This window comes from Blastococcus xanthinilyticus, from assembly GCF_008124835.1.
Classification (GTDB): domain Bacteria; phylum Actinomycetota; class Actinomycetes; order Mycobacteriales; family Geodermatophilaceae; genus Blastococcus; species Blastococcus xanthinilyticus.
The window spans coordinates 167127-222933 of record NZ_VNHW01000005.1 but is presented as its reverse complement, the minus strand read 5'-3'; the positions used below and the strand labels follow the sequence as shown (position 1 = coordinate 222933).

The window sequence follows — 55807 nt, the reverse complement described above, 5'->3', positions numbered from 1 at the left end:
TGCTGCTCGCCGCCGTGGCCGCGGTGGCGGCGTGGGTGCCCGGCCTGGTGGTCGGGGTCTTCCTGGTCTCGGTCAGCGGCTCGACGCTGGCGATCCTGCTGCAGCTGCGGCTGATGGAGACCGCGGGGGAGGCGCAGATGCTGGGCGCCGCGCTGAACCACGCCGCCCTCAACCTGGCCAACGCCCTCGGCGCCTGGGTCGGTGGGCTGGTCATCGCCGCGGGCCTCGGCTACCGGGCGCCCAGCGCGGTCGGCGCCGGGCTGGCGGTCGCCGGGCTGGTGCCGCTGGCGGTCTCGGCCGTGCTCCGCCGCCGCGAGCGGGTGGCCCCGGCTCCTGCCCCGCGGCAGGCGGAGGCGTGGGTCCCCGCGCCCTGAGGCGCCGCGCCTGGCCGGCTGCAACGGCCGTGCAACGTCTCCCCGCCCGGGAAGCCTGCCGTTTCCGCACGAACCCGGCCCCCGCGGGGCATCCGCCCTGCCCGCCGCGCAGATAAGCGTGGCCTAAGTCACTCCTTTCGGGACAGACTCCGCTCGGGCCCCGTGGTCGACCGCGGGCGCAGCGACCCCCTGCAAAGAAGCGGAGGACTGATGACCCGGATCAGCGTGCGGGTGGACGGGGCGTCGTACGACGACGACGTCGAACCGCGGACCCTGCTGGTGCACTACCTGCGCGAACAGCTCGGCAAGGTCGGCACGGTCGTGGGCTGCGACACGAGCAACTGCGGCGCCTGCACCGTGCACCTCGACGGCGAGGCGGTGAAGAGCTGCACCGTCTTCGCCGTCCAGGCCGACGGCGCGGAGGTCACCACGATCGAGGGCGTCGGCCAGGACGGGCTCCACCCGGTGCAGAAGGCGTTCCACGAGATGCACGGCCTGCAGTGCGGCTACTGCACCCCCGGCATGATCATGGCGTCGATCGACCTGCTCGGTGAGAACCCCGACCCCAGCGACGACGAGGTGCGCGAGGGCATCGAGGGCAACCTCTGCCGCTGCACCGGCTACCAGAACATCGTCCGCGCCGTCCGGCACGCCGCCGCCGAGATGCGCGGCGATGGCTCCGGCCCACCCACCGACGGGCACGCCGCCCCGGCGCAGGTCGACACCGCCGCCGCGCCGCACGTGGTGGGGCAGGCATGACCGCCGTCGAGGAGCGCACCGGCGCTCCGACGCCCGAGATCGGCAAGGCGCGCCGCCGCAAGGAGGACGCCCGGCTGATCACCGGCAAGACCACCTGGACCGACAACATGGTCCTGCCCGGGATGCTGCACCTGGCCGTCGTCCGCAGCCCCGTCGCGCACGCCCGCATCACCTCCGTCGACGTCGAGGCGGTGCGGCAGGCCCCGGGCGTCGTCGCCGTCTACACCGGCCGCGACCTGGCCGAGGAGCAGGGCTCGCTGCCGTGCGCGTGGCCGGTGACGCCGGAGATGGTCAACCCGGGGCATCCCTCGATCGCGGTCGACCAGGTCAACCACGTCGGCGAGGCGGTGGCGGTGATCGTCGCCCGCAGCAAGGTCGCGGCCCAGGACGCCGTCGAACTCGCCGACATCGACTACGAGCCGCTGCCGGTCGTGCTCGACATGGAGGAGGCGGTCAAGGACGGCGCGGACCTGGTCCACGACCACACCGAGTCCAACACCAGCTACCACTTCGTCTTCGACGCCGGCGAGATGGGCACCGGCGGCGACACCGAGCAGGCGTTCGCCGAGGCCGACGTCGTCGTCAGCCGGCGGCTGGTGCAGCAGCGGCTGATCCCGGCGTTCATGGAGCCGCGGTCGGTCGTCGTCCAGCCGCAGGGTGACAACTACACCCTGTGGTCCTCCACCCAGATCCCGCACATCCTGCGGGTGATGGCCGCCATGGTCACCGGCATCCCGGAGCACAAGCTGCGCGTGGTGGCCCCGGACGTCGGCGGTGGGTTCGGCGGGAAGCTGCAGGTGAACCCGGAGGAGATCCTCTGCCTCCTGATCGCCCGGCGGCTCGGCAAGCCGGTCAAGTGGACCGAGACGCGCAGCGAGTCGCTCATGACCGGGCACCACGGCCGTGACCAGGTCCAGTACGTCGACGTCGCCGCCGACCGGGAGGGCAACCTCAAGGGACTCCGCGTCCGGCTGCTGGCCGACATGGGGGCCTACCTGCGGCTTGTCACCCCCGGTGTGCCGATCCTGGGCGCCTTCATGTTCATCGGCATCTACAAGTTCCCCGCCTACCGGTTCGAGTGCGACGGGGTGTTCACCAACAAGGTGCCCACCGACGCCTACCGCGGCGCCGGCCGGCCCGAGGCGACGTTCGCCATCGAGCGGATCATGGACGAGCTCGCCGTCGAGCTGGGGATGGACCCACTGGAGCTGCGGCGGAAGAACTGGATCCAGGCCTCGGAGTTCCCGTTCACCACGGCGGCGGGGCTGGAGTACGACAGCGGCGACTACGAGACCGCCACCCAGCAGGCTCTCGATCTGCTCGGCTACGACGCGCTACGGGCGGAGCAGCAGCGCCGCCGGGAGTCGAACGACCCCGTCCAGCTGGGCATCGGCATCTCCACGTTCACCGAGATGTGCGGGCTTGCTCCCTCCCGGGTGCTCGGCTCGCTGTCGTACGGGGCCGGTGGCTGGGAGCAGGCGTCGATCCGGATGCTGCCCACGGGCAAGGTCGAGGTCGTCACCGGCTCCACCCCGCACGGCCAGGGCCACGAGACGGCGTGGAGCCAGCTCGTCGCCGACCAGCTCGGCGTGCCGTTCGAGGACATCGAGGTGCTGCACGGTGACACCGCGATCTCGTCCCGCGGCATGGACACCTACGGCTCCCGGTCGCTCGTCGTCGGTGGCTCGGCGGTGGTGAAGGCGGCCGACAAGGTGATCGCCAAGGCGCGGAAGGTCGCGGCGCACCTGCTGGAGGCCAGCGAGGACGACCTGGACTTCTCCGCCGGGAGCTTCTCCGTCCGCGGCACCCCGGGCAGCGGGGTCAGCATCCAGGAGATCGCGCTCGCCACCTTCGCGTCGCACAACTTCCCGGAGGGCATGGAGCCCTCGATCGACGCCGACGCCACGTTCGACCCGGAGAACTTCTCCTTCCCGCACGGCACGCACCTGTGCGCGATGGAGGTCGACACCGAGACCGGGTTCGTCAAGATCCGCAAGTACGCCTGCGTCGACGACGTCGGGACGATCGTGAACCCGCTGATCGTCGAGGGCCAGGTGCACGGCGGGCTGGCCCAGGGCATCGCGCAGGCGCTGTACGAGGAGGCCGTCTACGACGCCGACGGCAACCTCACCACCGGCACCTTCGTCGACTACCTGGTGCCGGCGGCGTCGGACCTGCCGCACTTCGACACCGGCAACACCGTGCACGCGGCGCCGGGGAACCCGATCGGCGCCAAGGGGGTCGGCGAGGCCGGCTGCATCGCCTCGACGCCCGCGGTGGTCAACGCCGCGATCGACGCCGTCCGGCACCTGGGCGTCACCGACATCCGCATGCCGCTGACGCCCGAGCGCGTCTGGCGGGCCATCCATGCCGGCGGGGACGGCGGGGACCGGGCATCCGCCCGGACCAACGCCCAGGCCGTCGACTCCTCCGACGCCCCGTCCACCGCTGGAGGTGCGCAGTGATTCCCGCGCCGTTCGAGTACGCCCGGCCGACCACGGTCGACGAGGCGCTGCAGGCGATCGCCGAGGGCGGCGAGGACGTGAAGGTCCTCGCCGGCGGGCAGTCGCTGATCCCGGTCATGCGGCTGCGGCTGGCCGCGCCGGAGACCGTGGTGGACCTGGGCCGGGTCACCGAGCTCCGGGGCGTGCGGGAGGAGGACGACGCGATCGTCGTCGGCGCGATGACCACGCACTCCGACGTCCTCGCCGACCCGCTGATCGCGCAGTACGCGCCGCTGGTCGCGGAGGCGACCGCCACGGTCGCCGACCGGCAGGTGCGGCACCGCGGCACGTTCGGCGGGGCGCTGGTGCACGCCGATCCGGCCGGTGACCTGCCGGCCGTGGCGCTGGCGCTGGACGCCGAGTTCGTCATCGCCGGGCCGCAGGGGCGGCGCACCGTCCCCGCCGCGGACTTCTTCGTCGACTACCTGACGACCGCGGTGGAGGAGGGGGAGCTGCTCGTCGAGGTGCGGCTGCCCAAGCTCGCCGGGTCGTGGGGGATGCACTACGAGAAGTTCAACCGGGTGGCCCAGGCGTGGTCGATCGTCGCGGTGGCCGCCGCGGTGCGCCGGGAGGACGGGCACATCGCCGAGGCCCGCATCGGGCTGACCAACATGGGCCCCACCCCGCTGCGGGCCCGTGCGGTCGAGCAGGCGCTGGCCGGGGCGGAGGCGACGCAGGAGGCCGTGGCCGCCGCGGCGTCCCACGCCGCCGAGGGCACCGACCCGAGCAGCGACCTCAACGCGCAGGCCGACTACCGGCAGCACCTGGTCACCGTCCTGACGCGCCGGGCGGTGAGCACCGCCGCCGGGCTGTAGCGTCGAGGAACGGACTAGTAGGAGGTCAGCGTGCAGCTGGAGAACTCGTTCACCGTCCCGGTGCCCGTCGACGAGGCCTGGCGGGTGCTGCTCGACATCGAGCGGATCGCCCCGTGCATGCCGGGTGCGGCGCTGGACTCCGTCGACGGCGACGACTTCACCGGCCGGGTCAAGGTGAAGCTGGGCCCGATCAACCTGACCTACCAGGGCAAGGCGTCGTTCGTCGAGAAGGACGAGGCGGCGCACCGCGCGGTCATCGACGCGCGCGGCAAGGACCAGCGGGGCAACGGGACGGCGGCGGCGGTGGTCACCGCGCAGCTGAAGGCCGAGGGGTCGGTGACCCGCGTCGACGTGCTCACCGATCTGAACATCACCGGCCGGCCCGCGCAGTTCGGCCGCGGCGTGATGACCGACGTCGGCAACAAGCTGCTCGGCCAGTTCGCCGACAAGCTCGCCGCCCAGCTCGGCGAGGGCGACGCCCAGGGCGACGCCGAGCGGGCGGCTGCGTCGGAGACGCCGGTGCAGAAGGCCGCGGCGACGGCCACCGGCGTCGTGGAGGAGGTCGCCGCCTCGGCCGAGCAGGCGGCGGGCGAAGGCGCGACGGGTCGCACGGTCAAGAAGGCCGCGGCCGCGACCAAGAAGGCGGCCGCGTCGGCCACGGACAAGGTCTCCGGGCAGGAGGCCGGCTCGAGCGAGGGCCAGGAGAAGGAGTCGGCGACCACCGAGACGCCGGCGAAGGCGACCGCGGCGAAGACGACCGCGGCGAAGGCCGCCCCGGCCAAGAAGGCGGCGGCCGGCAAGGCCACGGGCAAGGAGACGGCGACCACCGAGACGCCGGCCAAGGCGACCGCGGCGAAGGTGACCGAGGACAAGGCGGAGCACGCGGGCGTGCCCGCGGCCACGGACAGCGCTCCCGCCGCCCGGGACACCGCCCCCGCCGCGAAGGCGCCGAGCGGTCCGCCCAAGGGCCCCACCGCCCCGCCCGGCCGCCCGAGCACCGGCGCCCCGCTGCGCAGCGTGCCCGGCACCGGCCCGTCCTCGGGGGCGCCGAAGCCCAAGCCGGCGGAGCCGGAGCCGATCGACCTGCTCGAGGTCGCCGGCGGGGCGGCGTTCTCCCGCTACGCCGCGCCTGCGGCGGGCGTGGCGGCGGTGCTGCTGCTCGTCACGGTGGTCGTGCGCCGGCGCCGCCGGCGCTGAGCCGGCTCCTCGGTGGTTCGTGCCGGTCGTGACCGGCCCACAGCGGCCCACTAAGGGACAGTCGGTGGCTCGGCCTTCACCGGACCCAATACCTCTCGACGAACGCATGGACGCCACCCAGGACGCCACAGGTTCTCGCGAACTGTGGGCGTTCGCGGGGTCGCCGTCACGGCTGGCTGTCGGAGAGCTGTGGGACAGTGCCGGCGGTGACGGATTACCTGCGCGCGGACTTGAGCGACAGCCGCTTCGAAGAGGTCGACTTCAGCCGATCGCGTTTCCACAACGTCTACTTCCGGGACACCGTGATCCGGGGCGCCTGGCTCCAGCGGGTGGAGATTGACGGCTATATCGACAGCGTGACGGTCAATGGGGTCGATGTCGGCCCGCTGATCGAGCTGGAACTCGACCGCCGGGACCCCGACCGCGCTCTTCTGCGGCCCACCGATGCCGATGGTTTCCGGCGGGCATGGGACGTCGTCGTGCGTCGGTGGGACGCCGCCGTTGAGCGCGCCCGATCATTGCCCGAGGATCTGCTGCACGAGCGAGTCGACGGCGAGTGGTCCTTCATCGAGACCCTGCGGCATCTCCTCCTGGCCACCGACGCCTGGCTGCTGCGGGCCGTCCTGGGCGACCCGGTTCCCTACCACCCGCTGGGTCTGGCCCACAGCGAGATGCCCGCCGGCATCCCGGGAGTACCTCACGACACAGAGGCGAGACCCTCCCTCGACGAGATCCTCGCCGCACGGGCCGATCGGCTGGCGACGATGGCCCGAGTACTCGAGGAGCTGACCGACGAGCAGCTGGATGAGATGACCCAGCCGGTGCTCGAGCCGGGGTACCCCGAGTCCGAGTCGTTCCCGGTACGCCGCTGCCTCAACACGGTCATCAACGAAGAGTGGCTGCACCGCGAGTTCGCCGAGCGCGACCTCGCACACCTCGAGGGGCAGTCGGGATGACCTGCCCCTGCATTGGTCGATTGACCTTCGCTGCGTAGGTAAAGGCCGAAGTGCCTGTCTAAACGAGTTCGACTCGTCCCTCGTGTGCGGCCGTAGCGCTGCCCTTCGGGCGATCCGGCGGGTGTCTCATAGCGGCCCACTATGAGACGCCGACGTGACTTGAACGTCTGCCCTATCGGTAGTCGTTCAGCAACTCGCGGATGACCCCTTCAACGCTGTCCAGAACGGTGCTCAGATCGCTGAGGTCGCGCCACTCGTGCCAGATCGGTCGCTTCCCCCACCGGTTGTCGGCGGACAGTGAGATGTCGTTGTCGAGCCCGTCGAACCACACGTCCATCCCCTTGCCTCGCGAGCGTGGCTTGATCACTGTGCCCCACCCGTACACGGCCTCACGTCGGTTAGCTGACTCCCAGAACCGGTCCTGGTGGGCGTACGATGCAACAGTCCTGTACTCCTGAAGCACCGCCTCGACGCGGGAGCGAAGTGCTACCTGCTCTGCCGGTGGGTCAGGAGATGGAAGGTCGGGCACGGCTGGACGCTAACCGAGGAAGCGCAGGAATCTCTGTCCCTGAGGCCGCCCGCCGTCCCATAGCGACCCACTATGGGAAAGACGGTGAGGCAATCTCAGACGATCGGCCCGACCGGCTCCTGAAGCTCGTGTTCCCCTCGGTCCGTCGACACGAGCCGGGTGCAGAGCCAAGTCTCGTCGCTCTCGCTCCAGTCAGCCCAAGCCTCAAGCAGCGTCCGCGCCCTGGCGCTGGGGATGATCCCCGTGGGTCCGTGACGAGTACTGGGGTGCCCGGGGCGATCGGAGCGATTGCTTGGAAGCCCCTCGCGGTCGTCATACAACTCGATGAGTCCCCGGTCGAACCAGTCGAGAAGGCGGGCCGAGCAGGCGGACGGCTCCCACGGGCCGTGCACGTCGAGTGGACCTTCGCCTAGGTAGTCCGTGACACCTTTGGCGACGTAGGCCAGGCACTCCTCCTCATGCACGGCCCAGTACATCTCCCGCTCGAAGTCGAGCGATCCGTACGTCTGGCTCATGGCGCGAGCATCACACGCAGGACAGCAGTCGGGCGTTGGCGACACAAGGGTGGAGGCCCGAGGACGCAACTGGTCGCTGTCCCATAGGCCGCCTTCAGGGCCACCGCAGGTGTGTGGCGGGGCCCTGGCATCCGGGCAGCGGCGACCGTCGCCTGCGGGTGGATGGTGGGACAGCACCCGCAGCACGAGGCCGGTCGGTGGTCGGACGTCGGCGGTGGCGGCTGCCGCGCGAGCCGAGAATTGTCGTACCCCCCGCCTAGCCTGCGGGTATGTCGTCGGGTGTGGGGTTCGCGGTCGGGGTGACCGTGATGCCGGTGAGCCCGCCGTCGGAGTGGGAGCTGGTGGATCCCGAGCCGTTGCCGCGGTTGGGTGAGCCGTTGAGCGGCTGGTTGCCGGCCCGCCGGTCGGCGGGTGAGGCGGCGGGGCTGCTGCAGCAGATCGTGGTGGCCGAGGCGCAGCTGGCGGCGTTGCGGGCGGAGCTGGTGATGGACCTGGCCGCGGCCCGCCCCGCACCGGTGAGTGCTCTGCCCGGTGGGCACGGCGCGGGTGCGGTCGGGCCGGGCGGGGTGAGTGAGTTCCTGCCCGATGAGCTGGCCGCGATCCAGAACTGCAGCCGGGCGTCGGCGGTCACTCTGCTGGAGCACGCGGAGCTGCTGACCACCGTGCTGCCGGGAACGCTGGGAGCGCTGGCCACCGGGGAGCTGGACCGGCCCCGGGCCCACGCGATCGCCGCGGAGGTGGCCGCGACCGGGCGGGAGACCGACCCGGCGGTGATCGCCGGCGCGGAGGCCGCGGTGCTGCCCCGGGCGATGGAGCTGTCGCTGCGCCGGCTGCGCGAGGCCGTCCGCGCCGAGCTGATCGCACGGGACGCCGCAGCCGCCGAGCGGCGCCGCGAGCAGCGCAAGCGGGGCGCGGACGTGACCGTGCGCCCGGTCGGGGACGGGATGAGCGAGCTGCGCGCCGTCCTCCCGCACCCCGACGCCGCCGCCTGCCGGGACGCGGTGGACCGGTACGCCCGCGCCGCCAAGGACGCCGGTGACCCCCGCCCGATCGGCATGCTGCGCACCGGAGCGCTGGCGGACCTGCTGCTGCGCCCCTGGCAGCAGCGGCCGTCGGTGACCGCGCAGCTGACGGTCGTGGCGCCGCTGACCGCGCTCACCCCCGCCCGCTTCCTCGCCGCCGGTGCGCCGCTGCCGGTCGCATTCGCCGCGGCCGAGCCGGGAGCGACCGGGCCGACCGTTCCGGCCCCGGTGGGCGAGGTCGACGGGGAGCCGATCACCGCCGCCCACCTGCGCGAACTCCTCGCCGCCCTCGACGCCGCCGGCGTGCGCGCCCCGGCCGGCGGCAGCCTCGAGCTGGCGCTCACCGACGCCACCGGAAGGCTGCTGGCCCTCACCACCCCCGGCGAGGCGGCCCGGCTGGCCCGCCGCGGCTGCACCGCCCACCCCGACGCCGCAGCTCACCCCGACCACGGCTGCGGCTGCCCGGTGCTCGGCGTGCCCGGCCCGGTCGACCGCTACCGGCCCTCAACAGCCCAGCACCGCTTCCTGACCGCCCGCGACCGCACCTGCCGCCACCCCGGCTGCACCGCACCCGCCGCCCGGACCGACCTCGACCACGTCATCCCGCACGCCGACGGCGGCGCCACCAGCTGCGACAACCTCTGCTGCCTGTGCCGCCACCACCACCGGCTCAAGACCTTCGCCCCCGGCTGGACCCACACGATCAGCGACGACGGCGTGCTCACCGTGATCACCCCCACCGGCGTCACCCGGATCAGCCGGCCACCGGGCTACCGCGTCCTCACCGGACCACCGCAACCACCGCCGGACCCGGACGACGACCCACCTCCGTTCTGACCCGGCCGGTCAGGCGGGGAGCACCTCGGCGAGCCAGGACGCCGCGGCCGCGCCGACGAGGTCGGGGTTCCTCTTCAGCGAGTGGTCACCGGGCACGGCATACACCGACGCGTGCGCCCGGCCGGTGAGCACCGCGGCGACGTCGGCCGGCGCCCCGAAGGCGTCCGTCTCGCCCTGCACCACGACGATCGGCAGCCCGACAGCGGTCAGCTCGCCGGCGCGGCTCTTCTCCGGCCGGCCGGGCGGCACCAGCGGGAACGCCAGCGCCAGCACGCCGTCGGCACCGGTCTGGGCGGCGGTGCGGCAGGCCACCCGGGCGCCGGCGCTGCGGCCGCCCACCACCAGCGGCCCCACCAGGTGACCGCTGCCCGAGAGGTGCGCCAGCACCGCCCGCCAGCCCTCGTCCAGCCGCGCGGGCGCCGGCGCGATCCGCTTCCCGGCCACCCGCCACGGCTGCTCGACGCGCAGCACCCGCCAGCCGGCCTCCGCGGCGTCGCGGGCCACCGCGGCGAGGTCGGCCGACTCCACCCCGCCGCCGGCGCCGTGGCCGAGCAGCAGCGACCCGCGCGCCCCGCCGTCGGTGAGGTGGACGCGCGCCGGGCCGTGCGGGGTCTCGATGTCGAGCGGGCTCACCGTGGCGGCAGGGCCAGCAGTGCGTCGACCGCCCCGGCGAGATCGGGCGCCTGCACGTCCGGCTCGCCGTAGACGGCCGGGAAGGTGCGCTCGCTCCGCGCGAACCAGGCGCCGGTGAGGCCGGCCCGCTGGGCGCCCAGCACGTCCCAGCCGTGCGCCGCGACCAGCGCCATGCGGTCCGGCGCCACGTCGCAGATCCCGGCGGCCCAGAGGTACACCTCGCGCGAGGGCTTCCAGGCGCGGATGGTCTCGCTGGTCATGCTGCGCTCCACCAGCGGCGTGATCCCGCCCCGCTCGAGGCCCGCCTCGGCCACGCCGGGCGAGCCGTGCGACAGCGTGACCACCCGGACCCCGGCCTCGGTCAGCCGGCGCAGCGCCGGCTCCACGTCGGCGTGCGGGGCCAGCTCGCCGAACGCATCCGCCACGCTCGCCCGCCGGTCGGCGGAGAGCTCGCTCTCCTGGGCGAGCGCGGCGTCGAAGGCGTCCCGGAACCGGCACCACGACCCCACGGCGGCCGCGGCGAACCCGGTGAGCAGCGTGCGGGCGAACACGGTGCGCAGCAGCGACTCCGGCTCACCGGCCTCCACCAGCGCCGCCCGCACCGGGGCGAGGTCCAGCAGCGTCTCGTTGACGTCGAAGGCCACCACGTCGGGCCGGGTGCGGGTCATCCCGTCATGCTGCCGGGCGGCCCGGCTCCTCGCCCGGCGATACCGGGCTGGGCGCCACCGTCCCCGCCCGCCGGTGCCGGCGGACGTCGCGGACGTGCTTGAGGAGCAGGTACCCGATCCCCAGCACGACGGCGGCGATGATGGCGTAGTCGACGTACTTGAGGTTCTCCTCGATGAAGTTGCCGGCGAGCACCCCGAGGCTGACCAGCAGGGTGTTCCAGATCAGGCTGCCCGCGGCCGAGTAGACGATGAACTGCCAGAACGGCATCTTGACGACGCCGGCGGGCACCGAGATGAAGCTGCGGACGATCGGCACCATCCGGCCGAAGAAGACCGCCGCGCGGCCGTGCCGGGCGAACCAGTCGAAGGTGCGGTCCACGTCCTCGGTCTTCACCAGCGGCAGCCGGTCGAGGAAGAGGTGCGCCCGGCGCGGGCCCAGCGCCCGGCCCATGTAGTAGAAGAAGATCGCGCCGATGATCGAGCCGATCGTGGCGAAGAGGACCACCGCGACGGCGTTCATCTCGCCCTGGCGGATCAGCACGCCGGCCAGGCCGAGCACCGCCTCGCTCGGGATCGGCGGGATGACCGTCTCCAGCAGGATGCTCAGGCCCACGCCGACGGGGCCGAGCGTCTCCACCAGGTCGAGCAGGAAACCGGTGATGCCACCCTCGTCGGAGGCTGCGGCGGCGAGGAAGGACATGGCCTCCACCGTATCGGCGGTCCCGGCCCGCCGCCGCGCCCCCGGGCCGGAGCGGAGCTAGGTTCGGACACCATGCGGCAGCGCTTCACCGCCCGGGCCGTCGTCATCGGCGACCGGGCCGGCACCGTCGTCCCCGATGCGGTCGTGGACGTCACCGACGGCGGGATCACCTGGGTCGGCCCGGCGGTCGACGCCCCACCACCCGGGGACGCCGAGGTGGTCGCCCTGCCCGGCGTCCTCACCCCCGGCCTGGTCAACGCGCACTCGCACGCCGCGATGGTGCTGTTCCGCGGCCAGGGCGAGGGGCTGCCGCTGGACCGCTGGCTGCGCGAGGTGATGTGGCCGCGGGAGTCCCGGCTCACCCCCGAGGACGTCGAGGTCGCGATGACCGCGGCCTCGGCGGAGATGCTCGCCGGCGGCATCACCACCAGCGTCGAGATGTACTTCCAGCCGGAGCGGATCGCCGCCGCCGTGGGCACCACCGGCGCACGCGCGGTGATCGCCACCCCGCTGCTGCCGCTGCCGGGCATGCCGCCGATGGCCGAGCAGCTCGACGCCGCGGTCGCCCTCGCCCGGAGCGCGCCCGCCGACGGCCTGGTCGAGTACGGGCTGGGCCCGCACGCCGCCTACACCGTGCCGCTCCCGCTGCTCGCCGACGCGGCGCAGGCGGCCCGCGAGCACGGCCTGCTGCTGCACCTGCACGTCGCCGAGACCGCCACCGAGGGCGCCGACCTGCTGGCCGCCTCCGGGCTGTCGGTGCCCGCGCTGCTCGCCTCCTACGACGTGCTGGGCGGCCGGGTGCTCGCCGCCCACTGCGTGCACATGGACGACGGCGACCTCGAGCTGTGGCGCGAGTACGACGTCGCCGTGGCGCACTGCCCGGCCAGCAACGCCAAGCTGGCCAGCGGCGTCGCCCCGCTGCGGCCGATGCTCGACCGGGGCATCCGGGTGGGGCTCGGCACCGACGGGCCGGCGTCCAACGACTCCCTCGACCTCTTCGCCGACCTGCGGCTCGCCGCGGGGATGGCGCGGCTCCGCGAGCGGTCGGCGACCGCGCTGACCGCCGCCGAGGCGTTCTGGCTGGCCACCGGCGGGGCCGCGGACGCCCTCGGCCGCCCCGACCTGGGGCAGCTCGCCGCCGGCCGGCGGGCCGACCTCGTGCACGTCGACACCCGCGACCTGGTGTTCGAGCCGGTCGGCGACCCGGCCGACGTGCTGGCCCACCTGGTGTGGTCCGGTGCGGGCCGGCACGTGCGCGACGTCTGGGTGGGTGGACGAGCGGTGGTGCGGGACCGGTCCGTCACGTCGGTGGACACCGCGGCGCTGCGCGCCGAGGTCGCCGCCCGCGCCGCGCGCCTCGCCGCCGGGTGACCGGCGGGGTCAGGCGCCTTCCAGCAGGACGTCATCGGTCCACGCGTAGAGGTGGCCGTCCTGGACGATGGTGATCCAGCCCTCGCACATCTGCGCGTCGCTGTAGGGGTAGTCCGGCCAGTTCGATCCGCCGCCGTCCCACGGCATCCCGGCCTCCGGCATGTCGGTGCAGTCGGGCAGGGTCCCGGCCCACGTCATCTCCACGCGTCGGTTCCCGCGGTCGCCAGGCGCGCCGTCGCCGGGGCGGACGCTGATCACGTCCGTCCCGTCCGCCGCCCAGGCGGGGACGAGCTCGTGCGGAGTGTCGGCCGTCGTCTCGTACGCGGCGGTCTGGCGGTGCCCCTGCAGCTCGGCGAGCATGGCGCCGGGCCCGTCCACGCCGTCGGGCATCGCCACCGCGACCCCCGCGGCGGCGACCGCACCCACCACCACCAGCCCGGACAGCGTCGTCAGCAGCACCCTCGTCGTCCTCATGGCACGAGCGTCGGGCACACCTCCGTCAGCGCGCGTCGGCCGCCGGGCTGATCCGCGGGTCATCCTGCGGGCGCAGGGAGCTTCTTCAACCGGATGGTTGACGAAGGCGCCTCGGAGGGGCTAGCGTCCTTTTCAACCGAAAGGTTGAGAAAGGAAGTGCTGTGGTGGCGGATCCGCTCTCCCAGGTGTTCTCGGCGCTGGCCGACCCCACCCGGCGGGACATCGTGGCGCGGCTCGCGGTCGCCGACGCCACGGTGGGCGAGCTCGCCGCGCCCTACGACGTGACCGTCCAGGCCGTCTCCAAGCACCTCAAGGTGCTGGAGGACGCCGGCCTGGTGAGCCGGAGCCGGGAGGCCCAGCGCCGCCCGGTGCACCTCGAGGCCGAGGTGTTCGACCTCATGACGAAGTGGATCGAGCGCTACCGGCGCCAGGCCGAGGAGCGCTACCGCCGGCTGGACGACGTCCTCCGCGACATGCCCGACGACGTGCGCCCGGACAACCCCTCCCAGGAAGGAAGCCCGCCATGACCGCCACCACCCACCACGAGACCCGGATCCACGTCGACCCCGAGGTCCCTCTGGTCCGCATCACCCGCGAGTTCGACGCCCCGCCGGAGAAGGTGTTCCGGGCGCACGTCGACCCGGAGCTGGTCGTCCGCTGGCTCGGGCCCGAGGGCGTCGCGATGGTCATCGACACCTGGGACGCCCGGACGGGGGGCTCGTACCGCTACCTCGCCGTCGAGGACGGCGAGGAGTACGGCTTCCGTGGCTGCTTCCACGAGCTGCGACCGGGGGAGCTGATCGTCCAGACCATGACCTTCGAGGGCATGCCGGACGGCGTGGCCCTGGAGAAGTACCTCTTCGAGGACCTCGGCGGCGGGCGCAGCCGGCTGACGTCGACCTCGTTGTGCGACTCGTTCGCCGACCGCGACGCCTTCGTCGCCAGCGGCATGGTCGAGGGCGCCACGGGGGGCTACGCGAAGCTCGACGCGCTGCTCGCCGACGACGCGGGTGGCGTGCGGTGAGCACGACGGTGACGCCGGCCGGGCGGCGCGCCGCGGCCGGCCGCGCCGGGACCGTCGGCACGTGGGCGCTCCGGCTGGCACTCGCGGCCGTCTTCGCCGGAGCGGGCGCGGCGAAGGTCTCCGGTGACGCGGCGATGGTCGAGATGTTCGCCGACATCGGGGCCGGCCAGTGGCTCCGCTACCTGGTCGGGTCGCTCGAGCTCGCCGCTGCCGTCGGCCTGCTCGTCCCGCGTCTGGCCGGGGCGGCGGCGGTCGGCCTCGTCGGCCTGATGGCCGGCGCGACGTTCACGAACCTGGTCGTCCTGGAGGCCTCCCCGGCGCTGACGATCGCCCTCCTCGCCGGGGCGGCCGCGGTCGCCTGGATGCGACGGGGCGACCTCCGGGCCTCCCGCGGTGGACGGCGCACGATCTGATCGTGGGCCAGACTGGCCGCATGCCCTCGCTGCCGCGACGCCTCCGGACGACCTGGCGTGGTCTCCTCGACCGCACCCGCCCCGTGCACCCGGAGACCCGGCAGGCGCTCGCGGAGCGGTGGGCGGCGCTGCCGGAGCACGTGCGCACCCCGGCGCAGGCCCTGGGCCGGCACGCCGTCGGCTGCGAGGGCACCCACGGTGTCTTCCCGAAGTGCAACCTGACCTGCACGCCCTGCTACCACTCCGCCGACGCGAACAAGGTGCGCGTGGACGGCGGGCACACCGTCGCCGAGGTCACCCGCCAGATGGCCTACCTGCGCGAGCGCCGCGGCCCCTACGCGCACGCGCAGCTGATCGGCGGCGAGGTCAGCCTGCTCTCCCCGGACGACCACGCCGCAGCCCTGCAGGCCATGCGGGACGCCGGCCGGTCACCAATGTCGATGACCCACGGCGACTTCGACCCCGAGTACCTGCGGGCCCTGGTCACCGGGCCCGGCGGCGCGCTGCGCTTCGACCGGGTCAGCTTCGCGGCGCACGTCGACTCGCTGATGCGGGGCCGGCGTGGCGCGGTCCGGCCCCGCACCGAGGCGGAGCTGAACCCGTTCCGCGAGCGGTTCGTGCAGATGTTCCGCGACCTGCGCGCCGAGACCGGGCTGCGCTACTACCTCGCCCACAACATGACCGTGACGCCGGCCAACCTGGGGCAGGTGGCCGAGACGGTGCGCGCGGTCGTCGGCATGGGCTACTCGATGATGAGCTTCCAGCCCGCCGCCCACGTCGGCGACGAGCGGCGGTGGAAGGAGTCCTACACCGCGGTCGACGCGGACGCCGTGTGGGCCGAGCTCGAGCGCGGCCTCGGGCAGCGGGTCGCCCACGAGGGCGTCGAGTTCGGCGACCCGCGCTGCAATCGGGTGGCCTTCGGTTTCCTCCTCGACGGGCGCTGGCACGCCTTCGTCGATCCGGACGCACCGGCCGAGACCGCCGCCCGCGACGCCTTCTTCGCCCACTACGGCGGGATCGCGTTCAGCGGCACGCCACCCCTGCTGCTGGTGGCGAAGGTGCTGCGCGCCGCCCGGCGGCACCCCGGTGACGTCCGGATCGCGGTGCGCTGGGCGCGGAGCCTGCTGCGGCGCACCGGCGGGCCGGGCGCGGTCGTCCGCGGGGCGCGCGCGGGCCGCCTCGGGCTGATGACGTTCGAGGTGCACAGCTTCATGGACGCCGAGCACGTCGCGCCGGCCTGGGACCTGATGCAGCGGGGGATCGAGGCCGACGACCCCCGGCTCCGGGCCACCCAGGAGCGGCTGGCCGCCTGCACCTACTCGATGGCCCACCCGGAGACCGGGCAGCTCGTGCCCGCCTGCGCCCAGCACTCGGTGCTCGACCCGGCGGAGAACGTCGAGCTGCGCCGGCTGCTCCCGCTGACCGTGGTCTGACCCCGCTCGTCAGCCGGCCGGTGCGTCGCGGCCGGCCTCCCGCGCCGGCGGCGAGGTGGCCTCGACGGCGGTGAGCTCCTCGACGATCTCGTAGGTGTGCTCGACGCCGGCCGGCACGACCCACGAGTCGCCCGGGCCCAGGTCGAGCGTCTCGTCCCCGGTCACCAGCCGGGCCCGCCCGGACACGACGTAGCCGACCGTCTCGTAGTCGCGAACCGCCTGCGGCTTGCCACTGCTGGTCGGCTGCTCCGACCAGAGCCGCATGGCGACCCGGGACCCGGAGGCCAGGTACCGCTGGCCCATCTCGCCGGTGCCCGCTGCGGTCACCGTGATCTTGCCGACGCCATCCGTGTGTTCGCTCACGAGGCGCCGGTACCCGCACCGCCCCGGCTCATGCCCGCGGCCCGCCGGCGGACGGTCCGTCGCTCGCGTCGTCCACCGGCACCACCCAGCGGTCCTCGGCCGGCAGCCGCAGACCGACGGTCCGGCCGGTCCCCACGTCCTGGCCGGGCCCGAGCTCGGCGTCCACCGTCGCACTCCCGCCGTCGGCGGTGATCTCGACGGTGACCAGCCCGCGCAGCCCGCGGCGGCGCACGCGGACGACGGTGCCGACGGCGTCGGCGGCGGGGTCCGCGGGGGGAGTCACCTGCACCGCCTCGTGGCGGAGGACCAGCACGGCCGCGCCGTCGGGGAACGCCCGCGGCAGCGCGAGCGCACCCAGCGGCGAGTGGTGCACCCCGGCGACGACCGTGCCGGCCACCTCGGTGCGACCGCCGAGCAACCGGCTCACCGCGAGCGAGGCCGGGCGGGCGTAGAGGTCGCGCAGCGGGCCGGCCTGCAGCAGCCGGCCGCCGTCCAGCACGGCGGCGGAGTCGGCCAGCGCGTCGGCCTCGGCGTGGTCGTGCGTGACCAGCAGGATCGTCGGCTCCAGGCGGGCGCGGAGGTCGGCCAGCAGCTCGTGCATCTCCTCGCGCAGCCGGACGTCGAGGGCGCTGAACGGCTCGTCCAGGAGGAGCACCCGCGGTTCGGCGGCCAGCGCCCGCGCCAGCGCCACCCGCTGCTCCTGCCCGCCGGACAGCGCGCGGGCCGGCCGGTCCCCGAAGCCGTCCAGCTGCACCAGGCCGAGGTACTCCTCGGCCCGGCGGCGGGCGGCCCGGCGCGGAACGCCGCGGACCCGGTCGGCGAAGGCCACGTTGTCCCGCACGGACAGGTGCGGGAACAGCAGCGGCCGCTGGAAGACCATCGCCATGCCGCGGCGCTCGGGCAGCACGCCGGCCAGGTCGGCCCCGTCCAGGTGGACGCTGCCCGCGGTGGGCGCGTCCAGCCCGGCGGTGAGCCGCAGCACCGTGCTCTTCCCCGAGCCGGAGGGCCCGAGGATGGCCACGCAGGAGCCGGCGGGCACCTCCAGGGAGAAGCCGGTGAGCGCGGGGGCGACACCCCGGCCGTGCACCCGCGTCAGCTCCGACAGCCGCAGCGCGCCTCCGCTCGGTGCTCTCCGTTCGCTCCCGCGGGCCGCTCCGCTCCTCGCTCGTTCCTCGCTGCGATGCTCACGTCCCTGTCCGCTCATGCGCGGCGTCCCCGCCGGCCGAGCGAGCCGACCACGACCAGCAGCGCCACCGGCGGCAGGATCGCGGTCAGCGAGAGCACCGCGACCTGCGCCTCGCTCCCGGTCGCCGCCGCCGCCGCCGCCACGAGCAGCGGCAGCGTGGTGAGCCGGCCGCCGCCGACCAGCACCGTGACGATGTAGTCGCTCCAGCCCACCAGGAACGCGAGGAAGGCCGCGCCGGCCAGCGCGGGGGCCACCAGCGGCAGCTGCACCGAGCGCACGGTGCGCCAGCGGCCGGCGCCGAGCGTTCGCGCGACGTCCTCGAAGCCGCGGTCGTGGGCGGCGTAGGCCGCCCGCATGGTCAGCGTCGTGTAGGGCACCGCCACCACCACCAGCAGCAGCACGACGCCGAGGGCAGCGGGGACGCGCAGCCGCAGGAGCAGCACGTCCAGGCCGAGGGCCACGGCGAACGGGGGCAGCGCGAGCGGGGCGAGCAGCACCGCCAGGACGGCGGTGCCCGCGGGCACCTGCCGCGAGGCGAGCGCCCGCCCGGCCATGGCGCCGAGCGGGGTGGCCAGCGCCGCGACGACCGCTCCGAGCAGCGTCGACCTGAGGAACGCGCCGCCCGCGCCCGCGGCGAGGGCCTCCTCCGCGCCCCGCGTACCCCACTCCTGGGGCAGCACCGCGGGGAACGCCCACCGGTCGGCGAACGCCCACAGCAGCAGCGGGACCAGGGGCAGCACCAGCCACAGCGCCAGCAGCGCGCGCCCGGCCCGGGAGGCGGCTCCGGCGGCCCGGGGCGCGCTCACCGCTCGGCCGCCAGCCGCCGCAGCGCCCGCAGCGCGGCCAGGACGACGAGCAGCGCGAGGGCGGTCGTGGTGAGCGCCACCGCGGCCGCCTGCGGCCGGGCGGCCAGGTCGATGGAGGTGAACAGCCGGTAGGCCAGCACCGGCAGCGGCTCGGGATAGGCGCGTCCCAGGAGCGCGGCGACCTCGTAGGAGCCCAGCGTGTAGACGAAGCTGACCGCCGCGGCGGACAGCAGCGCCGGCGCGGCCAGCGGCAGGGTGACGTACCGGAGCCGGGCCCACCGGCCCGCGCCGAGCAGCGCGGCGGTCTCGCCGTAGGACGCGGCCCGCGTGGCCAGCACCCCCGCCACGACCAGCGCGACGAAGGCCGACTCCTTCCAGGCGTACTCCGCGACCACGGCCACCCACAGCTGCCCGCCGACCAGCGGCGGCCAGGACGCCGGGTCGACGCCCAGCAGGCGGGCGAGGAACCCGGCGTCGGCCAGCAGCAGGCCGATCGCGGCGGCCCCCACCAGGTGCGGGATCGGGATGGTGAGCGCGGCCAGCGCGCCGAGCAGCCGGCTGCGGCGGACGGCGGCCGTCGCGGCCAGCGCGAGGCAGAGCCCGACGACGACGGCGATCCCGGTCGAGGCGGCGGCGATGCCCAGGGAGAGCCCGATCCCGGTGCCCAGGTCGCCGGCGGCGGCGCGGTAGGCGTCCAGGGACAGCCCGGGCTCCCCGACCAGCGGGGCGAGACCGAGGCTGAGCAGGGCCGCCGAGACCAGCGCCGCGCCCACGACGGCGACGACGGGCACCAGCGCGGGGAGCACCAGGAGCAGGGCGCGCCCGCGCGGGCCCGGCCGGGTCGGCGTCACGCGGCGGCCGCTCAGCCGGCGGCGATCTGCCGGCGCCAGCCCTCGTCCAGCGCGGTGACCCACTCGGCCGCCAGCTCCGGGTCGGCCCCCGCGCTGAGCTCGGCGTAGGGCGGGAGCACCTCCGACTGCGGCAGCTCCGCGAACCGCGCCCGGAACTCGGCGGGCAGCCGGTCGGGGTCGAGGACGGTGTACTGGCCCCATACCTCCGGCCGGGCCTTCTGGAACTGCTGCTCCGGCGAGAGCGCCAGGTCGGCCACCACCATCGCCCCGGCCCGGCTGCCGGACGTGGAGGGGATGGCGAGGAAGGAGGCGTTGCCGATCGTGCCGTCCTCCACCAGCAGCACCCGGGTGGTCGTGGGGAAGACGCCGTCGGCGACGAGGTCGGGCAGCGTGGCCGGGCCGTAGGTCATGGTGAAGTCGACCTGGCCGTCGGCGTACAGCTCGTCGAGGGCGCCCAGGTCCTGCGGATAGCTCGTCCCCTCCCGCCACAGCGAAGGCTCGAGCTGCTCGAGCCGGGTGAACAGCTCCGGGGCCAGCTCCTCGTAGGCCGCCTGCGAGAACTGCAGCGGCACCTCCTCGACCCCGCCGGCGAGCTCGTACAGCACCTGGCGCACGAACACCGAGCCGGTGAAGTCCGGCGGGGCCGGGTAGCTGAAGCGCCCCGGGTGCTCCTCGATCCAGGTGAGCAGCTCCGCGACGCTGCCCGGCGGGTCCTCGACCCGCGCCGAGTCGTAGACCAGCGCGAACTGCGCCTTGTGCCACGGCGCCTCGCAGCCGTCGACGTCCAGGCCGAAGTCGGAGGTGAGCAGCGGGTCGTCGGTATCGACGTAGGCCATGTTGGGCAGCATCGACGTCCAGCCGCACAGCCAGGCGCCGGCCTGCTGGCCGGTGGCGAAGTTCTCCCCGTTGATCCAGACGAGGTCCACCTCGCCGTCGGTGACGTCGGCCTGCCGCTCGGAGAGCACGCGGTTCACCGCGTCCCCGGTGTCGGGGATCGGCACCCGCTCCAGGGTCACGCCCAGCTCGGCGGCCGCCGGGGCGAGCACGTCGTCGACGTAGGCGTTCCCCTGGTCGTCGCCGCCGTACATCCACAGCCGCACGGTCTGCCCCTCGGCGTCGGCGAGGACGTCGTCCCAGTCGCGGGCCTCGGCGGTCGCCGGCTCGCTCGCGGGTGCCGAGCAGCCGGCGAGCGCGAGCAGCAGCGCGCCGGCGCCGAGCGCGGTCGCGCGGGCACGGCGGCGCACGGAGCGGGGGTGGGGCATGGGCTCGGAGTCTCCTCGGGCTGCGGCAGGCGGGCGCGCATCCGCGCCCCGAGCGTGTTCGTGCCCCACCCGGCATCCGGATGCGCGCACCGGCGAAGCGGTGCGACAGGATCGTGCCCGACCCGATCCCGCCCCGCCACGCCGGCGGCCGGCCCCGGAGGTGCGCTGTGCTCGACCCGGTGGCCCGGCGGGTGCTGGACGCCCCCCTGGCGCGCGTCGCGGGCGCCCTCGACCGGCCCTGGCTGAGCCCCGACCGGCTCACCGCCCTCGGGCTGGCGCTCGGGCTGGGCAGCGCGGCGGCCGCCGCCGTCCAGCAGTGGGCGCCGGCGCTGGTGCTGTGGCTGGTGTCGCGGCTGGCCGACGGGCTCGACGGGCCGCTCGCCCGGCGTCGCCGGACCGCCGGCGCGGCCGGTGACGCCGGCAGCGGCGGGTTCTTCGACATCACCGCCGACTTCCTCGTGTACGGCAGCACGGTGCTGGGCGTGGCGATCGGGACCACCCGCGGCTTCGACGCCCCGTGGGAGCCCTTCGCCGTCGTCCTGCTGGCCTACTACGTCAACGGGACGGCGTTCCTGGCCTTCTCCTCGATCGCCGAGCGGGCCGGCCGGCAGCTCGACGACGGCCGGTCGCTGTCGTTCCTGGGTGGGTTGGCCGAGGGCACCGAGACGATCGCCGTGCACGCGATCTGGCTGCTGCTGCCCGCGGTCGCCTGGCAGGTGGCGTGGGTCTGGGCGGTGGTGGTCGCGCTGTCGGCCGGCCACCGGATGCTGATCGGTTACCGCTCGCTGCGCTGAGCGTCGCGCAGGCGCCCGCGGACGGCGACGAACGCCCGCAGCGCCGCGCGGACCAGCGGGTTGGCCAGCCGGGCGCGGACGTCGCCGACCGCCGCGTCGACCAGCGCGTCGTTGTAGGTCGGGTAGGCGTGCGTGGTGCCGGCCAGGTCGGTGGTGGTCAGCCCCTTCCGCACGGCCAGCGTCAGCTCGCCCAGCGTCTCGCCGGCGCGCGGGCCGACGACGACGCCCCCGACGATCCGCCGTCGGCGGTCGAGGACCAGTGAGGTGAACCCCTCCGTCACACCCTCGGCGACCGCCCGGTCGACCGTCCCGTGGTCGACGCGGCGGACCGTGAGGCCGCGCTCGCGCGCCTCGGCCGGGCTCACGCCCACCGAGGCCACCTCGGGGGAGGTGTAGGTGACGCGGGGGACGACGGGGTCCACGGTCCTGCGCAGCCCGAGGACGGCGTTGCTCGCGGCGGTGCTGCCGTGCATCCCGGCGACGTGGGTGAAGTACGGCTTGCCGGTGACGTCACCGGCCGCCCAGATCCGCGGGTTGCTGGTGCGCAGCGCCTCGTCGACCGCGACGGCGCCGTGCTCGTCCAGCTCCACGCCGGCGGCGTCCAGGCCGAGGTCGGTGCTGCGCGGCCGGCGGCCGACGGCGACCAGCAGCCGGTCGAACGGCACCGTGCCGCCGTCGTCGAGGTGCAGCAGGCCGGGCTCCACGCGGGTGCCCTCGGTGCCGAGCCGGAGCCGGACGCCGTCGCGCCGCAGGGCGCGGTCCACCAGCGCCGCGGCGTCGGCGTCCTCGGGGCCGAGCACCCGGTCCGAGCCGTCGACGACGGTCACCTCCGCGCCGAGCCGGGCGAAGGCCTGACCCAGCTCGCAGCCGATCGGGCCGCCGCCCAGCACCACCAGTCGGCCGGGCAGCTCCTCGAGGTCCCACACCGTCTCGCTGGTGAGCACCTCGACGGCGTCGATGCCGTCGATCGGCGGGACCAGCGGAGCGGCGCCGGTGGCCAGCAGCGCCGCCCGGAAGCGGACCGGCCGCCCGGCGACGAGCGCGGTGTCCGGACCGGTGAGGACGGCGCTGCCGGCCTCGACGCGGACGCCGGCCTCGGCGAGCGACGCGGGGGAGTCCTGCGGCTCGACGGCGGCGATGGCGGCCGCGACGTGGGCGCGCACGCGGGCGAAGTCGACGGTGACCTCGCCGGTGTCCACCCCCAGCCGGCTGGCCCCGCGGGCGTCGGCGGCGGCGGTGGCGGCGGCCAGCACCGCCTTGGAGGGCACGCAGCCGGTCCACAGGCAGTCACCGCCGGTCCGCTCCCGCTCGACCAGCACCGTCCGCGCCCCGAGGGCAGCGGCGGTGTGCGCCCCGACCAGCCCGGCGGTGCCGCCACCGATGACGAGGAGGTCCACGGTCTCGGGGCGGGGGAAGGGCACGGCACCACGCTAGTGAGCCGGGGAGGATGGCGCAGGTGAGCGGGCAGCAGGAGGTCGACGTCCTCGTGGTCGGCGCCGGGCAGGCCGGGCTGGGGACGGCGCACCACCTGGCCCGCGCGGGCGTGGCCGACGTGCTCGTGGTCGAGGCCGCCGACGCGATCGGCCAGGTGTGGCGCGACCGCTGGGACAGCCTGCAGCTGTTCACCCCGCGCCGGTTCAGCTCGCTGCCCGGCATGCCGTTCCCGGCAGGATCCTCGCCGACGCCCTCCCGGCTGGAGATGGCCGGCTACCTGGCGGCCTACGCGGACCGCCGGCGGCTGCGCGTGCGCACCTCCGCGCCGGTCCGGCGGCTCTCGGTCGCCGGCGGGGGGTTCACCGCGCACCTGCCGGACGGCTCCGTCCGCGCCCGGCACGTGGTGCTGGCGACGGGGGCCTACCGGCGGCCGCGGGTGCCCGCGGCCGCGGGCGACCTCGACGGGGCCGTGCACCAGCTGCACTCGTCGTCCTACCGGCGGCCCGACGACCTGCCCGACGGGCCGGTGCTGGTCGTGGGTGGGGGCAACTCGGCGGCCCAGCTGGCGCTCGAGCTCGCCGGGCGGCACGAGGTCACCGTCGCGTCGCCGGTCGTCCCCCGCTTCCTGCCCGAGCGGGTGCTGGGCGTCAGCACCTACTGGTGGCTCCTGCTCACCGGCGTGCTGAACGCCGGCGCGTCGACGCCGGTCGGCCGGTTCCTGCACGCGCGCCACGAGGCGGTGTTCGGCCGGCAGCTGCACCGCGCCGTGCGGGCGGGCAAGGTACGGCTGATCGCCTCGCCGGTGGTGGCCGCCGACGGGCCGCGGGTGCGGCTCGCCGACGGCACGGAGCTCGCGCCGCGCACGGTCCTGTGGTGCACCGGCTTCACCCCCGACACGGGGTGGATCGACGTCCCGGGTGCGCTGACCGGGGACGGGGCGCCCCGGCACGTCCGCGGCGCCTCGCCCGTCGCCGGGCTGCACTGGATGGGCCTGCCGTGGCAGACGCGGGTGAACAGCTCGCTGATCGACGGGGTCGACCGGGACGCCCGGCGGACCGCCCGCCGCATCGCGGCGGCCCTGTGGGCCGACGGTGCGGTCACGCGCGCAGGCTGATCGTCTCCCCGCGGTAGGCCGGGCGCACCGTGCCCGGCAGCTCCCGGCGGGCCACCTCGGCGACGAACTCCCCGAGCGGCGAGGCGAACCGGTCGTAGTCGTCGTAGTGCACCGGCACGGTGACCGGCGGCTTCAGCAGCTCCACCAGGTCCGCGCCCTGCCGGCCGTCCATGGTCACCGTGAGCCCCAGGGCCTTCGTCCCGCCGAGGTGCGGGATGACGACGTCGAGCGGGCCGCAGCGCTCCAGCACCTCGCCCAGGAACGGCCGGAAGAGGGTGTCGCCGCTGACGTAGCCGCGCCATGCGACGTCCGGTCCGGCCACGCCGCCGCGGATCAGCTCGACGACGCTGCCCATCACCGCCGGCAGGAGCTTCGCCAGCGGGCCGGGGCCGTGGACGCCGGGGACCGAGGTGATCCGCAGCGTGTCGGTGCCCCGGGTGAACGTGTGGGTCTGCCAGGGGCGGAGGTCGGCGGTGGCGGTGAACCCGCGGTCGGCCAGGCACGTCGCCGCCTCCGGCGTCGTGACGACCGGCGTCTCCTTGGCCAGCTCCCTGGTGGCGACGCGGTCCCAGTGGTCGCCGTGCATGTGCGACAGCAGGATCCCGTCGAGCTCGGGCAGCTGCGTGGGCTGCAGCGCCGGCTCGGTCAGCCGCTTGCTGCGCAGGCCGTACCCGAGGCGCGCGCGCTGGCCCCGGTGCAGGAAGTTCGGGTCGGTCAGCAGGGTGAACGCGCCGATCCGCAGCAGCATCGTCGCGTTGCCGCCGAAGGTCATCGTCACGTCGTCCGCACGCCGCTCGTCCTGGTCCACCATGCGCAGGCGATTACCCGGGGCGTGCCCGCTCACCCCTGCCCCTCCCGCTGGTAGACAGGGCCCGTGCCAGCCCCCCGCACGATCGACGAGGGCTTCCTCGCCCTCCCGCTGTCCGCGCTCACCGACGCCGCCCTGACCCGGGCGGTCGACCTCGGCTGCGAGCACGCCGACCTGCGCGTCGAGCGGATCCGCACCCAGGTGATCAGCCTGCGGGACGCGCGCCCCGAGGCCTTCACCGACGGGGAGGACCTGGGCCTCGCCGTCCGGGTGGTGCACGAGGGCACCTGGGGCTTCGCCGCGGGCGTCGTCCTCACCGCCGCCGAGGCCGTCCGCCTGGCCGAGGAGGCCGTGGCGGTGGCCCGGGTGGCCGCCGCGCTGAACTCCGACCGGGTGGAGCTCGCCCCCGAGCCGACCTACGACGGGACCTGGGTCTCGGCCTACGACGTCGACCCGTTCGCCGTGCCGGACGCGGAGAAGTCGGCGCTGCTCACCGAGCTGTCGGAACGGCTGCTCGCCGCCGACGGCGTCGAGCACGTGCAGGCCGCCTGCATGCTGGTGAAGGAGCAGAAGTACTACGCCGACACCGCGGGCACCCGCACCCGGCAGCAGCGGGTGCGGGTCCACCCCGAGCTGACCGCGCTCACCGTCGACCGCGCCACCGGCTCCTTCGAGAGCATGCGCACCCTCGCGCCACCGGTCGGCCGCGGCTGGGAGTACCTCACCGGCACCGGCTGGGACTGGCGCGGGGAGCTCGCCGAGATCCCCGAGCTGCTGCGGGAGAAGACGAAGGCGCCGTCGGTGCAGGCCGGCCGGTACGACCTCGTCGTCGACCCGTCGAACCTCTGGCTGACCATCCACGAGTCCATCGGGCACGCCACCGAGCTCGACCGCGCGCTGGGCTACGAGGCCGCCTACGCCGGGACGTCGTTCGCCACCGTCGACCAGCTGGGCAGCCTGCGCTACGGGTCGGACCTGATGACCGTGACCGGTGACCGCACCGCCGAGCACGGGCTGTCGACCGTCGGCTGGGACGACGAGGGCGTCGCCGGCCAGCAGTGGGACATCGTGCGGGACGGCGTGCTCGTGGGCTACCAGGTGGACCGCAACATGGCCCGGCGCCAGGGCATGGACCGCTCCAACGGCTGCGCCTACGCCGACTCACCCGGGCACGTGCCGGTGCAGCGGATGGCCAACGTCTCGCTGCAGCCGGCCCCCGACGGCCCGTCGACGGAGGAGATCATCGGCGGCGTCGAGCGCGGGATCTACGTCGTCGGCGACAAGAGCTGGTCGATCGACATGCAGCGCTACAACTTCCAGTTCACCGGCCAGCGCTTCTACCGGATCGAGAACGGCCGGCTGGCCGGGCAGCTGCGCGACGTCGCCTACCAGGCCACGACGACGGACTTCTGGGGCTCGATGTCGGCCGTCGGCGGGCCGCAGACCTACGTCCTGGGCGGCGCCTTCAACTGCGGCAAGGCCCAGCCGGGTCAGACCGCCGCGGTCAGCCACGGCTGCCCGACGGCGCTGTTCGAGGGCGTGGCGATCCTGAACACCGTCGAGGAGGCCGGGCGATGACGCGCTATACCGCACAAGAGCTCGTCGAGCAGGCGCTGGCCGCCTCCACGGCGGACGGGCAGGTCACCGTCGTCGTCGAGGGCTCCGAGGCGAACCTGCGGTGGGCGTCCAACAGCCTCACCACCAACGGCGCGATGCGCTCGCGCTCGGTGGTGGTCGTCTCCTTCGTCGACGGTGGAGCGGGCATGGCCGCCGGCACCGTCAGCCGCTCCGGGACGCCGGACGTCGCCGCGCTGGTGGCGGCCAGCGAGCAGGCGGCCCGCGACGCCGGGCCGGCCGAGGACGCGATGCCGCTGATCGCCGACCCGCCCCCCGGCGCCGGCGACTGGGACGCCGATCCCGCGGAGACCTCGATCGAGGTCTTCACCGAGTTCGCCCCGGCGCTGGGCCAGGCCTTCGGCGAGGCGCGCGACCGCGGCGAGCTGCTGTTCGGCTTCGCCGAGCACACCATGCGCAGCACGTACCTGGGCAGCTCCACGGGTCTGCGGCTGCGGCACGACCAGCCGACCGGGCGGGTGGAGCTCAACGGCAAGAGCCCCGACTTCGGGCGGTCGGTCTGGGCCGGCACCGGCACCCGCGACTTCTCCGACGTCTCGGTGGCGGCGCTGGCGGCCGAGGTCGAGCGGAAGATGGCGTGGTCGCGGCGCCGGGTCGACCTGCCGGCCGGCCGCTACGAGACGCTCCTGCCGCCCTCGGCGGTCAGCGACCTGATGATCTACCTCTACTGGACGATGGAGGCCCGGGACGCCGACGAGGGCCGCAACGTCTTCGCCCGGACCGGCGGGGGCAACCGCATCGGTGACCGGCTGGCGACCCTGCCGCTGACGCTGCGCAGCGATCCCGCCTTCCCGGGGCTGGAGGCGGCTCCCTTCCAGGTGGTGGGCGCGTCGTCGGGGTCGGCGTCGGTGTTCGACAACGGCATGGCCACCCCCGCGGTCGACTGGATCTCCGACGGCGTGCTGACCAACCTGATCCGCCCCCGGGCGTGGGCGCTCAAGACCACCGCCCCGGCCACGGCCGCCGTCGACAACCTCGTCCTCGAGCACCCCGGCGCCACGGCCACGGAGGCGGAGATGGTCGCGGCGACCGATCGCGGCCTGCTGCTCACCACGCTCTGGTACATCCGCGAGGTGGATCCGCAGACCCTGCTGCTGACCGGGCTCACCCGCGACGGCGTCTTCCTGGTCGAGAACGGCGAGGTGACCGGGGCGGTGAACAACTTCCGGTTCAACGAGTCGCCGGTCGACCTGCTCTCCCGGGCCGTGCAGGCCGGGGTCACCGAGCGGACCCTGCCGCGGGAGTGGAACGACTGGTTCACCCGGACGGCGATGCCGGCGCTCCGGGTGCCGGACTTCAACATGAGCAGCGTGAGCCCGGCCAGCTGAGCGCGGCGAGTCGAATCCCAGCGTTGTAGTTCCGCCAAGTCCGCCAGCAGACCCTGGCGGAAACTGCCGGGGACGAAACGTATCGACAAAACTACTGTCGGTGGCGGAAGACGAGACGAAGTGCTTTACCCCGGGCCACGATGTGCCGAAACCTCTTCTAGCTCGTTCTTCTGCAACCGACCGCAAGCCCCGCTCCCACGGGGCTGTCGAGGGGAGGACTCCGTGAGCAGGAGTCACAAGCCGTCCGTCTTCCAGGTGGGCAAGGTCCGCGACGACGGGCACACCGTCGTCATCTCCGGCTGGGGCCTGGGCCTCTGCGCCGCAGCCTGTGCCTGCCACCGCCACCCGTCCGCCGGCCACCTCGCGATCGCCGAGGACCAGGCCGGTGGCTCCATCGGTCTGGCCAGCTTCCGCGACGGGGGCTGCGACTGCTGCGAGCCGTGGACCTCCGAGGAGCTCTCGGCCATCCTCCGGGACTTCCAGTCCATCGCCGGCCTCGAGGTGCAGGAGCCCCTCGCCGGTTGATCGCCGGTTCATCGCCGGGTTGCCCCTGCCCGTTCCCCGGGTAGGGGCGACCCGTGATCGGACGCGCTGCCCTGCGGGGTGCCCTCGCCGGCCTGGCCGGCGTCGCCGTGATGACCGTGGGCGAGAAGGCCGAGCAGGCCCTCACGCACCGGCCGGACAGCTACGTCCCCGCCCGCACCCTCACGGCGCTGGCCACCGGCCGGCGCCTGCCCGGCTCCGCCCGGCCGCCGGTGCGCAACCACCTCATGCACTGGGGCACCGGCGCGGCCGTCGGCGCGTTGCGCGGTGTCTGGTCCGCCGTCGGCCTGCGCGGCTGGCGGGCGTCGGCCTGGCACACCTCCCTCCGGCTGGCCACCGACCAGACGCTGGAGAACGCCACCGGTGTCGGTGCCCCGCCGTGGACCTGGTCCCGCCGCGACCAGGTCGTCGACGTCGCCCACAAGGCCGTCTACTCCTTCGTCACCGGAGCCGTCGCCGACCGCCTGGTGCACCTGGCCGCCGACCGGCTGCCGGACGGCACGGCGGCCGGTCCGCGCGCCCGCTGACCCCCCGCCGGTCCCCGGCTCCCGTGGGGCCGGTGGCGTCCCGTGGGACGGATGTGACGGACGGGGTGTCCTGCCGGCCGCTGACCCGCGCGCCGCTCACTACCTGTCGACACCACTTCCCTACGGTCCGTGCTGACGCGCAAGGTGTGGCCCTTCCCCGGGCCCGGCGCCACGAATCGGAGGCCACGGTGTCGCAGCGCTGGACCACCCGTCGCCGCTCGCGTGCCGTGCTGGCCCTCGGTGCGGCGCTCATCGCCGGCGCGACGTCGGTGCTCGCCCCCACGACGGCGACCGCCGCACCCGGGAACGCCGCCGAGGCGGCCGGCCTCGTCGCCGAGGCCGCGCAGCAGCTCACCCTCGTCGAGGCCCAGGTGCACGAGGCCGAGGCCGTCGTCGCCGCCCAGCAGGACGCCGCCGCGGCCGCCGCGGCGCAGGCCGAGGCGGCCCGCCAGGCGCTCGCCGTCCACGAGCCCCGCATCCGGGCGATCGTCCAGAGCGGCATGACCCGCACCACGCAGTCCCGGCTGGCCGCCCTCCTCACCAGCGACTCCGCGGACGACCTCGTCATGCAGATGACGACGCTGGACATGATCGCCACCCACACGAACACGGTCATCGCCGACGTCGCGGCGGCCCGGGCGGCCGCCGAGCAGGCGCAGGTCGCCGCGGACCAGGCCGCCGCCACCGCCCAGGCCGGGCTCCAGGAGCTGCAGGCCCAGCAGGCGGAGGTGGAGAAGCGGGCGGCCGAGTACCGGGCCGACTACGACCGGCTCTCGGCCGCCGAGCAGGCGCGGGTGTCGACCGTGGTGGCCGGACCGAAGCTGGCGACGCCGTCGGTCGCCGAGCTCCCGGTGGTCTCCGGCAGCCAGGCGGCCACCGCGATCCAGGTGGCGCTGTCCAAGGTCGGCTCGCCCTACCGGTCGGGTGCCACCGGCCCCAGCGCCTTCGACTGCTCCGGGCTGACCTCCTACGCCTACGCCGCGGCCGGGGTCACGCTCCCGCGCACCAGCCGTGAGCAGGCCACCATCGGCCCGCAGATCTCCCGTGCCGACCTCCAGCCCGGCGATCTGGTCTTCTACTACTCGCCGATCAGCCACGTGGCCCTCTACATCGGCAACGGGATGATCGTGCACGCCCGGACCTACGGGACCCCGCTGTCGGTGACCAGCGTCGACCAGGGCGGGTTCCGCTTCGGGGTCCGCCCCACCGTCTGACGCCTCACGCCGGGCCGTCCGCCGCGGACAGCTGCTGCACCACGGCGGCGATCCGCTTCGCGCGGGTGGCCGGGGTGGCCGCGTTGTGCACCCGCCAGAGGGCGGCGTACCGATCCGTCCCGCGGAGCAGCTCGAACGCCGCGCGGGCGGCCGGCGCGGCGTCCAGCGCCGCCGCGAGGTCGTCGGGGACGGTGATGGTGGCCGGGCCCGGGTAGGCGCGCTCCCACCGGCCGTCGGCCTGGGCGGCCGCCACCGCGGCCAGCCCGGCCGGCCGCATCCGGCCCTCCTCGATCAGCCGGCCCACCGTCTGCACGTTCTTCAGCGACCAGACGCTGCGCGGCCGGCGGGGGGTGATCCGCTGCAGGTAGGCCGTGTCGTCCAGCCGGTTGGCCCGGCCGTCGATCCAGCCGAAGCACAGCAGCACCTCGACCATGCCGGCCCACTCGACCGACGGGATGCCGGAACCCTTCTTGGCGATCTTCACGTAGAGCCCGGGGGCGGTCTCGTGGTGCTCCTCCAGCCACGTCTCCAGCGCCGCCTGGTCGGCGAACGCCCGCACGGGCAGGTCGGTCGGCTCGGGCACGCTCCCATGGTGGCCGAGGGGTCCGACAGAACGCCTGCGGTCAGGCGGCGGGGGCCGGTCCGATCGGCAGGGCGGCGACCCGCTCGCCGGCCGCGGCGAGCAGCGCGCGGCCCTGCGGATCGGTCGGCAGCCGCCCCTCGCCGTCGGTGAACAGCCGCTCGAGGAAGGCGCGCACGGCCCGGCCGTCGACCGCGTCGGGTCCCCGGCGCAGCTCCGGTGCGGCGTGCAGGCAGAGCAGCAGGAGGTCCGGCACGCGGACGGCGCCCGGCCGGAGAGCGGGCTGGACGTAGGGCAGGTCGAGCCGCCGGGCCCCGCGCCGGGCGTAGAACCGCAGCCGGGCCACCGGGTCCCCCCGCTCGGGCGAGGCCTCGTGCCGGCCGGGGTCCTCGACCTCCGCCAGCACCAGGCAGGGGCCGGTCCACCCCCGCCAGCGGTCCAGCGCCGCGTCCAGCAGCCGGCCGCCGTGCCCGCCGGAGCGGGCACCGGGACGGGTGGCCACGTAGGACAGCAGGACCACCCCGGCCTCGGTGAACCGGTCGCCGACCGCGACGGCCAGCGGCCCCTCCGCGTCCTCCAGGAGCAGCACCTCGCAGCTGCCCGCGTCGACGGCCTGCACGAGCTCGTCGGCCGTCACCAGCTCCTCCGGCGGGAAGGCGGGCACCAGCAGCTCCGCGTGCACCGCGGCGAGCTCAGCGGCGTCGGTCACGACCCGGGCGGTCATCGGTCACCTCCGGCACCGGCGTGCGCGGGGAACCGGTCAGGCGGTGCGTGATCGCCCCGATGGCGGCGGCGGCGAGGAGGGCGGAGCCGGCCAGCACGGCCGACCGCCAGCCGGTGACGGCGTACCCGGCCTGCAGGATCGAGAAGATCCCGGAGATGCCGACGGCGGCGACCGCGGCCAGCAGGATGTCCATCCGCCGCCGGCCGCGCGACTCCTCGGCCGCGGCCTGCGCGCGCCGCCGTTCCTCGACCAGCTCCTGGCGGCGGCGCACCGAGCTCTCGATCAGCGACCAGGCGCGGTCGCCGACGACGTCCTCGATGGTGCCGACGAAGTCGGCGCGGGCCCGCTCGAAGCCGGCGGCCGCCAGCAGGCGGTCCAGCGTCGTCCGCATCACCGGGGAGGTGACCAGCGAGGGCGCGGTGATGAACATCAGCCGCAGCCGGCTGCCCATGACGAACAGCTGCATCTCGTGCTGGGCGGCCTCCAGGGCCCGCTGCGTCGCGTCGAGCTCAGAGGGGTCCCAGCCGCCGTCGGCCGACGGCCGGTCGATCTCCTCCTGCAGCCGCTCCATCTCCTGGTTGATCCGGTAGTAGTGGTCGGCCAGCTCCACCTGCCAGCCCGCGAACAGGCCGTCGAGCGTGGCGACGAACTCGGCCGCCTCCTGCACCGCGTCGACCATGTAGCTGGGCTCGGCCGGGCAGGCGATCGCCGTCGTGTTCGCCGTGCGCAGGACCAGGCCGCTGGTGCCCGGGGAGTCGATCAGGGTGGCGCCGTCGGCCCGGTACCCGGCCCACTCGGCGATCGCGCTCACCCCGTGGCGCACCGGGTGCCCGAGCAGCGCGCCGCCGACCAGCTCCGGCAGCGCGGCGGGGTCCTCCACCGGCCTGGTCGTCCCGTCCGGCTCCCGGGCCACGGCCCGCTCGATCCGGGTGAGCACGTGGTAGGTGCCCGAGCGGGTGCTCACCTGGACGTCGGTCAGCGACGCGTGCTCGGCGAACTGGCCGCAGAGGTCGCCGCAGATCGCCGCGGCCAGATCGCTCAGCCGGCCCCAGCCCGGCACCGGCGGCCCGTCGGCCGGCCGCACGGGGGTGCCGAGCTCCCGCAGGTCCCCGGCCTCGGGCGCGGCCAGCGCCTGGGCGGCGTACAGCGTGTGCGGGCTCGCGCCGGACAGCCCGGTCACCAGGCGCACGCAGTGGTTGCCGAGCCCGGTGAGCCGCACCTCCACCTGCAGCCGGTGCGGCTCGCCCCCGTCGGCGGCGGGCACCAGCACGTCCGGCAGCGTGAGGACCGCGCCGGCGTACTCCCGGTCGAGCGGATCGTTGCCGCGCCACACGTCGTTGAGCGGCAGCTCCTGCTCCAGCGCGGTCACGGGCAGCCCGGCGAGGGTCCACCGCGAGCCCGTCTCGCGGAGCGCGCGCAGCGCGGCGCCGGGGGTGACCCCCCGCAGGCCGAACGGGTAGAGGTAGACCACCGACCCGCTCTCGATCCGGAGCACGGGGCGGTCCGCCGACGCGCGCAGCGCCGCGAGCGCGCCGCGGTGGGCGCGCAGCTCGCTGCGGCCGGCGTCGTCGTCGGCGCACCGGTCCTCGGCGGCGGCCAGCGCGGCGATGGCCGGGCCCAGCCCGCCTCCGGCGCCCGCGAGGTGCCCGGTGACGGCGCGGGCGGCGCCGGCGACCGCGCGGTAGTACACCGCCTCTCCCTCGGCCACCTCGGCGGTGTGCGCGGCGAAGGGGTCGTCGGCCCGGCCGGCCACCAGGCCCGCGATCTGCTCCGCGGCCGCGGTGGTCGCGGAGGCCTGCCGCTCCAGGGCCGGCAGGCTGCCGGAGGAGGCGGCGGTCTCCACGAGCATCTCGGAGCCCACGAGCGCCAGCAGCGCCCACTCGGCGTCGGCCGTGCCCCCGCCCGGCGGCCGGGCGGCGAGCGCGGTGTCGATGACGGCCCGCACCGGCTCGTGGTCCCAGGAGACCTCCCAGGCCGCCTCGCACTCGGCGCGCAGGCAGAGCGCCAGCAGCGCGCTGGTGGCGGGGTCGGCCGCGGTCCGGCGCACCGCGTCGGCGAGGGCGTCGGCGACGGCCGGGGGCAGGCCGCCGCCGTCCCGGTCGGCGTTCCACCGGCCCAGCCCGCCGAGGGCGGCCAGCCGGTCGGGGGCCATCCCGGCGGCGGCGAGGGCGGTGGCCAGCCGCGCCCGTGCCGCTGCGGTGTCCCCCGCGTCGAGCGGTTCGAGCAGGTCGCTCGCCAGGGTGGTCATTCGCCGTCCGTCCTCGTGCAGGTCGGCGGGAGCCTATGCGGCCGCAGCGCCGCTGTGCTGGAGTGACCGGGTGAGCGACACACCTTTCGACGACGGCGCATTCATCGGGGCCCTGGAGTTCGGCGAGCCGCGGATCGACGAGACGGCGTACGTGGCGCCCACGGCGGTGGTGGTCGGCGCGGTGACCATGGGCCCGCGGTCGAGCATCTGGTTCGGGGCGATCGCGCGGGCCGACACCGAGGTCATCGAGATCGGCGCCGACACCAACATCCAGGACGGCTGCACCCTGCACTCCGACGCCGGGTCCCCGCTCGTGGTGGGGGAGCGGGTCTCGGTGGGGCACCGGGTGGTGCTGCACGGCGCGCGCATCGACGACGACGTGCTCGTGGGCATGGGCAGCATCGTGATGAACGGCGCGCACATCGGCTCGGGCTCCATCGTCGCCGCGGGCGCCGTCGTCACCCAGGGCAAGGTCTTCCCGCCCCGCTCGCTGATCGCGGGGGTGCCCGCGAAGGTGCTCCGCGAGGCGACCGAGGACGACCAGCTGCACATCCAGGGCAACGCGATCAGCTACACCGACCGGCTGGACTCCGCCCGCCGGGTGCGCCGGCTCGACCGCTGATCAGGCCTCGGCGAGCCAGTCCCGGAGGCCGGTCAGCAGCCGGTCGACGTCGGTGTCGTCGGAGTACGGGGCCAGGCCGACCCGCAGGCCGCCGGCGTCCCCGAGGCCCAGCCACCGGCTGGCCTCGATCGCGTAGAAGGAGCCGGCCGGGGCGTTGACGCCGCGGCCGGCCAGGAAGCGGTAGGCGTCCGCGGCGTCCCGCCCGGCGAAGGTGAGCAGCAGCGTCGGGGTGCGGTGCGCCGCGAGCGACCACACCCGGACGCCGGGCAGCTCCGCCAACCCCGCCTCCAGCCGCTCCCGCAGCCGGTCCTCGTGCTCCTCGACGGCCGTCATGGCCGCGACCAGCCGCTCCCGGCGGGTCCCGCCCCCGCCGAGCCCGGCCAGGAAATCCACCGCCGCCGTCGTCCCGGCCAGCAGCTCGTAGGGCAGCGTGCCGAGCTCGAACCGCTCGGGCACCGCCTCCGACGAGGGCAGCAGCTTGGCCGGCTGCAGCGTCGCCAGCAGGGCGGGGTCGGCGGCCAGGACGCCGCAGTGCGGGCCGAGGAACTTGTACGGCGAGCAGAGGAAGACGTCGGCACCGAGGGCGGGCACGTCGACCGGCGCGTGCGCGGTCAGGTGCACGCCGTCGACGACGAGCAGCGCACCGGCCGCGTGCACCCGCTCGGCGATGGCGGCGACCGGCGGGCGGGTGCCGATGAGGTTCGACGCCCCGGTCACCGCCACCACCCGGGTGCGGTCGGACAGCACGCCGGCGACGTCGTCGGCGGTCAGCTCGCCGGTGGCGGGGTCGAAGGCGGCCCACCGCACCGTGGCACCGGCCGCCTCGGCGGCCAGCACCCACGGCCGGATGTTCGCGTCGTGGTCCAGGCGGGTGACCACCACCTCGTCGCCCGGGCCCCAGCCGGCCGCCAGCGTGCGCGCCAGGTCGAAGGTGAGCGCGGTGGCGCTGCGCCCGAACACGATCCCGCCGGGGTCGACGCCCAGGAGGTCGGCCATCGCTGCCCGCGCCGCCAGCACCGTCGCGTCGGCGAACCGCTCGGTGGTGGTCACCGAGCCGCGGTTGGTGATCGGCGCGGTCAGGGTGGCGGCGACCGCGCGGCCCACCGCGTCGGGCACCTGGCTGCCGCCGGGGCCGTCGAAGTGCGCCGTCCCGCTCGCCAGGGACGGGAAGCAGGCGCGCAGGGCGGCGACGTCGAGGCTCACCCGGCCGACGCTAGCCGCGACCGGAGAGGGCGGCGATCGCGGCCCGGATCTCCGCCGGGTCCAGCGCCAGCGTGGCGTCGCCGACCGGCAGCTCCACCCGCACGGTGCCCGGGTCGCCGGTGGGCACGGCCTGCGGCCAGGTCCACAGCCCCTCCTCCGCGAGACCGCGGGCGGCGGCGCGGAAGGCGTCCGGCGAGGTGCGCAGCAGCAGGTGCAGCATCGGCGTCTGCGGCGGGTCGGGGACGACGGTGACCCCCGGCAGGTCGCGGACCGCGCCGGCGACCGCGCGGGCCCGCTCCAGGTAGGCCGGCATGCGCGGCAGCCGGCGGCGGAGGCAGCCCAGCGCCGACGCCGCGCCCGGCCACATGCCGAACAGGGTGCCGCCGAGGCGGCGGCGCCACTCGCGCACCTCGGCCACGACGTCCTCCGGCCCGGCCAGGCAGCAGCCGGCCAGCGCCCCCAGCCCCTTGTAGAAGCTGACGTAGACGGTGTCGAACAGCCCGGCGATCTCCGCGGGGGAGCGGTCGTACCCGGCCGAGGCCTCCCACAGGCGGGCGCCGTCCAGGTGCGCCGCGGCCCCGCGGGCCCGCGCCCAGGCGACCTGCTCGACGAGGTCGGCCCACGGGGGCAGCCGGCCCCCGAGGTCACGCTGGGGCAGCTCGACCAGCAGGGCGGCCGGCCGCTCGGCGACCGCGTCGAGGTCGGCGCGCAGCAGCAGCCCGTAGCGGTTCCCCGCGGGGCGCAGCACCATGCCGTGCAGCCGCTCGAACGCCTGCTCCTCGTGCCGGATCAGGTGGCTCTCGGGATGGCAGACGACGGTGCGCCGCGCGCGCCGGTCGGCGTGCACCCGCAGCGCGGCCTGCTGGGCCATGACGCCGCTGGGCAGGTAGACGGCCGCGGGCAGCGCGAGCACGTCGGCCACCTCGGCCTCCAGCTCGGTGACCACGCCGCCGTCGCCGTAGCGGTCCGGTGCGGCGTCGCCGGGGATCGTGGCCAGCAACTGGTCGGCCCGCCACTCGCCGTGCCCGGCCAGGCTCCGGTCGCAGCCGGCGCGCAGGGCCAGCAGGTCGTCGTCCACCCGGTCAGTCCAGCAGCTCGCGCAGCAGCGCGCCCACGGCGTCGGACTCGAGAAGGAAGCCGTCGTGCCCGTAGGGGGAGCTGATCAGCCGCAGCGGCACGCCGAGCGCGTCGGCGACCCGCTGCTGCTGCGCGGGCGGGTAGAGCCGGTCGCTGTCCACACCGGCCACCACCGCGCGGGCGGTGACCCGGGCCAGCGCCGCCTCCACCCCGCCCCGGTCGCGGCCGACGTCCCAGCTGTTCATGGCCTCGGTCAGCAGCACGTAGCTGCCGGCGTCGAACCGGCGGGCGAGCTTCCCGGCGTGGTGGTCGAGGTAGGAGGCGACGGCGTAGCGGCCGTCGTCCTGCACGAGGGAGCCGAACCGGGCCTCCAGCTCCAGCCCGCTGCGGTAGGTCAGGTGGGCGATCCGCCGGGCGACGCCCAGGCCGTCGGCCGGCGGGTCGTCCAGCGGGTAGTCGCCGCCGGCCCACCGGGGGTCGGCGCGGATCGCGGCCTGCTGGGTGGTCTGCGTGCCGATCTGGTCGGCCGAGGCGACCGCGGCCGAGGCGAGGAAGAACAGCCCGTCGACGCGGTCCGGGGCGGCCACCGCCCACTCCAGCGCCCGCATCCCGCCCATCGAGCCGCCCACCACGGCGGCCCACCGCTCGACGCCGAGCGCATCGGCGAGGGCGGCCTCGGCGCGCACCTGGTCGCCCACCGTCACCTCGGGGAACCGCGACCCCCAGCGGCCGCCGTCCGGCGCGGCCGACGACGGGCCGGTCGTCCCCTGGCAGCCGCCCAGCACGTTCGCGCAGACGACGAAGAACCGGTCGGTGTCCAGCGCCGCGCCCGGGCCGACCAGCCCCGCCCACCAGCCCGCCGTGGGGTGCCCCGGGCCGGCCGCGCCGACGACGTGGCTGTCACCGGTGAGCGCGTGCTCGACCAGGACGGCGTTGCCGCCGTCCGGCGCGAGCTCGCCCCAGGTCTCGTAGGCGATCCGCACGCCGGGCAGGCTCCCGCCGCGCTCCAGGGGGAAGGGGCCGGGCAGGTCGAGGAACCGGCGGTCGCCCCCCGGATCCCCCTCGACCCACCCGGCCATCTCAGGCGGTCTTGGCGGCGCGGAACCCGGCCTCCAGGTCGGCGAGGATGTCCTCGATCCCCTCCAGGCCGACGGCCAGGCGCACCAGGCCCGGCGTGACGCCCGTCGTGAGCTGCTCCTCGGCGGTCAGCTGGGAGTGCGTGGTCGACGCCGGGTGGATGACCAGGCTGCGGACGTCGCCGATGTTCGCCACGTGGCTGTGCAGCTCCAGCGCCTCGACGAACTTCTGGCCGGCCTCGCGGCCGCCGTGCAGCTCGAAGGTGAGGACGGCGCCGGCGCCCTTCGGGGCGTACTTCTGCTGCGCCGCGTGCCAGGGGGAGGAGGGCAGCGACGGGTAGTTGACCCGCTCGACCGCGTCGTGGGCCTCCAGGAACTCCGCCACCCGGGTGGCGTTCTGCACGTGTCGCTCCATGCGCAGCGACAGCGTCTCGATGCCCTGGACGACGAGGAAGGCGTTGAACGGGCTGATCGCCGGCCCGAGGTCGCGGAGCAGCTGCACCCGGGCCTTGAGCGCGAAGGCCGGCGCACCGAGGTCGGCGTAGACCACGCCGTGGTACGTGGGGTCGGCGGTGGTGAACATCGGGTGCCGGCCGCCGGTCCAGTCGAACCGCCCGCCGTCGACGATGATCCCGGCGATGACCGTGCCGTGACCGCCGAGGTACTTGGTGGCCGAGTGGACGACGACGTCGGCACCGAACTCCAGCGGGCGGATCAGGAACGGCGTGGCGATCGTGTTGTCGACGATCAGCGGGACGCCGTTGCGGTGCGCGACCGCTGAGACGGCCTCGATGTCGAGGATGTCGCCCTTGGGGTTGCCGATGGTCTCGGCGTAGAACGCCCGGGTGTTCTCCCGCACCAGCGCCTGCCAGGCCTCCGGGTCGTCCGGGTCCTCCACGAAGGAGACGGTGATGCCCATCTTCGGCAGCGAGTGGTGCAGCAGGTTGTAGGTGCCGCCGTAGAGGGAGGCCGACGCCACGACGTGGTCACCGGCCTCGGCCAGGTTCAGGATCGCCAGCGTCGTCGCGGACTGGCCGCTGGACACCGCCAGCGCGGCCACGCCGCCCTCGAGCGAGGCCACGCGCTGCTCCAGCGCGTCCTGCGTCGGGTTCATGATCCGGGTGTAGATGTTGCCCATCTCGGCCAGCGCGAACAGGTCCGCGGCGTGCTGGCTGTCGCGGAACTGGTAGGCGGTGGTCGCGTAGATCGGCAGCGCGCGGGCGCCGGTCGTGGGGTCGGGGCTCGTGCCGGCGTGGATCTGCCGGGTCTCGAAGCTCCAGCTCTGCGGGTCGGTCATGCGCCGTCTCCTCTCGCTCGCGGAGACCCGCGGCGCACGGGAGCTCCGTCCTTGCCCCCACGGCGGGCGCCGCGGGAACCGGCTCTTCCCCTGGAGCACCTCAGACGGAGTAGAGGTTGCCGGGCAGCCAGCCAGGTGCTTCGCGCTGCCTCTCAGGAGCCAGGCCCGATCCTAGGACGCCGTTGTCCCACGTGAAACACCGGTCACACGCCGCGAACTCAGCCGGCCGGTGGTTCGGTCACCGTCGGCTCGCCCGGAGGCGCCTCCGTCGTCCCGTCCTCGTCCGAGGGGCCCGGCTCCGTGGTCGGGGTCCCGGTCCCGGTCGGTGCGGTAGGGGTGGTCGTGGAGGTCGGCGGGCTCGTGGTCGGCCGGGACGGCGTCGTGGTGGGCGTCGTCGTCGGCTCGGTCTCCGGCGGCTCGGTGGGCTCGGTGGGCTCGGTGGTCTCGGTGGGCACCGGCTCCTCCACGACGGAGGTGTCCGACGCCGGGGTCTCCGGCGGCGTGCCCGGCGCCGGCGGGCGGACGTTGAGGTAGAGGAAGAACAGCCCGACGAAGAGCACGGCGAGCACGACCGTGGAGGTGCGTGCCCGGCCCAGGTGGCGGGGGACGTTCGACCACCAGCGCGAGCCGGGGGCGACGTCGGTCGGAGCGGGATCGCCGGCGGCGGCGGCGGGCGCGGTGCTCACGGTGGGCGCCGAGGGGGCCGCGTCCGGCGCGCGGCCGGGGTCGGGTGTGCTCATCGGACCCTCTCCTGCACGGCGGTGGCGCCGTCCTGGACCGGCTCGGTCGCGGTCGCCTGGGGCACCTGCATGCCCTGGCTGCGGAAGGCCTGGACCACCCGGGCCCGCAGGTCCCGCCCCACCTCGAACTGCTTGCCGGGCAGCGTGCGCGCGACCACCCGGATGTTGACCTGCTCGAGGTCGAGGCTCTCCACGCCCATCACGCTGGGCGGGTCCAGCAGCAGCGGCCGCAGCCCCGGGTCGCGGAACGCCTGGCGGCCGACCTCGCGGAGCACCTCGTTCACCCGGTTCACGTCGGCGCTGGTCGGCACCGGCACGTCGACGACCGCCCGCGCCCAGTCGCGGGACAGGTTGATCACCTTGACGATCTGGCCGTTCGGCACGGTGACCACCTCGCCGTCGGGCGACCGGACCCGCGTGACCCGCAGCGTCACGTCCTCGACGGTGCCCGACGCGGGCTCCATGCCGCCCAGGACCTGGATGGCGACGACGTCGCCGAAGCCGTACTGCCGCTCGGTGATGATGAAGAACCCGGCCAGCACGTCGCCGACGATCCGCTGCGCCCCGAAGCCGAGGCCGACGCCGAGCACCGTGGCGGGCGCGACCAGGCCGGTGATCGGGACGCCGAGCCGGTCGAGGACGAAGAAGACGGAGATCGAGTAGATCAGCACCACCGCCGCCCAGGTGAGCACCTGGGTCAGCGAGTGCCGGTGCTTGGCCGCCTCCGAGCGGACGAGCGCGTCGCTCTCGGTGGCGTTGCGGTCGATCCGGTCGGTGACCCTGGTGCCGACCCAGGCGACGAACCGGGCCAGCAGCACCGATCCGACGATGATCAGCACCACCTCCAGGCCGCGCCCGGACAGCCAGTCCAGGACGTCACCGAACGCGTCCACGGGCACTCTCCTGTCGTCGTGGGGAAGCGACCTTCCCACAGTGCGCAGGGAGGCCCGCCGATGCCAACCGGACCGGCGGCCGGACGGTGACCGGGTGCTCCCGCACGCCGCTCACCTGGGCGGATGGCCCCCGGAGAGATCCCTCACGTGCGAGGCGCGGTGCCCTCCTCCGGATCCGGCGGGCGGGTTGTAGGTGGCTCGGCGGCGGTTGCCCGCTACCGTGCACCCGTGGCCCGCACCCCACGCCCCGCCGTCGGCTACGCGCTGACCCTCGCCGCCGCCGGCTTCTTCGCGGTCAACGGCACGGTCTCCACCCTCGCGCTGCAGGCCGGCATCTCGGCGCCCCGGCTGACCGCCCTGCGCTGCACCGGTGCCGCGGTGGTGCTCCTGGCGGTGCTGCTCGCCGTCGCCCCCGACCGGCTGCGGGTGAGCCGGCGGGAGATCCCGATGCTGGCCGTGCTCGGCGTCGTCGGCATCGCCCTGACGCAGTTCCTGTACTACGTGGCGATCGGCCGGCTCCCGGTCGGCATCGCGCTGATCTTCGAGTTCACCGCGCCGGTGCTGATCGCGCTGTACGTCTGGCTGGTCCGGCGCGAGCGGGTGCGCCGCCGGGTGTGGGCGGCGCTCGGGCTGTCGCTGGCCGGCCTCGTCCTGGTGGCTGAGGTCTGGACCGGCGGGGGAACGCTGCACCCGGTCGGCGTGCTGGCCGGGTTCGCCGCCGCGGCCGCGCTGGCGACGTACTACCTGATCGGGGAGCGCGCGACGGTCTCCCGCGACCCGGTGACGCTGACCTGCTGGGCGTTCGTGGCCGCGGCCGTCTTCTGGGCCGTCGCGGCGCCGTGGTGGCTCTTCGACGCCGGCACCCTGGCGCGCACGGTCCCGATCTCGGTCGGCTCGGTCGAGGTGCCGCTGTGGGTGCTGGTCGCCTGGATCGCCGTGATGGGCGCGGTCGTGCCGTTCTGGCTGTCGATCTCCGCCCTGCGCCACCTGCCGCCCACCGCGGCGGGGCTGGTGGCCACGGCGGAGCCGGTGTTCGCCTCCGTCGTCGCCTGGCTGTGGGTGGAGCAGGTGCTCTCCGGGTGGCAGATCCTCGGTGGCGCCGTCGTCCTCGCCGGGATCGTGCTCGCCCAGACCGCGCGCTCGGCACCGGCGGTGCCGCCGGTGCCGGAGAGCCCGGCCCCGCTCGGGTCCTGAGCGGGGCCGGGCCGCCGGGTCAGGGGGTGACGTCCTCGGCCGCGGTGAGCCAGCCGGCGAGCTCGGCCATGTACTCGGCCTGGGCCGCGTAGTCCATCCCGATGTACTTCCACGGGTGGGCCTGTTCGGCTTCGAGGGCGGGCAGTCGCGCCGCGGTGGGCTGCTCGGCCATCTCCTCCGGCGTCATGCCCCCGCGCAGGGAGTACAGGAGGACGTCGCTCGGGTGGTCGGGCACCTGCTCCCAGCCGACGCTCTGCCAGAAGTAGCCGTCGCCGCCCGGGTCGACGAAGTCGACGCCCAGCTCCTCGTACAGGGCGAGCTGGGGGTCGTCGCCGGCCTTGGCCATCCACCAGCCCTCCGACGGCGTGGCGTAGACGGGGAGCACGCTGACCCCCTTCTCCCCGGCCGCGGTCAGCGCCGCGGCGGCCTCGTCGTACTCCGCGCGCGCCGCCTCGATGGTGCCGGTCTCCGCGCCGAGGCTCTCGGCGAGCTCGGCGACGTCGGCCATCACCTCGGCGGCCGAGCCGCGGTAGGCGATCGCGACGACCGGCGCGATCTGCTGGAGCTGCTCGAGCTGGGCGGCGCTCTCGATGCCGTACGGCGGCGAGGCCGGGTCCAGCGTCCCCTCGGAGTCCACCGGGTAGACGGAGGTGATGATCAGGTCGGGCTCGGCGGCCGCGAGCTGCTCCAGGTCGATCTGGCCGTAGCTCTCCCCGACAATCTCGACGTCGGCGAGGTCCCGGCCCTCGAAGGCGACGTCGTCGGCCGCCGACGTCTGCCCGAACGTGGCGACCGGCTCGACGCCGTAGTTCCACAGCGAGGCCATGACGTCGTTGAGGCCGGCGATCCGGGTCGGCGTCCCGTCCAGCTCCACCTCGGTGCCGAGGTCGTCGGTGTACGTCCAGCCCTCGTCGGAGGTGGCGGCGGCGGGATCGGTGCCGGCGTCGTCCTCGGCGTCGGCGCCGCAGGCGCTCGTGCCGGCGGCGACGCCCAGGGCGAGGAGGCCGCCCAGCAGGCGGCGAGCGGTGATGTGCAACGGAACTCCCTCGGGCACGGGGATGCATGATCATCCCGGTCGAGGAAGGTTAGCCTGCCCTAAGTCGATGGGGACAGGGGGTCGGCGCTCAGCGCAGCCGGCGCACCGGGACGACCATCGGCGTCCCCGAGACGGGGTCGGGCAGCACCCGCGCCTCGAGCTCGAAGACCTCGGCCAGCAGCTGCTCGGTGAGCACCTCGGCCGGGGAGCCCGACGCGACCAGCGCGCCGTCCTTCATGGCCACCAGCCGCTGCGCGTAGCGGGCCGCCAGGTTCAGGTCGTGCAGCACCACCACGACGGTGCGCCCGCGCTCGGCGTGCAGGCGGGCCACCAGGTCCAGGACGTCGATCTGGTGGGAGAGGTCGAGGTAGGTGGTCGGCTCGTCGAGCAGCAGCAGGTCGGTGCCCTGCGCCAGCGCCATCGAGATCCACGCCCGCTGCCGCTGGCCGCCGGACAGCTCGTCGACGGGACGGCCGGCGAGGTCGGTCATGCTCGTCCAGGACAGCGCCTCGGCCACCACCGCCTCGTCGTCCCGCGACCACTGGCGCAGCCAGTTCTGGTGCGGGTGCCGGCCGCGGGCCACCAGGTCGGCGACGGTCAGCCCCTCGGGCGCGACCGGGGTCTGGGGGAGGAGGCCGAGCACCTTGGCCACCTCGCGGGTCGGGGTCTTCGCGATCGCCCGCCCGTCGAGCAGCACCTGCCCGGACGTGGGCCGCAGCAGCCGGCCCAGTGCGCGCAGCAGGGTGGACTTGCCGCAGCCGTTGGGGCCCACGATCGCCGTGAACGACCCCTCGGCGAGCTCCAGGTCGAGGTCGTCGACGACGACGTTCTCGTCGTAGGCCAGGCGGACGCGCTCGGCGGCCAGCCGGACGCGGGCCGCATCCGGCGCCGCGGTCGGGGAACGGTGCAGGAGCTCGGTCATACGGTGGATCGCCGCCTTCCGCGGACCAGGAGCCAGAGCAGGTAGGGCGCGCCGATGACGGCGGTCAGGATGCCCACGGGCAGCGCCTGCGGGAGAACCGTGCGGGTGACCAGGTCGGCGCCGACCACGAGGAGCGCGCCCAGCAGGCCGGCGGCCAGCAGGGGCGGCCGCGACCCGCCGGTGAGCCGCACCGCGATCTGCGGGACGACGAGGGCGACGAAGGTGATCGGCCCGGCGGCGGACACGGCGAACGCGACGAGGCAGACGGCCAGCAGCACCACGGCGGTCTGCGCGCCGGTGAGCCGCACCCCCAGCCCGCGGGCGGTGTCGTCGCCGAACTGCAGCACGCCCAGCACCCGGCCGGCGGCGAGCGCGAGGGGCAGGAGGACCGCGACGGCGAGGCCCAGGGGGACGACGTCGTCCCAGGTGCGGGCGTTGAGCGAGCCGGTGATCCACACGTAGGCCGACGCGGCGTCGTGGATCTCGGCGCGGGTGAGCAGCCAGTCGACCAGGGCCGCCCCGACCGACCACAGGGCGATGCCGACCAGGACCAGCCGGTAGCCGTCGATGCCGGTGCGCCACGCCAGGCCGAACAGCAGCGCGCCGGTGGCCAGCGCGCCGAGCAGGGCGGCGACCGGGACGCCGAGCCCGCCGAGGATCGCCCCGGTCGACGTCCCGCCGCTGAGCACGATCGCCGCGACGGCGCCCACCGAGGCGCCGGTGGTGATGCCGAGGGTGTCCGGGGCGGCCAGCGGGTTGCGGGCGAAGGTCTGGAACAGCGCGCCGGAGACGCCGAGGGCCAGCCCGACCAGCGCGCCGACCACCACCCGGGGCGCGCGCAGCTGCAGGACGACGAACTCCTGGGTCTGCTCGCCGAGGCCCACCAGCGTGCGGAGCACCTCGCCCAGGCCGATCGGGTAGTCGCCCCGGCCGATGCTGAGCGCGGCGGCCAGCACCAGGACGGCGAAGGCGACCGCCGGGACGGCCACGTCGCGCCAGCGCAGCAGCCCCGACACCGGCCCCACCCGCACGGGCCGACCGGCGCGCACCGGGCCGGCGGCCGGTTCGGGCCGGGCCGGCGCGGCGACGCTCACAGCGCCACCGTCTTCCGCCGGCGCACCAGGGCGACGAAGAACGGCGCCCCCACGAGGGCAAGGACGATGCCCACCTGGAGCTCGCCGGGGTGGGCGACGACCCGGCCGATCACGTCGGCGACCAGCAGCAGGGCCGCGCCGGCCAGGGCCGAGCAGGGCAGCAGCCACCGGTGGTCGGGGCCGGTGAGCGCGCGGACCGCGTGCGGCACCACCAGCCCGACGAAGGCGATCGGGCCGCAGGCGGCGGTGGCGGCGCCGCAGAGCAGCGTGATGGCGGCCAGGCCCACCGCGCGGGCCAGCCAGATGCGCTGGCCCAGCCCGCGGGCGACGTCCTCGCCGAGCCCGAGCAGGTTGAGGGCGGGCGCGTTGACCAGGGCGAGCACCAGCCCCAGCGCGAGGAAGGGGGCGACCTGCCAGGCCACGCTCGCGTCGCGGCCGGCCAGCGAGCCGACCACCCAGAAGCGGAAGCTGTCGAGGGTCTGCTCGTCGCTGACCAGGATCGCGCGGACCAGCGCGTACAACAGCGCCGAGAGCGCCGCGCCGGCGAGCGCCAGGGTGACCGGGGTGGCGCCGCCCGGGCCCGCCGAGCCGATCCCGTAGACCAGCACCGTGCCCGCCAGCGCGCCGGCGAAGGCGAACCAGACGTAGCCCGCCGGCGTGCTGATGCCCAGCACCGAGATCGCCAGGACGACGGCGAGGGAGGCCCCGGCGGTGACGCCGAGCAGGCCGGGATCGCCCAGCGGGTTGCGGGTGTGCCCCTGCATCAGGCCGCCGGCCAGGCCGAGGGCGGCGCCGACCATGAGCCCCAGCGCCGTGCGCGGCAGGCGCAGCTCGCGGACGATGACCGCCTCGTCGGTGTCCAGCGGCGGGTCGAGCAGCGCGCCCCACACCTCGGGCAGGCCGATGGACCGGCTGCCGATCGCGATGCTGGCGAGCGCGGCCGCGACCACGAGGGCGAGCAGCAGCACGAGCGTGCCCAGCCGCCGGGGCGGGGTGGGCGGTCGTGCCACGTCCCGGGCCGGGACGTCGACCGTGGTGGCCACGAGCAGCTCCCGGGACGGACGGCGAGAATCAGATAAGGCTAACCTTAGCTGGGCCTCCGCCGCATCCGGTCAGCGCTTCTGCCGCCGGCTCCCGCCGTGCCAGTCCTCCTGCTTCCCCGCCTCTCCCGGCTGGACGCCGAACGCCGGCAGCTGCGGCCGCTCGCGCAGGCTGCGCTTGAGCTCGGCGAACCCGGGGAACGAGGCGAGGCCCACCACGTGGTCCCAGAGGGCCACCGCCTCCTCGTCGCTGGGCCGGCGGCTGATCACCGGCCCGAAGAAGGCCACCCCCTCCGGCGGCCGGAAGTGCAGGATCGGCGTCCCGACGTCCTTGCCGGTCAGGGCCAGGGCCTCGTCGGTCTCGGCCTGGATCTGCGCGTCGCGCCCGCCGTCCTCCAGCGCGTCGGCGAGGTCGGCGGGCAGGCCCGCGTCGGCGAGCACCGGCGCGACGAAGCCCGCCGTCCCCCGCTCGGCCCGGTCGCCCTCCGGTCCGCGTTCGAAGACGTGCTGCCCGCAGGCCTCGTAGAACCGGGCGACGCCCTCGTTCCCGTGCCGGTCGCGCGCGTGGGCGGCCACGCGCAGCAGCCGCAGGCCCGCGGTGTGCCCGGCCTCGTACTCCGGCGGGAAGTGGGTGGCGTAGTCGATGTGCGCGTTGAGCAGCCGCAGCGAGATGAACCGCCACTCGACGGCGTACTCCCGCTGGGCGCTCACCTGGCGGACCCACGTGCTGGTCAGCCACGCGAACGGGCACACCGGGTCGAACCAGAAGCGGAGGTCGGGAGCGGCCATGCCCGACCGTAACCGGCTCAGGCCGGGAGCACCGACTCGACGGCGGCCCGCACCTCCGGGGCGTCCGGCTCGGTGCGCGGCCGGAAGCGGGCGACCACCCGGCCGGTCCCGTCGAGCACCCACTTCTCGAAGTTCCACTGCACGTCGCCCGCGGCGCCGTCGAGGTCGGGCACCGCGGTCAGTTCCTGGAACAGCGGGTGCGCGCCGGGCCCGTTCACCTCGAGCTTCCCGGTCATCGGGAAGGTCACGCCGTAGGTCGCCGAGCAGAACTCCGCGATCTCCTCGGCGGTGCCGGGCTCCTGGCCCTTGAACTGGTTGCAGGGCACCCCGACGACGGTGAACCCGCGGGGGCCGTACTCCTCGTGCAGCGCCTCCAGCGCGGCGTACTGGGGGGTGAGCCCGCACCGGCTCGCCACGTTCACCAGCAGCGCCGGCGTCCCGCCGGTGAGCTCCCGCAGCGTCGTGCTGCTGCCCTGCAGCGTGGTCAGGGGCGTGTCGAGGAGGTCGGCCATGCCGCCCGCAGCGCCTCCGGCCGCGCGTTCATTCCGGCGCCGCGCGGCCTGCGGCGCCTACGGTTGCGGCATCCGTCCCGAGGAGGTCCCGTGGAGTGGCTGCTGATCGCGGCGGCGGTGCTCGTGGTGGTCGCGGCCACCTGGTACCTCCGGCGCCGGCCCGCCCAGCGGGACCGGCGCGACGAGCTGCCCGACGGCCCGCTGGACCGCGACCGGCTCGACGGCCCGGACGCCCGGGGTGCGGTCAACAAGAACAGCTGGATGCTCGGCGGTGGGGGGACCGGCGGCTGAGCTCCTCGCTCATTCCAGGCCGCTGACGTCGTCCGGCACGTCGACGGCGTGCTGGCGCAGCGCCTCTAGCGGCACCACCTCCAGGGCGCGGGCGTTGGTCGCGGCCAGCACGACCCCCGACGCGGCGCCGGCCTGGTAGGCCTGCAGCCACCGGACGGCGACGACGCACCACCGGTCACCCGGCCGCAGCCCCGGGAAGCCGTACTCCGGGCGCGGGGTGGTGAGGTCGTTGCCCAGCTCCCGCTGCGCCGCCAGGAACTCGGTTGAGACGACGGCGCAGACGGTGTGCCGGCCGAGGTCCTCCGGGCCGGAGGCGCAGTGCCCGTCGCGGTAGAAGCCGGTGACCGGGTCGGTGCCGCACGGCTGCAGCGGTCCGCCCAGGACGTTCCGCTCGATGTCGTCGCGCTCGGGGGCGGGGTCGGGGAGCACGCGCTCAGGATGCCGTCAGCGGGCGACGTCGGCCAGCGTCTCGACCGGCAGCACGAAGCAGGTGGCGGTCAGCGGCGCGTCGGGCTCCAGCACCTCCGGGAACCGGAACGGCACCAGCTGCACGTCGGTGATCTCCTCGACGGCGCCGCCGAAGCGCAGCGACGCCACCGCGCCGCCCGTGCGGGTGTCGACCACCTCGAGGCCGCAGGCCGGGCCCTCGTCGCCGGGGGAGATCCCGATGACGGCGTACCGCCCGGCCAGCGCCAGCCCGCGGGCGAAGCCGGGCACCGTGGCGACCACGGTGCGCTCGCCGGAGGCCGGGTCGACCGACACCAGCGCGCCGGCGCCGGCCTCGAGCAGCCAGAGTCGGCCGTCGTGCCAGCGCGGGGAGTACGGCAGCGCGAGGCCGCCGGCCAGCACCTCGCCACCGGGCACCTCCAGGAGGAGCCCGCCGTCGCGGGCGTGCTCCCGCCAGCCGTCCGCGGTGTCGCTGCGGCCCAGCGCCGTGGCGTAGCGGACCGCTCCGTCACGGACCGCGATCCCGTTCAGGTGGCAGCGGTCGTCAGGGGCCAGCGCGGAGACGAACGGCGGCCGCCACTCCGGGCGGAAGCTGTGGTCGGCGTCCAGGGTCGCGAGGCACGAGAAGGCCGACGAGACCACCCACAGCCGGTCGCCGGCCCAGGCCAGCTCGGTCGCGCCGATGGCGCCGGTCCAGTGCGCCGCGCGCGGGACGAAGCAGGTGTCGTGGCGGTCGTCGTCCAGCCGGGCGGCGACCGCCGGCTGGCTGCGGTAGTCGAGGACCTGGCGGGCGGTGGCCAGCGCGAAGCGGTCGGGGCGGACGGCGATGCCCGTCGGGCTCTCGAACGGCAGCGCGCGGATCCCGTCGCCGCGCTCGTCGGCCCGCACCAGCAGCAGCTGCCCGCCGCGGCCGGTCGTGACCACGAGCGAGAGGCCGAAGTCGGTCAGCAGCTCGGGAAGGGCGGCGTCCATGGCTCCGCAGCCTGGCACGACCCTGGCCGGTCGCCGCCGGGGATGGCAGGGTGCGCTCGTGCCCGCCGACGCGTCCGCCCCCGAGGTCCTCTGGCAGCCCACCCCGGCGAGCATCGCCGGCACGCGGATGGCCGCGTTCGCCGGCTGGGTGGCCGGCCGGCGCGGGCTCTCCTTCGGCGATCCGGTCGACTACGACCGGCTGTGGCGCTGGTCGGTGGAGCACCTCGACCAGTTCTGGGCCGACGTCGCGGAGTGGACCGGCGTGCTCCCCGGCGTCCCGGACGAGCAGGTGCTGGCCGGCCGGGAGATGCCCGGCGCGGTCTGGTTCCCCGGCACGAGCGTCAACGTCGCCGAGCAGGTGTTCCGGCAGGCCGCCGACGACCGGCCGGCGCTGATCGCCGTCGCCGAGGACCTCGAGCCCGAGGAGATCTCCTGGGCCGCGCTGCGCGGCCAGGTCGGTGCCTTCGCCGCGACGCTGCGCCGCCTCGGCGTGCGCCCCGGTGACCGGGTCGCGGGCTACCTGCCGAACGTGCCCGAGGCGATGGTCGCCTTCCTCGGCGCCGCGTCGATCGGAGCGGTGTGGTCCTCCTGCGCGCCGGACTTCGGCACCCGGGCGGTGCTCGACCGGTTCGCCCAGATCGAGCCGACCGTGCTGGTGGCCGTCGACGGCTACCGGTGGAACGGCCGGCCGCACGACCGGCGGGACGTCGTCGCCGAGCTGCGCGCGGCGCTGCCCAGCGTCCGGACGACGATCAGCCTGCCGCGGGTCTTCCCCGGCGAGACCCCCGAGGGCGCGCTGGCCTGGGCCGACGCGGTCGCCGACGAGCAGGAGCCGGAGTTCGAGCCGACGGCGTTCGACGCCCCGCTGTGGATCGTCTACTCCTCCGGCACGACCGGGCTGCCCAAGGGCATCGTGCACGGGCACGGCGGCGTGGTGCTGGAGCAGCGCAAGCAGGCCGACCTGCACATGGACATCGGCCCCGGCGACCGGTTCTTCTGGTACGCCTCCACCGCCTGGATCATGTGGAACATCTCCGCCTCCGCGCTGCTGTCCGGCGCGACGGTGGTCGTCTACGACGGCGCGCCGACCTATCCGGCCGTCGACGCGCTGTTCGCCCTGGCCGCGCGCACCGGCATCACGTTCTTCGGCGTCAGCCCCGGCTACCTGGGTGCCTGCGAGAAGGCCGGCGAGCGGCCGGGGGAGCGCTACGACCTCTCCGCGGTGCGGTCGGTCGGCGTCACCGGGTCGCCGCTGCCGGCGTCGACGTTCCGCTGGGTCTACGACGCCGTCGGCCGCGACGTCTTCCTGGGCTCGCTGTCCGGCGGCACCGACGTCGCCACCGGGTTCATCGGCAGCACGCTGCTGCTGCCGGTGACGGCGGGGGAGCTGCAGCGCCCGATGCTCGCCGTCGCCGCCGCCGCGTGGGACGAGGACGGCGAGCCGGTCACCGGCGAGCTGGGCGAGCTGGTGATCACCGAGCCGATGCCCTCGATGCCGCTCTACTTCTGGAACGACCCCGACGGCGCCCGGTACCGCGCCGCCTACTTCGAGCCGTGGCCCGGTGTGTGGCGGCACGGTGACTGGCTGGAGATCACCGACCGCGGCACCTGCCTGATCACCGGGCGGTCGGACTCCACGCTCAACCGCGGCGGGGTGCGCATGGGCACCGCCGACATCTACGCCGTCGTCGAGGCGTTCGGTGAGGTGGCCGACTGCGTCGTCCTCGGGGTGGAGCTGCCCGACGGCGGCTACTGGATGCCGCTGTTCGTGCAGCTGGCCCCGGGGGCGGAGCTGACCGACGAGCTGATCGGCCGGCTGAGGTCGGCGATCCGGGCCGAGGCCTCACCGCGGCACGTGCCCGACGAGGTCATCGCCGTCCCCGGGGTGCCGCACACCCGCACCGGCAAGCGGCTGGAGGTGCCGCTCAAGCGGCTGTTCCAGGGCATCGACCCGGCGAAGGCGGTGAACACCGGCACCGTCGACGACGCCTCGCTGGTGGAGCACTACATCGCGCTGGCGCGGGAACGGGGCGCCTGACCGGTCACGGACCAGCGGTCGGCGCGGCCGTGAGGCTGGTCACGACCGCGGGTGATCGAGCACCGTGGGGGAACAGCCAGGTGCCAGGTGGGTGATCACCGCCCTCGACGAGGAGGACGCACCATGACCGGCACCGACGACATCCTCGAGCCGCAGCCCCCGGTGCTGCTGCCGCCGTGGCACACCCCGGAGCGGGAGGCGCTGCAGGAGCAGGCCCGCCGGTTCGCGACCGACGAGGTGCTGCCGGTCGCGAACGAGCTCGACCCGCAGAAGGGCGAGATCCCGGCGTCGCTGCTCGCCCGGCTGGCCGAGCTCGGGTACTTCGGCATCACCGTGCCCGCCGAGCAGGGCGGCCTGGGCCTCGGCGTCTTCGAGTACTGCATGGTCAGCGAGGAGCTGGCCCGCGCCTGGATGTCGACGGCCAGCATCCTGGCCCGGTCCCAGGGCCTCGGGACGGCGGTGCCCGACGCCGACCGCCGGCACGAGCTGATGGCCCGCAGCGCCCGCGGCGACTGGATCGGCGCGATCGCGCTCTCCGAGCCCGACGCCGGCTCCGACCTCGCCGGGGTCTCCACCCGCGCCGTCCGCGACGGCGACGAGTGGGTGGTCACCGGGCGCAAGCGCTGGTGCGGCAACGCCAAGGCCGCGGACTTCATCCAGGTGCTGGTGCGCGAACGCGACCCGGGGCCGGGGGAGTCCCGGTCCGCCGGCCTGGTCAACCTGCTCCTGGAGAAGGAGCGCGGCGAGTTCCCCGCGGGCCTGTCCGGCTCCCCGATCGACAAGATCGGCTACCACGGCTTCCTCACCTGGGACCTCACCTTCGACGGCGTCCGGATCCCGGCGGAGAACGTCATCGACGAGGCGCGCGCCGCGCGGGAGGAGAGCGCCGCCGAGGGCGAGGAGGCGAAGCAGGCCGGGTTCGCCGAGGCGCAGAAGTTCCTCAACACCGCGCGGGTGCACACCGCCGCCCGCGCCGTCGGCCTGGCCCGCGCCGCGCTCGAGGACTCGATCCGCTACCTGCAGGAGCGCGAGCAGTTCGGCCACCCGATCGGTGACTTCCAGGCGCTGCGGTTCGCCGTCGCCGAGATGGCGGCGCAGATCGAGCAGTCCCGCGCCTTCTACCGGCAGGTCGCCCACCTGCTCGACCTCGGCCTGCCGGTGCACAAGGAGGCCTCGATGGTGAAGCTCGAGGCCACCGAGATGTCGGTGCGGGTGACCAACCAGGCGATGCAGCTGCACGGCGGCAACGGCTACACCACCGAGCGGCAGGTGGAGCGGCACTGGCGGGACGCCCGCCTGACCACGATCTTCGAGGGCACCAGCGAGATCCAGAAGCGGATCATCAGCGACCGCCTGCTGCCCCGCTCGCCCCTGGGCTGAGGCCGCCTCGCCGTCGCCCCCCGCCGTTCGTGCACGAACGGTCGTCTCCCGGCCGGGGTGGCCACCGTTCGTGCACATCCGGCGGGGGCGGGTAGGGCCGGTCGATGCAGCTCTCCGCGCACCGCACCGGGTCCGGCCCACCGCTCGTCCTCGTGCACGGGCTGGGTGGCTCCTGGCGCACCTGGCTGCCGGTGCTCCCCGGGCTGAGCGCGGAGCGCAGCGTCGTCGCGGTCGACCTGCCGGGGTTCGCCGGGGACACCCCACCGCTGGCCGCCCCGTCCTTCGCCGCGCTCACCGACGCGCTGGAGGAGTGGCTGCGCGCCGAGGGGCTGGCCGATGCGCCGCTGGTCGGCAGCTCGCTGGGGGCCCGGATGGTGCTGGAGCTCAGCCGGCGCGGAACGGGCGCGGACAACGTCGCGCTCGACCCGGGCGGGTTCTGGACCGACCGGGAGGCGGCGGTGTTCCGCGCCAGCATCGCGGCGTCGGTCGGCCTGCTCCGCCGGATCCGCCCGGCCCTGCCCGCACTGCTGGGCAACCCTGCCGGCCGGACCGCCCTGCTTCCGCAGTTCTCCGCCCGTCCCTGGGCCCTGGATCCCGGCGTCGTCCGCACCGAGCTCGAGGGCTACCTCGATTCGCCGTCCTTCGGCGCGGTGCTCGACGACCTGGCCCGTGGCCCGGAGCAGCAGGGCGCGCCGGCGGGCACGCTGCCCGGGCGGCTGACCATCGGCTGGGGCCGCCGCGACCGGGTCACCCTCGCCCGCCAGGCCGCCCGGGCCATCGCGGCGTTCCCCGACGCCGAGCTCCACTGGTTCGCGCACTCGGGGCACTTCCCGCTGTGGGACGAGCCCGCGGAGACCGTCCGGCTGGTGCTCGACCGCACGTCCCGCTGACCCGGGGTCGCACCGTTCGTGCACGAACGGTCGTCTCCCGGCCGGGGTGGCCACCGTTCGTGCACGAACGGCGGGGTCAGCTCAGCGCCATCGGCATGAGCAGGCTGACGTCCCCGGGTCGGTCGGGCGCGCGGAGCACCAGCGGCGCGATCGGCCCGTCGAGGTCGAGGACGAGCTGGCCGGCGTCCTGCGCGTCCAGCGCCTCCAGCAGGAACTTCCGGTTCACCCCCAGCTCGACGCCGCCGACGGTGAGCACCGTGGCGGTCCCGGTGCCGCCGTCCGGGCCGACGGGCACGGTGCGGGTGGGCGGGGCGGCCAGCTCGGCGCGGAACCGGTCGACGTCGAGCTCCACCCGCGCGGCGCCGGCGTCCCGCAGCACCCGCCGGTAGTCCGGGAAGTCGGCGTCCACCCGATCCGCGCGCAGCACGCCGCCGTCCGTCTCCACCGCGACCTCGGCCCCCGCCACCCGCACGGTCGCCGGGCCGGACCCCGCCGTCGCGAGCAGCCGGTCGACCAGCTCCAGCGGGAGGATGGCGCTGACCGGGGGGCCGGCGAGCTCGGCGGGCAGCGTGCGCACGACCAGCCGGTAGGTGTCGGTGGCGACCACCCGGACGGCGTCGCCGTCGGCGTCGAGCAGGACGCCGGTGAGCATCGGCAGGCCGGGGTCGGTGCCCACGGCGAACCGGACGGCGCGCAGCGCCTCGAGCAGCGTGCGGGTCGTGGTCCGGATGCTGGTCACGGTGCCCTCCCGGGCGAGGAGGGAACGGGCTGCGGAGAGCTCGCGGCGGGCGTCGGCCAGACCGTCCTCCAGGCGCGCGAGGTGTACTGCGAGGACGGCGTCCACGACGGCCGGGTCACCCCGGTGCGCGACGACCCGGCTGATGTCGGCGAGCGGCATGCCCACCCGCCGCAGCCGGGCCACGAGCCGGGCGACGAGCACCTGGTCGTCGCTGTACCAGCGGTAGCCGCTCTGCGGGTCCACGTGCGCCGGCGCGAGCACGCCGGCGCCGTCGTAGAACCGCAACGCGCTCACCGTGAGCCCGGTGTCCCGGGCCATCTGGCCGATCCCGCGCATGCGTCCCTCCACGTCCACGACCCTGCGGCCTCGACCGGGTCGAGGGTCAAGCGCCGCTCGTCCCCTGCTCCTCCTGCTCGTCCTGCTCGGCCGGCCGGACGGAGTCCAGCGACCGGCGGAGGTTCTCCAGGATGTTCCCGGCCTCGAAGAGGTCGTCGTCGGTGGTCGCCCGGGCGCGGCGCAGCTCGGTGGCGAACTCGGCCAGCGCGGTGTCGGTCTCGCGGACCGCGTCGGGATCGGCCGACGCGCCCTCGACCGAGCGGAGCACGTCGGCCAGCGCCGCGAGGGCCCGGGAGGCCGGGGGCCGCAGGCTCGGCCCCAGCGGTACGTGATCCCGGTGGGCCACCTCGGTCTCGGCGATCAGCTGGGTGAGGTCCTCGACGAGCAGCGTCAGGCGCTCGAGCGCGCGCCCCTGCTCGTACTGCCGGTCCACGGTCTCCCGGTACCGCGCCGCCCGTCGGTTGCCCCGACGGGCCTCGTCGGTCTGCCGGACGGCGTCACGCATCTGGGCCAGCAGCGGGTCGATCGTGTGGATGCGCCCCCGCCAGTCGTCCTGCGTCGGCGGATGCTCCTGCCGCAGCCCGTCCACGAGGTCGTCGAGCTGGCCGGCCAGGGCGTCGCGCAGGGTGGCCAGCGACTGCTGCGCGGGCGCCAGGGGGAGCGGCGGGAAGGCCAGGGTCACCGCGACGCCGACGAGCCCGCCCAGGAAGGTGAGGCCGAGGTAGCCGAGCACGTACGCCGTCGTGTTCTCGCTGCCGAAGAGCAGCACGAACAGCGCCGAGGTGGCCACCCAGCTGCTGGCGCTGCCCAGCCGCTGCCACCCGGACAGCAGCACGGCGACGGCGATGACCACGGCGAGGGTGAGCAGCCGCGGGTCGATCACCGTCTTCCCCGCGACCGCGACCCCGGCGCCCAGCGCGATGGCGGCGACCGTCTGCAGCGACGAGCGCACCGAGCCGGCCAGGGTGGAGGTGGTCGTGGCGATGACGGCGCCGAGCGGGGCGTAGTACGGGTACTCCGACAGCGGTGCGGGGACCAGGTGCGCCAGCCACCAGGCCGCCGTCGCGGCGACCGCCGCGCGGAGGGCCAGCCCGATCTGGGGGTGCCGGGCCCAGATGCGGCGGGCGGACCCGCGGCGGGGGGGCCGGCGCGGGGAGTGGCCGGCGGTGGTGGAAGTCCCGTGCTGCATCGTCGTCCTGTTCGTTCCCCGGGTGCCCGTTCGCCCGGCCTGGCATTGCACCACGGCGGGCCGGGAGCGGGCGCGCGGGACCGGCGGCTCAGCCGGTGGGCGCGGTCTCGTCGGCGTGCGCGATCTGCGCCAGCTCGCGCCAGATCAGCACGAGGATGAGCGCGGACCCGGCGAAGGCGAACCAGAAGGGGGCGGTGAGGCCCCACGCGTCGGCGAGCAGCCCACCGGCGAGCTGGCCGAGCACGATGCCGCCGACGACGCCGATCATGTAGACGCTGCCGACCCGGCCCTGCAGGTGCAGGGGCACCGCCCGCATGCGCACCGTCCGCGACGTCGTCCCCCAGACGAAGGCGTGCGCGCCGAAGGCGAACAGGATCGCCGCCGCCACC

At 75.2% G+C, this 55807-nt stretch carries 58 protein-coding genes and 1 riboswitch (2 of these 59 only partly in view); of the genes, 25 read left to right on the top strand and 33 right to left on the bottom strand.

Annotated elements, in window-relative coordinates:
• The 6 genes from BD833_RS09985 to BD833_RS09960 all read left to right on the top strand — a co-directional run.
• Positions 1 to 374, top strand: partial view of an MFS transporter gene (locus BD833_RS09985; protein WP_166532976.1) — the 3' portion only. 877 nt of this gene lie to the left of the window's left edge; the window shows 374 of its 1251 coding nt (coding positions 878-1251); the start codon falls outside the window, past its left edge; the stop codon is at positions 372 to 374.
• 210 nt (positions 375 to 584) lie between these two features.
• Positions 585 to 1133, top strand: a complete 549-nt coding sequence (locus BD833_RS09980) for a (2Fe-2S)-binding protein (RefSeq protein ID WP_166532975.1) — start codon at positions 585 to 587, stop codon at positions 1131 to 1133.
• Entirely contained in the window at positions 1130 to 3598 is a 2469-nt protein-coding gene (locus BD833_RS09975) for a xanthine dehydrogenase family protein molybdopterin-binding subunit (protein ID WP_166532974.1), read from the top strand. The genes BD833_RS09980 and BD833_RS09975 overlap by 4 nt, the downstream gene beginning before the upstream one ends.
• Positions 3595 to 4452 carry an FAD binding domain-containing protein gene (locus BD833_RS09970; protein WP_166532973.1) on the top strand — a complete coding sequence of 286 codons (858 nt, stop codon included), beginning with the start codon at positions 3595 to 3597 and terminating at the stop codon, positions 4450 to 4452. Before BD833_RS09975 ends, BD833_RS09970 begins: the two co-directional genes overlap by 4 nt.
• 30 nt (positions 4453 to 4482) lie before the next feature.
• Positions 4483 to 5649, top strand: a complete 1167-nt coding sequence (locus BD833_RS09965; RefSeq protein ID WP_166532972.1) for an SRPBCC family protein — start codon at positions 4483 to 4485, stop codon at positions 5647 to 5649.
• 206 nt (positions 5650 to 5855) lie between these two features.
• The gene (locus BD833_RS09960; protein ID WP_208092538.1) at positions 5856 to 6605 is read left to right on the top strand and encodes a DinB family protein; all 750 of its coding nucleotides are present in this window, start codon (positions 5856 to 5858) and stop codon (positions 6603 to 6605) included.
• Between the two features lie 172 nt (positions 6606 to 6777).
• Here BD833_RS09960 and BD833_RS09955 read toward each other — a convergent pair whose 3' ends face one another.
• Together BD833_RS09955 and BD833_RS09950 are read right to left on the bottom strand one after the other, a co-directional pair.
• Complete coding sequence (locus tag BD833_RS09955; protein WP_166532970.1) at positions 6778 to 7134, bottom strand: hypothetical protein; 357 nt, start codon at positions 7132 to 7134, stop codon at positions 6778 to 6780.
• Positions 7135 to 7229: 95 nt separating this feature from the next.
• Positions 7230 to 7649, bottom strand: a complete 420-nt coding sequence (locus BD833_RS09950) for a hypothetical protein (RefSeq protein ID WP_166532969.1) — start codon at positions 7647 to 7649, stop codon at positions 7230 to 7232.
• Positions 7650 to 7918: 269 nt separating this feature from the next.
• Here BD833_RS09950 and BD833_RS09945 point away from each other — a divergent pair, with 269 nt between their 5' ends.
• A complete protein-coding gene (locus BD833_RS09945; RefSeq protein ID WP_166532968.1) occupies positions 7919 to 9508 on the top strand; it encodes an HNH endonuclease signature motif containing protein in 1590 nt (529 codons plus the stop codon).
• A gap of 9 nt (positions 9509 to 9517) precedes the next feature.
• Here BD833_RS09945 and BD833_RS09940 read toward each other — a convergent pair whose 3' ends face one another.
• The 3 genes from BD833_RS09940 to BD833_RS09930 are packed head-to-tail and all read right to left on the bottom strand — an operon-like array spanning position 9518 to position 11509.
• The gene (locus tag BD833_RS09940) at positions 9518 to 10141 is read right to left on the bottom strand and encodes an alpha/beta hydrolase family protein (protein ID WP_166532967.1); all 624 of its coding nucleotides are present in this window, start codon (positions 10139 to 10141) and stop codon (positions 9518 to 9520) included.
• Complete coding sequence (locus BD833_RS09935) at positions 10138 to 10809, bottom strand: HAD-IA family hydrolase (protein ID WP_166532966.1); 672 nt, start codon at positions 10807 to 10809, stop codon at positions 10138 to 10140. The genes BD833_RS09940 and BD833_RS09935 overlap by 4 nt, the downstream gene beginning before the upstream one ends.
• A gap of 4 nt (positions 10810 to 10813) precedes the next feature.
• A complete protein-coding gene (locus BD833_RS09930) occupies positions 10814 to 11509 on the bottom strand; it encodes a DedA family protein (RefSeq protein ID WP_166532965.1) in 696 nt (231 codons plus the stop codon).
• 72 nt (positions 11510 to 11581) lie between these two features.
• Between BD833_RS09930 and BD833_RS09925 the strand changes: the two genes are divergently transcribed.
• Complete coding sequence (locus BD833_RS09925) at positions 11582 to 12880, top strand: amidohydrolase family protein (protein ID WP_166532964.1); 1299 nt, start codon at positions 11582 to 11584, stop codon at positions 12878 to 12880.
• A gap of 9 nt (positions 12881 to 12889) precedes the next feature.
• On the opposite strand, the gene BD833_RS09920 is transcribed toward BD833_RS09925, so the two are convergent.
• The gene (locus BD833_RS09920; RefSeq protein ID WP_166532963.1) at positions 12890 to 13354 is read right to left on the bottom strand and encodes a hypothetical protein; all 465 of its coding nucleotides are present in this window, start codon (positions 13352 to 13354) and stop codon (positions 12890 to 12892) included.
• A 164-nt stretch (positions 13355 to 13518) separates the two neighbouring features.
• Between BD833_RS09920 and BD833_RS09915 the strand changes: the two genes are divergently transcribed.
• The 4 genes from BD833_RS09915 to BD833_RS09900 are packed head-to-tail and all read left to right on the top strand — an operon-like array spanning position 13519 to position 16224.
• The gene (locus tag BD833_RS09915) at positions 13519 to 13881 is read left to right on the top strand and encodes an ArsR/SmtB family transcription factor (RefSeq protein ID WP_166532962.1); all 363 of its coding nucleotides are present in this window, start codon (positions 13519 to 13521) and stop codon (positions 13879 to 13881) included.
• Positions 13878 to 14378 carry an SRPBCC family protein gene (locus BD833_RS09910; RefSeq protein ID WP_166532961.1) on the top strand — a complete coding sequence of 167 codons (501 nt, stop codon included), beginning with the start codon at positions 13878 to 13880 and terminating at the stop codon, positions 14376 to 14378. Before BD833_RS09915 ends, BD833_RS09910 begins: the two co-directional genes overlap by 4 nt.
• A complete protein-coding gene (locus BD833_RS09905; protein ID WP_208092534.1) occupies positions 14375 to 14791 on the top strand; it encodes a DoxX family protein in 417 nt (138 codons plus the stop codon). The genes BD833_RS09910 and BD833_RS09905 overlap by 4 nt, the downstream gene beginning before the upstream one ends.
• A gap of 20 nt (positions 14792 to 14811) precedes the next feature.
• Entirely contained in the window at positions 14812 to 16224 is a 1413-nt protein-coding gene (locus BD833_RS09900; protein ID WP_166532960.1) for a radical SAM domain-containing protein, read from the top strand.
• 9 nt (positions 16225 to 16233) lie between these two features.
• Here BD833_RS09900 and BD833_RS09895 read toward each other — a convergent pair whose 3' ends face one another.
• The 5 genes from BD833_RS09895 to BD833_RS09875 form a co-directional block, all read right to left on the bottom strand.
• On the bottom strand, positions 16234 to 16587 hold the full coding sequence (locus BD833_RS09895; protein WP_166532959.1) for a cupin domain-containing protein: 354 nt from the start codon (positions 16585 to 16587) through the stop codon (positions 16234 to 16236).
• Between the two features lie 28 nt (positions 16588 to 16615).
• Positions 16616 to 17674, bottom strand: a complete 1059-nt coding sequence (locus BD833_RS09890) for an ABC transporter ATP-binding protein (RefSeq protein WP_166532958.1) — start codon at positions 17672 to 17674, stop codon at positions 16616 to 16618.
• A 113-nt stretch (positions 17675 to 17787) separates the two neighbouring features.
• Positions 17788 to 18579: an ABC transporter permease gene (locus BD833_RS09885; RefSeq protein ID WP_166532957.1), complete on the bottom strand. Its 792-nt coding sequence runs from the start codon at positions 18577 to 18579 to the stop codon at positions 17788 to 17790.
• Positions 18576 to 19430 carry an ABC transporter permease subunit gene (locus BD833_RS09880; RefSeq protein WP_243737565.1) on the bottom strand — a complete coding sequence of 285 codons (855 nt, stop codon included), beginning with the start codon at positions 19428 to 19430 and terminating at the stop codon, positions 18576 to 18578. The genes BD833_RS09885 and BD833_RS09880 overlap by 4 nt, the downstream gene beginning before the upstream one ends.
• A gap of 11 nt (positions 19431 to 19441) precedes the next feature.
• Complete coding sequence (locus tag BD833_RS09875) at positions 19442 to 20692, bottom strand: ABC transporter substrate-binding protein (RefSeq protein ID WP_166532956.1); 1251 nt, start codon at positions 20690 to 20692, stop codon at positions 19442 to 19444.
• Between the two features lie 167 nt (positions 20693 to 20859).
• On the opposite strand from BD833_RS09875, the gene BD833_RS09870 reads away from it, so the two are divergent.
• Positions 20860 to 21486: a CDP-alcohol phosphatidyltransferase family protein gene (locus BD833_RS09870; RefSeq protein WP_166532955.1), complete on the top strand. Its 627-nt coding sequence runs from the start codon at positions 20860 to 20862 to the stop codon at positions 21484 to 21486.
• Here BD833_RS09870 and BD833_RS09865 read toward each other — a convergent pair.
• Positions 21468 to 22907 carry a dihydrolipoyl dehydrogenase family protein gene (locus BD833_RS09865; RefSeq protein WP_166532954.1) on the bottom strand — a complete coding sequence of 480 codons (1440 nt, stop codon included), beginning with the start codon at positions 22905 to 22907 and terminating at the stop codon, positions 21468 to 21470. The two genes, BD833_RS09870 and BD833_RS09865, sit on opposite strands and share 19 nt — an antisense overlap.
• A 35-nt stretch (positions 22908 to 22942) precedes the next feature.
• Between BD833_RS09865 and BD833_RS09860 the strand changes: the two genes are divergently transcribed.
• Positions 22943 to 24034, top strand: coding sequence for a flavin-containing monooxygenase (locus tag BD833_RS09860; RefSeq protein ID WP_166532953.1), 1092 nt, complete (start codon positions 22943 to 22945; stop codon positions 24032 to 24034).
• Here the strand turns inward: BD833_RS09860 and BD833_RS09855 are convergent.
• Positions 24018 to 24845 carry an MBL fold metallo-hydrolase gene (locus BD833_RS09855; protein ID WP_208092532.1) on the bottom strand — a complete coding sequence of 276 codons (828 nt, stop codon included), beginning with the start codon at positions 24843 to 24845 and terminating at the stop codon, positions 24018 to 24020. The two genes, BD833_RS09860 and BD833_RS09855, sit on opposite strands and share 17 nt — an antisense overlap.
• A 63-nt stretch (positions 24846 to 24908) precedes the next feature.
• Here BD833_RS09855 and BD833_RS09850 point away from each other — a divergent pair, with 63 nt between their 5' ends.
• From BD833_RS09850 to BD833_RS09830, 5 genes are all read left to right on the top strand, one after another.
• Positions 24909 to 26420 carry a TldD/PmbA family protein gene (locus tag BD833_RS09850; RefSeq protein ID WP_166532952.1) on the top strand — a complete coding sequence of 504 codons (1512 nt, stop codon included), beginning with the start codon at positions 24909 to 24911 and terminating at the stop codon, positions 26418 to 26420.
• A complete protein-coding gene (locus BD833_RS09845) occupies positions 26417 to 27805 on the top strand; it encodes a metallopeptidase TldD-related protein (RefSeq protein ID WP_166532951.1) in 1389 nt (462 codons plus the stop codon). Before BD833_RS09850 ends, BD833_RS09845 begins: the two co-directional genes overlap by 4 nt.
• A gap of 222 nt (positions 27806 to 28027) precedes the next feature.
• Positions 28028 to 28330, top strand: coding sequence for a hypothetical protein (locus BD833_RS09840; protein ID WP_166532950.1), 303 nt, complete (start codon positions 28028 to 28030; stop codon positions 28328 to 28330).
• A 53-nt stretch (positions 28331 to 28383) separates the two neighbouring features.
• Positions 28384 to 28875, top strand: coding sequence for a hypothetical protein (locus BD833_RS09835; RefSeq protein ID WP_243737564.1), 492 nt, complete (start codon positions 28384 to 28386; stop codon positions 28873 to 28875).
• Between the two features lie 188 nt (positions 28876 to 29063).
• Positions 29064 to 30089: a C40 family peptidase gene (locus BD833_RS09830; RefSeq protein WP_166532949.1), complete on the top strand. Its 1026-nt coding sequence runs from the start codon at positions 29064 to 29066 to the stop codon at positions 30087 to 30089.
• Positions 30090 to 30093: 4 nt separating this feature from the next.
• Here the strand turns inward: BD833_RS09830 and BD833_RS09825 are convergent, their stop codons facing one another.
• Genes BD833_RS09825 through BD833_RS09815 form a run of 3 tightly spaced genes read right to left on the bottom strand, consistent with a single transcriptional unit; the run spans position 30094 to position 33641 of the window.
• A complete protein-coding gene (locus tag BD833_RS09825) occupies positions 30094 to 30672 on the bottom strand; it encodes a YdeI/OmpD-associated family protein (RefSeq protein ID WP_166532948.1) in 579 nt (192 codons plus the stop codon).
• Between the two features lie 40 nt (positions 30673 to 30712).
• Positions 30713 to 31393, bottom strand: a complete 681-nt coding sequence (locus tag BD833_RS09820) for an N-acetyltransferase (RefSeq protein ID WP_166532947.1) — start codon at positions 31391 to 31393, stop codon at positions 30713 to 30715.
• The gene (locus tag BD833_RS09815) at positions 31362 to 33641 is read right to left on the bottom strand and encodes a hypothetical protein (RefSeq protein ID WP_166532946.1); all 2280 of its coding nucleotides are present in this window, start codon (positions 33639 to 33641) and stop codon (positions 31362 to 31364) included. Before BD833_RS09815 ends, BD833_RS09820 begins: the two co-directional genes overlap by 32 nt.
• A gap of 70 nt (positions 33642 to 33711) precedes the next feature.
• On the opposite strand from BD833_RS09815, the gene BD833_RS09810 reads away from it, so the two are divergent.
• Positions 33712 to 34263, top strand: a complete 552-nt coding sequence (locus BD833_RS09810; protein WP_208092530.1) for a gamma carbonic anhydrase family protein — start codon at positions 33712 to 33714, stop codon at positions 34261 to 34263.
• Here the strand turns inward: BD833_RS09810 and BD833_RS09805 are convergent, their stop codons facing one another.
• The 6 genes from BD833_RS09805 to BD833_RS09780 form a co-directional block, all read right to left on the bottom strand.
• The gene (locus tag BD833_RS09805) at positions 34264 to 35466 is read right to left on the bottom strand and encodes a cysteine desulfurase-like protein (RefSeq protein WP_166532945.1); all 1203 of its coding nucleotides are present in this window, start codon (positions 35464 to 35466) and stop codon (positions 34264 to 34266) included.
• A 10-nt stretch (positions 35467 to 35476) separates the two neighbouring features.
• Entirely contained in the window at positions 35477 to 36544 is a 1068-nt protein-coding gene (locus BD833_RS09800; protein ID WP_166532944.1) for a threonine aldolase family protein, read from the bottom strand.
• 4 nt (positions 36545 to 36548) lie between these two features.
• The gene (gene metX / locus BD833_RS09795; protein WP_166532943.1) at positions 36549 to 37622 is read right to left on the bottom strand and encodes a homoserine O-acetyltransferase MetX; all 1074 of its coding nucleotides are present in this window, start codon (positions 37620 to 37622) and stop codon (positions 36549 to 36551) included.
• A gap of 1 nt (position 37623) precedes the next feature.
• Positions 37624 to 38916 (bottom strand): bifunctional o-acetylhomoserine/o-acetylserine sulfhydrylase, encoded by a 1293-nt coding sequence (locus tag BD833_RS09790; RefSeq protein ID WP_166532942.1) that lies wholly within the window; start codon positions 38914 to 38916, stop codon positions 37624 to 37626.
• Between the two features lie 42 nt (positions 38917 to 38958).
• Positions 38959 to 39076: riboswitch (SAM riboswitch) on the bottom strand.
• Positions 39077 to 39134: 58 nt separating this feature from the next.
• Positions 39135 to 39656 carry an Rv3103c transmembrane domain-containing protein gene (locus tag BD833_RS09785; RefSeq protein WP_166532941.1) on the bottom strand — a complete coding sequence of 174 codons (522 nt, stop codon included), beginning with the start codon at positions 39654 to 39656 and terminating at the stop codon, positions 39135 to 39137.
• Positions 39653 to 40549 carry a mechanosensitive ion channel family protein gene (locus BD833_RS09780; RefSeq protein ID WP_208092528.1) on the bottom strand — a complete coding sequence of 299 codons (897 nt, stop codon included), beginning with the start codon at positions 40547 to 40549 and terminating at the stop codon, positions 39653 to 39655. The genes BD833_RS09785 and BD833_RS09780 overlap by 4 nt, the downstream gene beginning before the upstream one ends.
• A 228-nt stretch (positions 40550 to 40777) precedes the next feature.
• Between BD833_RS09780 and BD833_RS09775 the strand changes: the two genes are divergently transcribed.
• Positions 40778 to 41743, top strand: a complete 966-nt coding sequence (locus BD833_RS09775; RefSeq protein WP_166532939.1) for an EamA family transporter — start codon at positions 40778 to 40780, stop codon at positions 41741 to 41743.
• Between the two features lie 19 nt (positions 41744 to 41762).
• On the opposite strand, the gene BD833_RS09770 is transcribed toward BD833_RS09775, so the two are convergent.
• The 6 genes from BD833_RS09770 to BD833_RS09745 form a co-directional block, all read right to left on the bottom strand.
• On the bottom strand, positions 41763 to 42779 hold the full coding sequence (locus BD833_RS09770; RefSeq protein WP_208092526.1) for an ABC transporter substrate-binding protein: 1017 nt from the start codon (positions 42777 to 42779) through the stop codon (positions 41763 to 41765).
• 88 nt (positions 42780 to 42867) lie between these two features.
• Positions 42868 to 43701: an ABC transporter ATP-binding protein gene (locus tag BD833_RS09765; RefSeq protein ID WP_166532937.1), complete on the bottom strand. Its 834-nt coding sequence runs from the start codon at positions 43699 to 43701 to the stop codon at positions 42868 to 42870.
• Positions 43698 to 44795, bottom strand: coding sequence for a FecCD family ABC transporter permease (locus tag BD833_RS09760; protein WP_166532936.1), 1098 nt, complete (start codon positions 44793 to 44795; stop codon positions 43698 to 43700). The genes BD833_RS09765 and BD833_RS09760 overlap by 4 nt, the downstream gene beginning before the upstream one ends.
• Positions 44792 to 45838, bottom strand: coding sequence for a FecCD family ABC transporter permease (locus BD833_RS09755; RefSeq protein WP_166532935.1), 1047 nt, complete (start codon positions 45836 to 45838; stop codon positions 44792 to 44794). Before BD833_RS09755 ends, BD833_RS09760 begins: the two co-directional genes overlap by 4 nt.
• 69 nt (positions 45839 to 45907) lie before the next feature.
• Positions 45908 to 46624 (bottom strand): mycothiol-dependent nitroreductase Rv2466c family protein, encoded by a 717-nt coding sequence (locus BD833_RS09750; protein ID WP_166532934.1) that lies wholly within the window; start codon positions 46622 to 46624, stop codon positions 45908 to 45910.
• 17 nt (positions 46625 to 46641) lie between these two features.
• Positions 46642 to 47136: a glutathione peroxidase gene (locus BD833_RS09745; protein WP_166532933.1), complete on the bottom strand. Its 495-nt coding sequence runs from the start codon at positions 47134 to 47136 to the stop codon at positions 46642 to 46644.
• Between the two features lie 90 nt (positions 47137 to 47226).
• Between BD833_RS09745 and BD833_RS09740 the strand changes: the two genes are divergently transcribed.
• Entirely contained in the window at positions 47227 to 47427 is a 201-nt protein-coding gene (locus BD833_RS09740; RefSeq protein ID WP_166532932.1) for a hypothetical protein, read from the top strand.
• 9 nt (positions 47428 to 47436) lie between these two features.
• Here BD833_RS09740 and BD833_RS09735 read toward each other — a convergent pair whose 3' ends face one another.
• Both BD833_RS09735 and BD833_RS09730 read right to left on the bottom strand, forming a co-directional pair.
• Entirely contained in the window at positions 47437 to 47856 is a 420-nt protein-coding gene (locus tag BD833_RS09735) for a DUF2237 family protein (protein ID WP_208092524.1), read from the bottom strand.
• A gap of 15 nt (positions 47857 to 47871) precedes the next feature.
• Entirely contained in the window at positions 47872 to 48846 is a 975-nt protein-coding gene (locus BD833_RS09730) for a TIGR03032 family protein (protein WP_166532931.1), read from the bottom strand.
• 58 nt (positions 48847 to 48904) lie between these two features.
• Here BD833_RS09730 and BD833_RS09725 point away from each other — a divergent pair, with 58 nt between their 5' ends.
• The 3 genes from BD833_RS09725 (at position 48905) to BD833_RS09715 (ending at position 53154) form a co-directional block, all read left to right on the top strand.
• Positions 48905 to 50884 carry an acetoacetate--CoA ligase gene (locus tag BD833_RS09725; protein WP_166532930.1) on the top strand — a complete coding sequence of 660 codons (1980 nt, stop codon included), beginning with the start codon at positions 48905 to 48907 and terminating at the stop codon, positions 50882 to 50884.
• Positions 50885 to 51007: 123 nt separating this feature from the next.
• Entirely contained in the window at positions 51008 to 52264 is a 1257-nt protein-coding gene (locus BD833_RS09720; protein WP_166532929.1) for an acyl-CoA dehydrogenase family protein, read from the top strand.
• Between the two features lie 104 nt (positions 52265 to 52368).
• Complete coding sequence (locus BD833_RS09715; RefSeq protein WP_166532928.1) at positions 52369 to 53154, top strand: alpha/beta fold hydrolase; 786 nt, start codon at positions 52369 to 52371, stop codon at positions 53152 to 53154.
• Positions 53155 to 53230: 76 nt separating this feature from the next.
• Here BD833_RS09715 and BD833_RS09710 read toward each other — a convergent pair whose 3' ends face one another.
• The 3 genes from BD833_RS09710 to BD833_RS09700 form a co-directional block, all read right to left on the bottom strand.
• A complete protein-coding gene (locus BD833_RS09710; RefSeq protein ID WP_166532927.1) occupies positions 53231 to 54229 on the bottom strand; it encodes a DNA polymerase III subunit beta family protein in 999 nt (332 codons plus the stop codon).
• A 46-nt stretch (positions 54230 to 54275) separates the two neighbouring features.
• Positions 54276 to 55418: an FUSC family protein gene (locus BD833_RS09705; RefSeq protein WP_166532926.1), complete on the bottom strand. Its 1143-nt coding sequence runs from the start codon at positions 55416 to 55418 to the stop codon at positions 54276 to 54278.
• A gap of 88 nt (positions 55419 to 55506) precedes the next feature.
• Positions 55507 to 55807: the end of an MFS transporter gene (locus BD833_RS09700; protein ID WP_166532925.1), read on the bottom strand. It continues 938 nt past the right edge of the window; 301 of the gene's 1239 nt are visible here — the last part of the coding sequence; its start codon lies off the right edge, out of view; its stop codon occupies positions 55507 to 55509.

Excerpts from the sequence above, each read along its gene's own strand:
- BD833_RS09980 (WP_166532975.1), top strand. The coding sequence starts at position 585 with ATGACCCGGATCAGCGTGCGGGTGGACGGGGCGTCGTACGACGACGAC.
- BD833_RS09975 (WP_166532974.1), top strand. The coding sequence starts at position 1,130 with ATGACCGCCGTCGAGGAGCGCACCGGCGCTCCGACGCCCGAGATCGGC.
- BD833_RS09950 (WP_166532969.1), bottom strand. The coding sequence starts at position 7,649 with ATGAGCCAGACGTACGGATCGCTCGACTTCGAGCGGGAGATGTACTGG.
- BD833_RS09945 (WP_166532968.1), top strand. The coding sequence starts at position 7,919 with ATGTCGTCGGGTGTGGGGTTCGCGGTCGGGGTGACCGTGATGCCGGTG.
- BD833_RS09935 (WP_166532966.1), bottom strand. The coding sequence starts at position 10,809 with ATGACCCGCACCCGGCCCGACGTGGTGGCCTTCGACGTCAACGAGACG.
- BD833_RS09930 (WP_166532965.1), bottom strand. The coding sequence starts at position 11,509 with ATGTCCTTCCTCGCCGCCGCAGCCTCCGACGAGGGTGGCATCACCGGT.
- BD833_RS09925 (WP_166532964.1), top strand. The coding sequence starts at position 11,582 with ATGCGGCAGCGCTTCACCGCCCGGGCCGTCGTCATCGGCGACCGGGCC.
- BD833_RS09920 (WP_166532963.1), bottom strand. The coding sequence starts at position 13,354 with ATGAGGACGACGAGGGTGCTGCTGACGACGCTGTCCGGGCTGGTGGTG.
- BD833_RS09910 (WP_166532961.1), top strand. The coding sequence starts at position 13,878 with ATGACCGCCACCACCCACCACGAGACCCGGATCCACGTCGACCCCGAG.
- BD833_RS09900 (WP_166532960.1), top strand. The coding sequence starts at position 14,812 with ATGCCCTCGCTGCCGCGACGCCTCCGGACGACCTGGCGTGGTCTCCTC.
- BD833_RS09875 (WP_166532956.1), bottom strand. The coding sequence starts at position 20,692 with ATGCCCCACCCCCGCTCCGTGCGCCGCCGTGCCCGCGCGACCGCGCTC.
- BD833_RS09855 (WP_208092532.1), bottom strand. The coding sequence starts at position 24,845 with ATGGTGGACCAGGACGAGCGGCGTGCGGACGACGTGACGATGACCTTC.
- BD833_RS09845 (WP_166532951.1), top strand. The coding sequence starts at position 26,417 with ATGACGCGCTATACCGCACAAGAGCTCGTCGAGCAGGCGCTGGCCGCC.
- BD833_RS09820 (WP_166532947.1), bottom strand. The coding sequence starts at position 31,393 with ATGACCGCCCGGGTCGTGACCGACGCCGCTGAGCTCGCCGCGGTGCAC.
- BD833_RS09815 (WP_166532946.1), bottom strand. The coding sequence starts at position 33,641 with ATGACCACCCTGGCGAGCGACCTGCTCGAACCGCTCGACGCGGGGGAC.
- metX (WP_166532943.1), bottom strand. The coding sequence starts at position 37,622 with ATGGCCGGGTGGGTCGAGGGGGATCCGGGGGGCGACCGCCGGTTCCTC.
- BD833_RS09790 (WP_166532942.1), bottom strand. The coding sequence starts at position 38,916 with ATGACCGACCCGCAGAGCTGGAGCTTCGAGACCCGGCAGATCCACGCC.
- BD833_RS09785 (WP_166532941.1), bottom strand. The coding sequence starts at position 39,656 with ATGAGCACACCCGACCCCGGCCGCGCGCCGGACGCGGCCCCCTCGGCG.
- BD833_RS09765 (WP_166532937.1), bottom strand. The coding sequence starts at position 43,701 with ATGACCGAGCTCCTGCACCGTTCCCCGACCGCGGCGCCGGATGCGGCC.
- BD833_RS09750 (WP_166532934.1), bottom strand. The coding sequence starts at position 46,624 with ATGGCCGCTCCCGACCTCCGCTTCTGGTTCGACCCGGTGTGCCCGTTC.
- BD833_RS09745 (WP_166532933.1), bottom strand. The coding sequence starts at position 47,136 with ATGGCCGACCTCCTCGACACGCCCCTGACCACGCTGCAGGGCAGCAGC.
- BD833_RS09730 (WP_166532931.1), bottom strand. The coding sequence starts at position 48,846 with ATGGACGCCGCCCTTCCCGAGCTGCTGACCGACTTCGGCCTCTCGCTC.
- BD833_RS09720 (WP_166532929.1), top strand. The coding sequence starts at position 51,008 with ATGACCGGCACCGACGACATCCTCGAGCCGCAGCCCCCGGTGCTGCTG.
- BD833_RS09715 (WP_166532928.1), top strand. The coding sequence starts at position 52,369 with ATGCAGCTCTCCGCGCACCGCACCGGGTCCGGCCCACCGCTCGTCCTC.
- BD833_RS09710 (WP_166532927.1), bottom strand. The coding sequence starts at position 54,229 with ATGCGCGGGATCGGCCAGATGGCCCGGGACACCGGGCTCACGGTGAGC.
- BD833_RS09705 (WP_166532926.1), bottom strand. The coding sequence starts at position 55,418 with ATGCAGCACGGGACTTCCACCACCGCCGGCCACTCCCCGCGCCGGCCC.